We start from the raw sequence: 53,697 nt of genomic DNA, 5'->3' as shown, positions 1-53,697 counted from the left end.
CTAATGAGGTCGGCACTAATGAGGTCGGCACCACTGAGGTTGGCATCTCTGAGGTCGGCACGACTGAGGTCGGCATCTCTGAGGTCGGCACGACTGAGGTCGGCACTAATGAGGTCGGCACTAATGAGGTCGGCACCACTGAGGTTGGCATCTCTGAGGTTGGCATCTCTGAGGTTGGCAGCTCTGAGGTCGGCACCACTGAGATTCGCATATCTGAGGTCGGCACCACTGAGGTCGGCATATCTGAGAAACTTACCTACTATTTCTACAAAAGCATCAACCTCAAGACATTGACTATAACCAATAATCTTCAATAGTTTTGTTTTATCAAAATCTTCACTGCCCGGTTCACCACAAGGATAAAAATCCAACTGCTCCCGCAACCTATCCTGAGACTGCCCATAACGATGCAACTCAAACAACAAAATCATCACATTCAACCCCGTATAAATATCTACCCGACGTTGCCCCGACTCAATACCCCACTGCTGCAACTGCCTCGCCTTTTTCTGAGGTAAAGTTTCCTCCGTTGCCTCAATAAACTTCCCATCACACCAGTCTAGATAAAACCCATGCAACCGCTCAAACAAGACCAGCAACTCAACCTGACTTTTCACCAACAACGCCATCAAATATTCCACAACTTCTGCCGTCAAACTCCCATAACCAAACAGATCGTAAACCTGCCATTCCAACTCCTCATCAGACACCACATAAGTCTTACGTCGCTTCCCAGTTTTCTCCGTCAAATCTTCCAGACTTTCTGCCATCCTTTTTGCACAGAGAAACTCACCAAAACTCTTATGAAAAAACTCCACCGAATTTTCTGCTGCTGCTGCCGACTTCAAATAAAAAGCAGCCAAAGCATTTTTCAACCCATCTTCTCGTTTATCTTGCCTAGCTTTTTCAATTAACGCCTGCAACTCCTTATATCCCTGTTTCACCAGTCGGTCTTCAATCATTTTTATTGCAGCATATTCGCCACCAGACTGTACTACACACAACCCCGCTTCTGCCAACAAAATTTCTAAATCTTCTGGCTCCAACTTCGTAATTTCAGGATTAAGATTTTTACCCTCTTCTACTCGCTGTTTCTCCAGCACCCACTTTAACGCCTGCTCATAAATCAAAACTTTTGTACCACCAACATCAGCAGTAGCAAACATCTCTCCCTGTAACTGCTCATCCCGGTGCATTGCAGCTAGCAAATACAATAAAAGTGGTTCCCGCGCCAACTCCTGAACCTGCTCCGGACATTGTGCGCTGTGCAAAAATTCCCGAAATTTTGCTGTTTCCTCTTCCCCGACTACCATCTGCCACTTTTGAAACCACTGTTGCTGAATATTGTCAGCCATCGGCAAAATACTCACCCGCTCCAAATTAGGAGGCATCAATCTTTCAATGCCATAAAGCGCCAAAGGTCTACCCGTAATCAAAACCCGATGACCGCGCTCCTTATTTTCTGCTGCTCGTTTCTGAAACTGTCCCACCTGATCTAAAAGTTCCTTCAATTCATTACTTTTCCCTCGCTCCAACAACAACTCATCAAACCCATCGAGCAAAAACAGAAATTGAGTATTGCGGTCTGTCAACCAACCGTTATCACTTTTGACAAAATCCCAACCTACGGCATTAGTTAGAGTCTGATCAATATTTGCAGCAAAATTTCTGACATCCCGCAACCGAATCAAAATAGGTGTATAAATAGGATGTAATTCCTGGCGCACCCAGTCAGCAAACATTCGGCAAAATACACTTTTTCCTCTTCCCGGCCCCGCTTGAATAAATAACACCTGTTTATCTTTATTTTCATCCAACAAAATTGTTTTTGCCCACTCCTCAATATTCTGAGATTCAGCATCTTTATCGACCTCCCCATCGGAGTTAACAGATTTAACTTCTAGTGGTACATAAATATCCTGAAAAGAGAAATTTTCATCAAATACTTTTTCCTGTGGTTTAGTAGCGATGTTGTCTTCTAAATACTTATCAATACTGCCATAAACTGCCAAATCTTGCTGCCAACCATCCCCATAAATTCCGGCTAATTTTTTAGCATCATCTTTCACTCCTGACACCGCTTGTTTCATATAACGGTGGGTACTACGAGAAATTCTTTCAGTGACAATTTTGGCAGTATTTTCATCCAAACCAGATTCTTGGAAACGTTCAACCAAAATCTCATCAAATTTTTCTCTCAACTGTGAATCATAAAAACAAATCAAAGTATCCTTAGCATTTCGGTCATTAAAATCAATATCTTCATCCAACTTATTAATCTGTTTTTGTACAGCTTCTGATGCCTCAGTTTCTGTCAGCCTCTCCGATATTTCTGGATGTTCTATAAAAAATTGTCTAAAACTTTCTAAATAAGCTACCTGAGCCACCAATTGCACTTCATCTTCTAAGGTTGGTTCCTGCCGAGTTTTTTCAACAATAAAAGAAATAATTCCAGTTGCAATAGGCAAAAAAGGTAAACTCTCCTTCACAACTTTTCCCAGGGGAGAATTTAACACATCCAAAACAGAATCAATATTTTCAATAAAAGGTTTTAATTCCTTAGCATCCTTATTTTCTTGTATTGCTTTTGCTATTTCAAAAACCGCCTTAGCCGACTCAACCCCACCTTTAACAGTTTCCGATAAATTTAACTCTATTTCTGTGTTGAGAACTCGCCAAATATTCCGCCAAAGTTTACCTGCCATAGTTACTCTAAGATATTAATATTAATTAGACTAATTATAACATTCTCAAATTTATATCATGTCCAGTTGGCAACGGAAGTGTTATAAGAAACCGGGTTTGTCGGAGGTCGATGTTAGTATCGTAGGGCATTTGATACAAACCCGGTTTCTATGCTTTTTTATACCGATACTACCGGATTTGATATTATATCATGTCTGGATAATTAGCGATAAAAAAAGTTTTTGTTTGTAGTTGGGCTTCAGCTCGAACTGTAGATAGGGCTTCAGCCCAACTACAAGCTTTAATTATAACTATTCAACCGGACATGATATTACAGCATTTTTCAGATAGATGAACTGCATTATCACAATTAAAACCTTGTAGGGACGTTGCATGCAACGTCCCTACAAAAAACAGGCTAACTTAATATATAGCACTACGCAAATCAGAAATTACTTTTAACTTTTGACTTACGCATAGCCCTATGTGGGTAGGCAAAAATTACATCATTCCCATGCCAGGCATACCCATGCCACCCATGCCACCCATGCCGCCCATGCCGCCCATGCCGCCCATGCCGCCATCCATATCAGGGCCAGCAGCTTTCTTCTCAGGTTTCTCGACAACAACAGCTTCAGTAGTTAATACCATACCAGCAATGGAACCTGCATTTTGCAACGCAGAACGTACCACCATCGCCGGATCGAGAATACCAGCAGCAATCATATCTTCGTATTCGCCAGTTAAAGCATTGTAACCAACACTAAAATCAGTGGAACGTACTTTCTCTACAACTACAGAACCCTCAGCACCAGAATTATCAGCAATTTGACGCAAAGGTGCTTCTAAAGCACGCTTCACAATATCAGCACCAATTTGCTCTTCATCTGTTAAGCTACCTTTTAGCTCATCAACCTTAGTAGATAAGTGAATTAAAGTAGTACCACCACCAGGCACAATGCCTTCTTCTACAGCAGCTTTTGTCGCATTCAACGCATCTTCAATGCGTAACTTCCGATCTTTGAGTTCGGTTTCTGTCGCAGCACCAACTTTAATTACTGCTACTCCACCAGCTAATTTAGCGATGCGCTCTTGTAATTTCTCTTTGTCATAATCAGAGTCGCTCTCTTCAAGCTGTTTGCGAATTTGACCGATTCGCTTTTTCACTTCTTCTGCTGTTTCTCCACCAGCAACAATAGTTGTATTGTCTTTGTTAATAGTAATTTTACGGCCAACACCCATCATATCTAAGTCTGCCATCTCTAGACTCAGACCAACTTCTTCGGAGATGAGTTGACCACCTGTGAGAATAGCAATATCTTGAAGCATTGCTTTACGGCGATCGCCAAAACCAGGAGCTTTCACAGCAGCAACATTCAGTACACCCCGTGCTTTATTCACCACTAAAGTAGCTAAAGCTTCCCCTTCAATATCCTCAGCAATAATTAATAAAGATTGACCAGCACGAGCAACTTTTTCCAGTACCGCTACTAAATCCTGAATAGAAGAGATTTTCTTATCAGTGATTAAGATGCGAGCATTTTCAAAATCTACTACCAACCGTTCTTGATCGGTGACAAAATAAGGGGAAAGATAACCACGGTCAATTTGCATCCCTTCCACAACTTCCAAGTCTGTAGAGAGAGACTTAGATTCTTCAACGGTAATTACCCCATCCTTGGTAACTTTCTCCATTGCCTCAGAAATCATTTTTCCTACTTCTGCATCACCACCTGCAGAAACTGTGGCAACCTGAGCGATCGCTTCTCCTTCTACTGGTTTAGCGACTGTTTCTATTTCTTTAACTAGCTGATTAATAGTTTTCTCAATTCCCTTACGCACTGCTACTGGGTTTGCGCCAGCAGCTACGTTTTTAAGACCTTCCTTAATCATAGATTGAGCTAAAACTGTAGCGGTAGTTGTGCCATCTCCAGCAATATCTTTAGTTTTAGATGCCACTTCTTGAATTAATCTAGCTCCAGTATTTTCTAGAGGATCTTCTAATTCAATATCCTTCGCTACGGTAATCCCATCATTAACAATCTGGGGAGCACCAAATTTTTTCTCTAATAATACATTTCTACCCTTTGGCCCCATAGTGATTCTTACCGCGTCAGCTAGACTGTTGATTCCTCGCTCTAGAGCGCGTCTGGATTTATCATCAAATTCTACAATTTTGGCCATATAATTTCTCCTATTGCTTCCAAATAAAAATTTAGCACTCTACAGTATCGAGTGCTAGTTCGTGGAAACCGTACATTGAATAATTGATAATGGATAATTGATAATGAAAACTATAGTAATCAGGAATTTAGATGTGAGAACTCCTGCATGAACATTGAATAATGGATAATGAACCTATCCCACTAATAATATTTTTGCTGAAAAGCCCAAATATTGTTAAAGATAAAAACAAAAAATCTAGCTTTTAAGGAATATTTTACTTAAGTAAATAAGCATTTTTAGAATAGTGGGATAGGTTGATCGATAATTGATAATGAAAACGATAGGAATCACGAATTAGATGTGATAACTTCTGCATGAACAAAGTTTAATATAATAGACATCTGGTGATAATTAAAAATAAAATCAATCCCATACATTGAATAATAGATAATAGATAATTGATAATTTATCATGAAAACTATAGCAATCATGAATTATATTTGAGAACTCCTGCATGAACATTAGACCTCTCCAAAAATAAAAAATCAAATCAATTATTGAGCAAAAACCGTCAATTATTTCCCCCTATTCCCTACTCCCTACTCCTTCTTTTCCAGAGAGATATAATGAATAATTGATAATAAAAACTATCTCTAACGCCATGTGCAACTTTTCTAAACTTACCGAATTTAAGTAGTTATGAAAATAACCTTTTCCCTCTTATGGCAATAAGCCGTTGTATTTTAGTAGAAAGTTGCACACCGTCTATCTATAATGATCAATTATCCATTATAAAACATAGCCATTAGATATCTGGTGAAAATAAAAAATTAAATCAATTATTATCCATAAATCATCAATTATTTCTCCCTGTTTCCTGTTCCCTATTTTCTGGAGATGTCTATTTCTAGCAGGTACTGATAACTTAATTTTTAACTTGTCTTTTGCTTGGCTCCAAACATTCTTTCAAAACTCATTGCAGCAACACCAATAATTACCAATATCATGCCAAAAACCTCTTTTACTCCTAATACTTCTCCAATAGTAAAAAGAGCAAGTAAAGCAGTTAAAGCAGGACCAAAAGTACCAACAATAGATGCTCTTGCTGCTCCAGCAAATCTAATAGCAAAATTATTTAATACATAGCTAGCAATTGCTAAAATTCCTAGAATAATACCACCAACAATTAAACCAGACCACACAGTAGGATCAATATTCGCTGACCATTCTGCAGGTTTAGGCATCATTAAACCTAAAGCAGAAAATACAAAAATCCCTGCAAAATTAACTAAACTAAAGGGAATAGGGTGAAGCTTTCCTGCTGACATTTGTGTTAGTAAAACATATCCAGAAAAAGTAATACCAGCACCTACTCCAGCCAAGATTCCTGGTTGATAATTACCAGCTCCACTAGGAATAACTAAAATTGCTCCCAAACCAATAATAACCATCGCACAAATTCTGACAAGAGAAGGGCGATCGCCAAATAATCCCCAAGATAATAAAACAGTAATAATTGGATAAATAAAGAAAATTGTAATGGCAATACCAGTAGGTATATTACCAATAGAAATATAGATTAATACCTGAGATAAAAACAAAAAGAAAGCACTACCAATAACTTTCCACCATAAAGAAAAATCTTTGGATTTGATGAAATGCTCAATATCACTCCAAACAGCAGGATAAAGAAATGTTGCGACTATAGGCATCAATAACATTACTACTATGAGTCGTAGTAATAAAATTAATAAAGAATTACCAATATTGGGGTTAATTAATCCTGGCATTGAAAATAAACCACTAAAAATTTGATGTGGTTGTGGTGGTGTATTGAAGATTATCTTGACACAAACATTAAATAAAGATAATACTGCTGCTGAAAGTAGAGCCAAAATTAAACCCATCTGAACTTGAGAAGCAGACTTTTGGGGTTTAGGAGTAGATTCAGGTTTAGGTACGGACTGTTTTTCTGGCGACTCAACAGGAGTTGATGTTTGTGAAGAATTAGTATTGACTGAGTTCCTAGCTCCAGACTGAGAATTTTGATAAGTTTCAGATGAAACGACATTATTGTTTTCCAGTTGTGCCTGAAGACGACTCACCAAAGTTTCTAGAATGACCTCACACTGCTGTTCCATACCACGCATATTATTTAGTTGTATAGAAAGGTCACTTTCGTAACTGTCCAACTCCTGTTTTAGGGTATCGAATGTTCTGCTCAAAGTAGCAGACAAGGAATATCCCAACTCATTAGCAGACTCATAATAGCTATCTGGAGGATTATTCATTGATAATTCTCCACCTGGAAAACCACCTGGTTGTAATCCTGATAATTCTCCACCTGGAAAACTACCTGGTTGTAATCCTGGATCAACATTTTCCCTTAATTCTCTAATTTTATGGCCTAACTGTTGTTGCAAATTATTGGCCAGAACTTGAGCGAGTTGTTTAAGCCATAATTGTTGCTGGGCTATTTGTCGCTGAGACAGAGATTCTAGTTGTTGAGATTGCAACTGTTCATATTGTTTCCGTAATCTATTTACATCCTCATTAAGCTCTTCTTTCTCTACTCTTAGTCTGTTTATATCTTGGCCTAACTGATTTGTTAAATTTTGACGAACATTGTCCAAGTCTTGAATCACTAACTTCAGGACTTCTTCTGCTGATTGAGGGGTTTCGGCTCCCTGATTTGAAGGTTGAGTATTCATCTTAATTTTTCGGTAAGTGTGAAACCAGCCTGTTTTAATGACTGGAGGAAAACGACGGGCGCGGGTAAGAAAGCGCAATTGCCTTGACGTCTATGAAGGTTTTCGCTATAATAGTTATTATACGGCGAAAACAAAATTATGTATTTAACCCAAAAAAACAAAATTAGAAACTTGTCTAGCCAAGAATTTAAAGCCTTAAGGCAATTGTGCAGATTGTCAAAAAATATGTACAATGTAGGGCTTTATTCTGTGCGACAATTCTATTTTGCTGAGGGTGGATATTTAAGGTACGAGTCAAATTACCATTACTGCAAAGATAATGAAAATTATCGGCTACTTCAAACTGATATTGCACAACAAACTTTAAAAGTTGTAGATAGGTCTTTTAAGTCGTTTTTTAACTTAATCCAAAAAACTCAAGAAGGACTATATAGGTTTGAGCAAATACAATTACCTAGATATCTAAATAAGGAAGGTTATTTCCCTCTAATAATACCTCGAATTAAGGTAAAAGATGGATATTTCAATATCCCAATGTCTAGGAAATTTAAAGCTGAATATGGTGCAGTAAAAATCCCTTTTCCTCAAAGATTAGCTGATAAGAATCTCAAGGAAGTTAGGATAATTCCTAGATTTAATGCCTGGTTTTTTGAAGTAGAATTTATTACAGAAGAGGAACCACGGCCAGTAGTAAAATCTAATAATGCACTAGCAATAGACCTGGGTTTAGACAATTTAGCAACTTGTGTATCAAATACTGGGTCATCGTTTATTTTGGACGGTAGAAAACTTAAATCAATTAACCAGTGGTACAACAAAGAAAATGCTAGATTACAATCTGTAAAGGATAAGCAAAGTATTAAAAAATCAACCAAAAAGCAAGTTAGCATTACAGTAAATCGAAACAATAAAGTTAGAGATTACTTAAATAAAGCTGCTAGATATTTAATCAACTGGTGCATAGATAACAGTATATCCAATATTGTTGTAGGTGTTAATCCGGGCATGAAAAAAAATATCAACTTAGGTAAAAAAACTAACCATAAATTTGTACAAATACCACACAATGTCTTTAAGTTCAAACTAAAAGCTATGTGTGATAGATACGGACTAACTTACACTGAACTTGAGGAATCTTATACGTCTAAAGCGAGTTTTCTAGACAAGGATGAGATGCCTGTTTACAATGCTGATAATCCAACAGAATATAGTTTTAGTGGCAAACGAATTAAACGTGGCTTGTACAAAACTAAGCAAGGAAAATTGATAAATGCTGATGCTAACGGTGCGGCAAATATTGGAGTCAAAAGTAACCTGAATGGGTTTATTCCGGACAGACTAGAGGCATCTTTGGCTATGCCATTAAGGGTAAAATTTGACGTGAGGAAAGTCCGTTAAATTTATTCCTCTTAAGAATCCACGTGACTTTAGTCTGTGGAGTGTCAATTTCCGTTCCATATTTGCTAATCTGAAGCTCACAATAGTTTATTGCTTCATCCTATAAGTCTCCGCACTCCTCTGTCTACAATATATTAATAGATTCATTTTAGTTATCAGTTATTAGACAAGGTGGACAAAAGTTAAATAATTAATAATTACCTCTTCTGGAATAGAAGGATTGGCTCAAAGGAATTTTTTTCTTCTCTTCGTTGAGTGGACAAGAAAGCAAAGGATAATAGAGTAAGACTTGGTAGACTTGAGGAAAAGTAGACAAGGAAGTGCAAATTAGGGTCAGACAAGGTGGTTTGGTGGGGGGTATAGTAAAGATTTAATACCTCTGATTAAGTACCTGGACAGAATTAATTGTGCATTTTTGATTTCTCTTTCACAGAGCAATCGAAGGATTAACAAAAAATATTATATATAAATAACTTTGTCCACCTACTTATACTTTTTTCCCTATTCCCTATTCCCTATTCCCTATTCCCTGATATATAATAATAGATTGTGAGTTTTAATAAGTATGATGAAAGCCCAAGAAATAATTTCCTCGATTGAAGCTGAAGAAATACAAAAGTTCCAGCAAGACTCTAAAAAGAAAATTCCCCAACTTTATGTAGGTGACACTGTAAAAATCGGAGTCAAAATTATAGAAGGAGGAAAAGAACGAGTCCAACCATACGAAGGTACGATTATTTCCATGCGGAATGGAGGGATAAACAAAACTATTACAGTTCGTCGTGTTTTTCAAGGTGTAGGGGTAGAAAGGGTATTTTTACTGCATTCTCCTAGGATTGCTAGTATTAAATTGATCCGTCGGGGTAAAGTGCGTAGAGCCAAACTTTACTACTTGAGAGATCGTGTTGGTAAGGCCACTCGTGTGAAGCAAAGATTTGATCGTCCTTTATAGTTTCAAAAAGAATCTCAAAAATTCTCTGCTACTTGATAAAAAGTTATGTTATACTAAGCAGAGTCGTTGAGGTAGATTAGATTTAATCTAACACCTCTACTATGCGCTCTTAGTTCAGTTGGTAGAACGCAGGTCTCCAAAACCTGATGTCGGGGGTTCGAGTCCTCCAGGGCGCGCTGAATCAGTCAGTTAAAATTACTTTTTCCTTTTCTAAGATGTCCAGGTAAGGGCAAGTAAACCGATATTCTTCTGAGGAAGTCTATATTTCAGGTCAGCTTCCCTGCTCCAAAGATTTATTAAGACATTGGCAGAAGAATAAGGCTCTCCTGGCAATGGATAGTTAGGATTGATAGCCAATCAATCTTGCATTTCTCCTAGAAATTTGCTAGTATGCCTAAGGTTGTTGGGCTGACAATTACCAAAAAATTGGGTTCAAATCCTCGCCTATAAGCCGCTGACTTTCCATGTTATAGTGAGATTGGTTTCAAAACCAGCCTTGTATCATAAATACTGTAGAAAAGAATTTTATGTTAAAACTCCTTCAGTTGAAAATATAACAAGGGAAGTTTTTAGGTCAATGAGTATTTCACACCTTGAAGGCATAAATAAACACCCACGAAAATTCTGGATAAGTCGCGGCGGGGCATTCCGAGACTATAAACGTATTTGGAGGCAAGCGTAAGACTACCCTCAAGGCAGCAGCAGCCAATGAAGCGTCAACTCGTCGAGGATATACGGCTCAGTACTAATCCACCAGCCTTTAGGTCGGGGAGGATGTCAAATTCTTTGAAGTAAGCATAAGAAAGGAAAGAGGTTCGGCCTTCGATCCTGGTGCTATATCAAGTAGAATGATATCTTTAAATTTTGTAGCAATAAACTTAGTTGCTGGGAGGCACTCAGAAACTTTAAAATTGACGGGTTGGAAAATGTGAGACTAGCACATTAGTGCTTCAGTATCTAATAAAACATTAACCCGCCGAAAAGAGCTTCTGTGGGTCTTATTGTTGCTTCCTGTAGAGCCTTGGTCACTAGATGGCTTTTGAAGCACCACATCCATAACCATGAGGTTGAGAGAGCTACCGTTATTATATAAGCATTAGCGGTAGAAAAATATCACAAACTTAGGGGAGAGATCAATTATTGTGGCCAAAAAAGAGGATACAAGATTACAAGAAAATAAGGAAAGTTTTAGTCCTGTAACTTTTTTCCAAGAAACAAAAGAAGAACTAGATAAAGTAGTATGGCCAAGCAGAGAGCAACTTATAAGTGAGTCTGTTGCTGTACTATTGATGGTTATTCTCTCAGCAACAATCATTTACCTAGTAGATGAGTTCTTTAGTTGGGCAGCAGGGGTGGTGTTTGGATGAATTTATATTCAGAAGAAACACAAGAGACAAAACAATCAGACCAAGGAGGAGAAGAAACTACAGAGTTTGTTAGAGGACAGCTACGGTGGTATGCAGTACAAGTCGCCTCTGGCTGTGAAAAACGGGTTAAAGCTAATTTATCTCAGCGCATTCAAACTCTTGATGTTACAGATAAAATATTAAAAATAGAGATTCCTCATACACCTGCAATTAAGCTTCGTAAAGATGGTAGTCGCCAACATAGTGAAGAAAAAGTTTTTCCTGGCTATGTATTAGTACAAATGAAGCTAAATTGGAATGAGGAACAAAAAGAATGGAGAATTGATGACGAAGCATGGCAGGTTGTCAAAAGTACTCCAAATGTGATTAACTTTGTAGGGGCTGAACAAAAGCGTCGCTACGGAAGGGGTCGCGGTCATGTTAAACCATTACCTCTAAGTCCTTCAGAGGTAGAGAGGATATTTAGGCGAGCTCAAGAGCAAGAGCCAGTGCTAAAAGTAACAGTGGCAGAAGGAGACCACATTACAGTTCTTTCAGGGCCTTTTAAAGACTTTGAAGGTGATGTGATAGAAGTAAGTCCAGAAAGAAGTAAATTGAAGGCGCTATTATCCATTTTTGGACGTGATACGCCTGTAGAATTAGAGTTTAATCAGGTAGAAAAACATAACTAATGGCAAAAAAAGTCGTGGCGCTGATTAAGTTGGCTATTACGGCAGGAAAGGCTAACCCTTCTCCTCCTATTGGTCCAGCTTTAGGTCAGCATGGTGTGAATATTATGGCGTTTTGTAAGGAGTATAACGCCAAAACTGCAGACCAAGCAGGTACAGTAGTACCAGTAGAAATCTCAGTTTATGAAGACCGTAGTTTTACCTTTGTTCTGAAGACTCCGCCTGCAGCAGTATTAATCAAAAAAGCAGCAGGGGTAGAACGTGGTTCAAGTGAGCCACAGAAGACAAAGGTAGGCTCTATTACCCAAGCTCAACTCCAAGAAATTGCCCAGACAAAAATGCCAGACCTCAATGCTAATGACATTGAAGCTGCAATGAAAATTGTGGCAGGTACAGCAAGAAATATGGGTATTACGATCGCTGATTGATTCTATATGATCAATTCCTAGCTCAGTATCTCGATTCTAAAGTAAACATAAAAGTAAATTGATATAGGGGGAGAAGCAGAGCTTCGTTAAGTACCCCAGGAGGATTAAATGCCAAAAAAAGTATCTCGTAGATTACAAGAACTGAGAAAAAAAGTAGAAGAGCGAGCTTATGAACCAGAAGAGGCGCTTCAACTTTTAAAAGAAACAGCTACAGCAAAATTTCCAGAAGCAGCAGAAGCTCATATTCGTTTAGGGATCGATCCTAAATATACAGATCAACAACTACGAACTACAGTAGCCTTACCCAAGGGAACAGGTCAAACAATTAGAATTGCCGTCATTGCCAAAGGTGAGAAAGTTAACGAAGCTCTAGCAGCAGGAGCAGACTTAGCAGGTTCAGAAGAGCTAATTGAACAAATTAGTAAAGGTATGATGGAATTTGACAGATTAATCGCTACACCTGATGTGATGCCTCAAGTAGCAAAACTAGGTCGTTTACTCGGACCGAGAGGTTTAATGCCATCTCCCAAAGGCGGTACTGTAACTTTTGACTTGGCACAGGCAATTGACGAATTTAAAGCAGGTAAGTTAGAATTTAGGGCAGACCGAACTGGTATTGTTCATGTTATGTTTGGTAAAGCTTCTTTTTCCGCAGAAGATTTACTGATAAACTTAAAAGCTCTACAAGAGTGTATTGACCGCAACCGTCCTTCTGGTGCCAAAGGTCGCTACTGGCGTAGTGTATTTATATCATCAACAATGGGGCCTTCAATAGAAATTGAAGTTAATAGTTTGCGGGATCTAAAATTAACGGAAGCAGCTTAATTTAAATTTACTTAGATTTTTCAAGCTAAAAAATCAAAATTAAAGAGCTGAAGACAGCAGGTGCTAATAGCTTAATTTCCTGCCGAGGTTCAAGAGTTAATTATTCAAAGATAACAATAAAGGGTTTTGTCAAAGACCCTAATTTAATTGCTTGATTTGAATTTTATAATTCTTAGCCCTGGCAGATACCAAAATCTGCCGGGGCTTTTGATTTGTCAAGGAGCTTGAATCTAATAAATGCGGTGGGCTTGACCGTCAATGCCTGTGGATGAGCAACCGCCGACGGCCTCAGTGGAAGCAGGAAGTAAACATCAATTTGTCACATTATGTGACACTTTGTATCAGTTTTATAAAGCAGGTGATAAATATGGGCAAAACTAAAGAACAAAAACAGGAAATGTTGGCTGATATCAAGCAAAACTTGAGTGAAAGTCAGCTAACCCTGGTGATTGATTATCAAGGGCTATCTGTTGCTGAGATTACAGATCTGCGTCGGCGACTAATACCCACAGGTAGTTCTTGTTCAGTTGCTAAAAATACTTTGATGGGAATTGCCGTTAAAGAAGATAGTAACTGGCAACCTATGGAACAGTTACTGGCGGGTTCTAATGCTTTCCTATTCCTAAAGGATGATATTGGTGGTGCTATCAAGGCATACCAAGACTTCCAAAAAGCCACCAAGAAAACAGAATTTAAGGGTGGCGTCATGGAAGGGCGAGTGCTGACTCAAGATCAAGTCAAAGCGATCGCCGATCTACCTTCTAAGGAAGAGTTAATTGCTCAGATTGCTGGTTCTATTAATAGTATTGCTAGTAAGTTGGCTGGTACATTGAATGCTGTACCTACTCAACTTGCTACTGGTATTAATGAGGTTCCAGCTACTGTAAGTAGGGTTCTGAAAGCAGTTTCCGAAAAGGAACAACAAGGGGAATAGGAGATCAGAGGAGTAGGGGAGATGAGGTATATTGCTATATTTTTCAACCTTTTTTTCGTAAGGATGCACTCCTGCTAAAAAATTGAATCTTGGTAGAGAGCCAAAATGAGTTTTATAGGAAATTTAAGCTTTCTTTTTTCCTGCTTCCTTCTTCAAAGTGATTTTTTTGACTGATATTTTATCAATTTTATGACTAAAGTTCAGATAATAAATAGTCAAAATAATCGTCAACAAATAATTGTAAATTAACAACAAATAGGAGATTAATAATGTCTGCAAAAACTGACGAAATTCTAGAACAACTTAAGTCACTTTCTCTGCTAGAAGCATCTGAATTAGTGAAACAAATTGAAGATGCTTTTGGAGTTACTGCAGCTTCAGGTGGTGGTGGTATGATGATGCCTATGGCTATGCCAGGAGCGCCTGGTGCCGCAGCAGCAGCGGAACCAGAGGAAGAGCAAACTGAATTTGATGCAATTCTTGAAGAGTTTCCAGCAGATAAGAAAATTGCTATTCTGAAAGTGGTTCGTGGCATCACAGGTCTAGGTCTGAAAGAAGCAAAAGAGTTGGTAGAGTCTGTACCTAAGCCACTGAAAGAAGGAATTGCTAAAGAAGCTGCTGAAGATATTAAGAAGCAATTAGAGGAAGCTGGAGCTAAGGTGAAAATTCAGTAGTTATCTTTGGGAAAATATTAGTGAATAATATTCACTATTAAATTAGATAATATTTCTAGACTTTTTTGGAAGAGCTTGTATCAAAGATACAGGCTCTTTTCTATAGCATTTATACTAAGCGTGATAATAGTATTGTTTGGTTTAGGTTGAGAATTAATTCAACTGTTGCGCAACAGTTTTTATATTTTAGATAAAGTAGGGAGGGTAGCATCGTCGGCATTGTATTGAAGCCCTAAGTGTATCTTGGCAAAGTTGCGAGTTTTTGGCTCAGGAGTCAGGAGTCAACCCACCCCTAACCCAACCCACCCACGCCCCTCTCAGGAGGGGAGCCAGGAGAGGAAGTCAGGAGATTAAGAAATCAAATAGGGAAAAAAGGTAGAATCTAGGCCGCCATCTCCCCACACTCCCCACCCCCATCATGTATAAAAAAATAGATCCACTTAGGGCTTCTATAGGGTGCAGATTGGAATTGAGGAAGGAAAAAATGGGATTTACCTTTTCTGCAAAGATTAATCCCTTAGTTCAGCAATGTCGCATCCTCTAATACCAATTACCAAAAGTAATGCTATACTTGTGTAACACTTCAGTTATTAAGTAATTAGCACAAGCAAAATAATTTTTCCCGTAATTATTAGCCAGTTAATGTTAATTATTATTATGTTTACTTCTCCCTACACCTGTCACACTTCCCACACTTCCCCACCCAATTAAATATAGCAAGATTTTTGAGAAATGGTATAAGTTGTCCTGGTTGAGAATTAATTAAACTATTGCGTTATAGTTTTTAGATTTTAGATAAAGTAGGGAGAGGGGCAATAGTGCTACGCATCGCTACGCGCTCGCCCTATTACAGATTGAGAATTACAGCAGTTTCAGAGTTGGTGAGGTACATAGTTTTATCACTTTAGTAAATAGGGAATAAATATTAGTATTTAACTGTACCTCACCATCCTAAAAAGTGCTGTAATTAAACTATTACGTTACAGTTTTTAGATTTTAGATAAAGTCTGTAGGGTGGCGATCGCCTGACTGAATTTAGGTTGAGAATTAATTAAACTATTGCGCAACAGTTTTTAGATTTTAGATAAAGTTTCTAGGGTGGCGATAGTGTGTAGCACTACTACGTGATCGCCTAATACCATTTATTTTTGAACTGAAGTCTGTGATGTTAGAGAGTTTTCTGAATAGAATTGACTCGCCCAATTTCGAGACTGACGCACCGGACCATCATCTTGATATAAGGGTGGATTATGAATATCTTTTTTATTCTCTAAAATACTAACATCTTGTTCAAAAGTTTCTAAAACATCCTGTTTTAACATCTTATTTAAAATCAAGCTTAAAGGAAAAGGTAGAACTTTTTTCACACTATAAAATATGGCAATATCAAGATATTCATTGTCTATTGGTGTGCCTGTAAAAATAGTTAATAAACCTAGCTTTAATTTTCCTTCCGTCCAGTAAAAACTCACATCATAAGCAGGTCCGTAATAAATAGTAGTAACTGAACCATCTTCTAATACTAATTTTCCTGCTGCTAAAGAAGATAAATTATATTTCTGAGACATTCTATGAGTTAAAATCGGTCCGTCAATTTCTACTCCATGACTATGAGCGCTTTTAAAAGTACGGCTGTGCAAATTATATAAGTGAGAGACATCTACACTGTTATCCATATAATCTTGAAGGGTGGTACGCACTTTCCACTGACGGACTAAACGTAGGGGTGTCCATTCTCTAGAAATTAGTTCTGGTATTTGAGGTATTTCCCAGTCTGGTAATTTTCCTTGATGATGGTAATACATCATTATTAGACCATTCAACTCAAGTACAGGCCAGCTCTGTATTTTTGCTTTAGGTTTTGCTTTATCAGGATAAGGAATAGCAGAACATTGTCCATTTGTATCCCAGAGCCAACCGTGGTAAGGACATCTCAGAGTTTGGCCTTCTATTCTACCTCCATAAGCCAGATGAGCGCCTAAGTGGGGACAGTGGGCCTCAAAAATATGAGGTTTGCCATCTTCTGTACGAAATAGTACAAAATCTTTTCCGAAGTAATGAAGTGGTATAACTCCTTTGGCAGATAAATCTTCACTTCTGGCAACACGAAACCAGCTATTAGGGAGGTTTGAATACATAATTATTTTTTCTTGAATATAGACAAAAATCAGCTATTAGTGTATTAGGATAGCAATCGCTTGCCAAGGCTAAAGATTAAAAAATATAAAATTTTCTTGACAACAGAGAAATTAAACTATCTAGTAGAGGCTTTCTTGTCAGATAGAGATAAAATAATTGTGCCCTGATACATCTGTGTCAAAATTCCGATGAGAAAACCACAATCTTTGATATTTTGTCTATGCAAACTACAAAAGTAGAAAGAGTCAGAGGAGTTAACGACATCCTCCCAAGTAACTACCAGATCGATCAACAAATCAAAAGTACACTGAGTAGCAATTTTGAATCTTATGGTTATCGACCCATAGATGTGCCACTCATAGAATATACCGAACTATATCTAAAAAAATCTGGTGAGGACATTATTTCTCGTCTCTACGACTTCGTTTACCGTAACCGTCGCCTTTGTCTAAGACCAGAATTTACTGCTTCAGTTGTTCGCGCCTATTTGGACAATCTCCAAGAACTGCCTCTGCCAATGCGACTTTATTATACTGGGCCAGTATTTCGTTATGAACAGCCTCAGAAAGAAAGATATCGGCAATTTACCCAAATGGGAATAGAATTAATTGGGGCCACAGGAACGATCGCTGATGCAGAAGTTATTTCTATGGCCTGTCAAGGTTTAGATCGTCTAGGTTTAACTGAATATCAAACATTTATCGGCCACGTTGGAATTCTCAATAATTTTCTTGACCATCTTCAGCTAGATAGTCGCCTTCGTAGTTTTCTACTTACTCAGATGGAAACTTTAAGAACAGAGGGAAAAGGGGTTGTAGAAAATCGACTTTCTGAAATTTATCCTGCTTTTAAGAAAGATATTGCACAAGAACTAGATACAAATACAACAACAACTAAAATTAAAGATATTCTCCAAAGTTTAGAAGAAAGTGAGGCTCGAACAGCAATTTTTGAGTTTCTGGAAAGCATGAATATTGGGCTCACAAGCACTCGCCCACCAGAAGAAATAGTTGACCGTTTGTTAGTGAAGATTAAACATAAAGACCAAACTCAACAATTAAATCAAGCACTAGAGTTTATGACTGAATTGAGTCAATTAAAAGGAGAGCCAGTTGCCATATTCAAAGAAACAGAAAAACTGCTTTCAGCTTATAGTATTGATGGTTATGGATTGGCACAATTACAAGATATTTTGAAAAGTTTAGAAGCTTTTAATATCGACAAAAATCGTATTAGTCTTGACCTGGGAATTAGTCGAGGTCTTCAATATTATACAGGTATGGTTTTTGAGATTTATGACAGTAAGTTAGGACTAGAAAGAAAATTATGTGGTGGAGGTCGGTATGATGATTTGGTTGTCAGTTTAGGAGGTAAAAAAGATACTCCAGCGACTGGTTTTTCTTATGTGATGGAAGAACTTAGAAAAGAATTAGCAGAAAAAGCTCATTTGAGTTTAAATAATTATCAATTTGTGGAAATTTTGATAGTTGCAATTAGTTCAGAATATTATGGTTATTCTGTAGAAGTAGCTGAAAAATTAAGACAGCTAGGTTTGCGAGTAGAAACTGATGTGATAGGAAGAGATGTTGAGAGTAATATCGAGTATGCGAATCAGCAGAATATTCCATTTGTAATTATTATCAACTCTGCCGAAAAACAAGGAAATAAAGTGCTTTTGCAAAATCTAGATTCAGGGGAACAAAAAAATTTAGAATTGCATGAAGTGCTAAATCAAGTTAGAAATATTGAATAAGCATTCAGCCGTCAACGGTCAGCTATCCTCCTACAGAAGAACTACGTTAACAGCTTTATTACCTTTAAAGGGCAAATTAGTATTGAGATATTTCAAAGAATTAAAAGTATGGGTAAAACTACTGAAGTTCTCAAAAAAATGTATTATTGAAAAATACATTTTTTCTCTAGCAAAAGCTTCTCAAAAGACTGATATATAACTTGTCTGTTTTTTCAAGTTTTTTGTTAAGTAAAGATGTTTATAAAGCATGCCACCTTAAGAGGATGAAAAAAATCAACTTTACCTAATTTAACTAGAGAAACTGATAAATGATAACTGATAACTGAATTTGAAGCCTCCTAATTTAGCAGAATATACTGATAACTGATAACTGATAAATTAAATGACAAAAGATAATATTTTAAGAATAGCCTTACCAAGTAAAGGTGCTTTAGCAAACGGAACAATGAACTTATTGTCAGCTTGTGGTTTAGGTGTATCTAGACCTAATGAAAGACAATATTTTGGTTCAATTCCTGCTTTGCCACAAGTGAAAATTTTATTTCAAAGAGCAGCAGATATTTTTACAAAGGTAGAAGAAGGAAGTGTTGATTTAGGAATTACAGGTTATGATGTGGTTTCTGAAGAAAGTCAATCCCATGATGATGTAATAGTCATTTGGGATAAATTAGGCTATGGTAAATGTAAATTAGTTTTAGCTGTTCCTGAAAGTTGGGTAGATGTTTCTTCTATAGAAGATTTAGCAGAGTTAACTCTCTTATTTAGAGATAAAGGAAAAAATTTGAGAATTGCTACTAAATATCATCATCTAACCCAAAAATGGCTCTACGAAAAATTAATTGTACATTTTTCTTTAGTAGCAGTTCAAGGTGCAATGGAAGCGGCACCAAGTATGGGATATGCTGATATGATTGCTGATATAACTAGCACTGGTACAACTCTTAGAGAAAATCGTTTAAAGCAAATTGAAGGAGGTATACTTCTAGACTCCCAAGCTTGTTTAATTGGTAATAAAAGGTTATTACAAGAAAGCGAAATTAAGTTGGAAACAACTAAAGTATTTTTAGAGTTGATGGAAGCACAGATGGAGTCGAAAAAATATGTTTCAATCACGGCAAATGTGGATGGAAAATCAGCAGATGAAATAGGTGATCGCCTCATGTATAAAAGTGAATTAACTGGTATTTCTGGTCTGCAAGGACCGACTATTGCTAAGGTATATTCTGGAGAAAAAAATGACTGGTATGCTGTCACAATTGTGGTAAAACAAAATATGTTATTGCCAGCAATTAACCATCTGAGAAAAGTAGGTGGTACAGATATGACAGTTTCTACTCCTAATTATGTTTTTGCTTCTAAGTCTCAAATTTATGAGGAATTTTTGTCAAAGCTAAATTGAAGGAAGAAGAAGGAAAAAGTTGTTCAGGGTACTTTCCCTAATTTACTCCATAATTGAGTTAATAACTCATAGCTGATAGCTGTTTCGCTTCGCGACATGTTTCGGCTGTCGCCGACATGAATGCGGAGCATTCCCTATACGAAAAAACGAAGCTCCTCCCCACGAGGCAAGAGGCTAGCTGACCGCTGTTTACGCAGCATTCCGCAGGAAATGCTTACTTTTTAACTAAACTAAAAAACGAAAATGCCACATACAATTGTTACTAATATTTGCGAAGGTGTTGCTGACTGTGTTAATGCTTGTCCAGTTGCTTGTATTCATCCAGGGCCTGGTAAAAATACAAAGGGAACTGATTGGTATTGGATTGATTTTGATACCTGTATTGACTGCGGAATTTGTCTGGAAGTTTGTCCTGTAGAAAAGGCAATAGTTGCTGAGGAAAGACCTGAATTACAGAAGACTCCAGAATAGTTTTTCTGAGGAAGAATTTAACTCAAATAGGACTTATATAAAATCCGGTTCAATACTTGTTATTAAGTTAAATATGAAAAAAAAATTTTCAATTTTAAATTGCATTGGCGTTGGCGAATCAAGCTATGAAACCTAAATTTTGCCAAATATAAAATGCTTTTTAGTTAATCGCTAGGCCATCACCATTAAAACATAATCATAGCCGAAATCACCAACGCCTGAATAATGAATAATTAACAATTACTCATTATTCATTAATTGAGAAAATATCGATATTCTCCTGTGGAATACAACCATTAAACCATTAAACCTCCTATTCCTCAGAACAAACTAGGGAAATAGGAGGCAATCTTTATCATTTGTCGGTCATCATTGAGAACAATTACTTATTTTAAGACAAGCAGGGCGTTGGAAGTGTAAGCTATAATTCGACCTACTGATAACTCATAACTGTTTAAACAGATAACCCTAACTCTTGCACCGCTCTACCCAACATTGACTGACCACGTTTCATCTCTGCACGTTCAGTTTCTATTGCCAATACACGAGATTTCTCAGACATAGAAACATTATCAGTATTGGGTTGATTGTTATATTTCACGCCACGATAGGTCAAATTATAATGGGGTTGCATCACGGGTGCTTTCTTAGTATTCCGAAATCGAATATCTACCCCACGATACTTTCCTACTGCTACACCAGGGACTGTTTCTACAGCAGGGGGATTATATTGATAGCTAACGCCACGATATGTAAGTTTCATCGGTACTGCCTCCTATACTTGCAGAGAAATTGAGGCGCGTTCCTTCAGGATGTGTCCTTACTTCCGTCTTCTGATGAGAAGATGAACGATTAACTTTTTTTCTACGTTTCTATTCTGGCTGAAAATTTCTGAAACTGCCAGGGGTGAAAATACCGAACTTTTCTACTTTACATGAACTTAATAAAAACTTGCCAAATTACTTAAATGAAGTCCCTAAAAATTTACCCTGTTAATTATGTATCGATATAAAGATTAAAAGTTCTTTCCAGGAAAATTTATCTCAGAGCTTGTTTATTGATTGGGTCTTGCTATGGCTGAGTATAACCACTCAGTTCCTTGTGAATTGGCCAACTGTCCTGATACTTTCTTGTAGTGCTGTGAGAAATTGGACATAATCAGGATAGACAACTCTATGCTACTTGCACCTTTCCTTTCACAACAGAACGTAACAATCTATCAATGCTACAACGCTCCTCTTCAGTCAGAGAATTGTCCAATACCGCTGCCATAAGGCCATAACGGTCAGATTGAGTTAGAGGACATTTGTCAGCAACAGAGGCCATAATTTCGTTAATTGCACCAGGGAGTAATGTAACTTGAGGCATGAGACTTACCTTAAACTCTACACTTTAATCATCTCTGTTTTTTTTGGTTATGGTAGTGACTTGAAGTTGGAGTAGAGAGTGATTTTTCAGTATTGTGAAGAGTGAGTTATCACCTATTACAAAGTGAAGTAGATAAATAACTTTCGTGACTAATATCACTATTAATATCATGTCCGCTGGTATCAGAGCGTGTAAACCAAAGGGTGAATATCTACAGGAAATTTAAGTTTTTTCGGGGTTAATACCCTTCAATAAAGCCTGACAAAGCAAATTTATAAATTCTCAATTCTCAATTCTCAATTCTTACCCTTTTACAATACCGATGTTACCGGACATAATATAATTAGAGTTTGCTGATTAAATATCAAAGCACTATTGAATCAAGGTTTTAGGGTTTTTAAGTGGTGAAAAAGTACCAGATTTTAGCCTGATCAGGCTAAAAAAGTGAGTATCTTGGGTTTGGTAGGGGCACCCAAGTTAAGAGATAATTTTTCCTTTGTAAGTCTTCTACAACTCCTGATTCCTCTTGAGTTTTCACTACTCCCTACTCTCTACTCCCTACTCCCTGCCTTTGACTTCAATATTTTCTCATTTTGTGAATAGGAAGTAGCGTTGAGATACACCCTAAACAAAAGTTATGTTACGATACTTAATTTTACTTACTTACATTTTAATATCTTCAGAATCTGTAAGAGCAGAGTCTGGGCAAAATCATCGCAAATTATTTCAATTTATAGAAACAAAATCCACAAATAATCAATCTTTTACTCCTCAAGAACAGCTTTTTTCCCAAGTAAAAAAACTGAGGGAGAAACAAACAATTAATTCTCAGTTACAAGCTATTAAAAATTTAGAACAAAGATTATTAACATTTCAATCTTCAGGAGATAAATCTCAAGCAGCATTAATATTACTGAAGTTAGGATCAATTTATAAAAAACTAGGCGCAAAAACTCTCGCATTAGAAAGTTACAAAGAGGCTTTATCTCTATATCAAGAAATAGGAAATCCGATTCAGGAAGCATTTACTTTGGGTGAAATTGGAGATGTTTATTTAGCCGAGTTAGAACAACTCAAAGAAGAACAGCAATTGGCATTAACGAATAATTTATCCATCAATTCTAGTTGGAAAAAATTATTCTTGGATAAACAACGTAACAATGGCAAAAAAGCCAGTGATTTTTATCAACAATCTCTGGGAATTTACCAGGAAATTAATAATTCTGCTAATCCTAATATTGATAAATTTGCTGCACGGCAAGGAGAAGCAAATATTTTTAATAAAATTGCTCAAAGTTACAGGGATGAATACGAAAAAGAGAAATTACTCAAACAGTCTTTAGCAATTTATCAAGAAATAGGAGATAAAAAAGGAGAGGCTCTAATTTTAGGTGAACTGAGTGAGTTGAATCTCATTGAGTATAGGAATGACCAAGCTGGTTGGGATTTATTTAATCAAGCTATAGCAATTTATCAGGAAATTTATGAATCTTCGGATGATGATAATTTTGCGGCACGTCAAGCTGAAGCAAAACTATTAAGTATTGCAGTTAGATATTGGTGGTCTGACAATCAAGAAAAAGCCTTGAAATTTCATAATCAGTCTTTGAAAATTTACCAAGAAATTGAGGATTTTCAGGGAGAAGCACTGACTTTTATTAATATGGCTTATTATTATTTTATGTCAGATAATGGGCCAAAAGAATTAGAGTTTTATAATCAAGCACTAAAGATTTATCAGGAAATCGGAGATGGTATTGGAGAGGCTAAAGTTCTCGAACGCTTAGGTAGAATTTACTATTTTTCAGGAGAGTTAGAAACAGCATTAGAATTATATGAGCAACAATTAGAAAAAATTCAGGAAGTTAGTCAATTTTATTCTGAATTAGGAGACTCAGAAACAGCATTAACATTTGATTATCGTCAGTCTGTTATTTTGTTTCAGATGGGAATAATTTACTCTCAATTATCAGAAGATAAAAAAGAAGTAGAAGTTTATAAACAAGCTAGAAAAGTTTATCAAAAATGGGAAGATATTGAAGGAGAAACAAGTTTTTTGATTAAAGTTGCTGAACGCTACGGAGAACAAGAAAACTCCGAAAGAATGCTAGAATTTTTAAATTCTGCTGTTAAAGTTTATCAGGAAAAGGGAAATCTTCTGGAAGAAGCAAATCTCTGCCGCAAGATTGCAAATATCTATTTTTTTAGTTTGAACGATTATGAAAAAGGATTTGATAGTCTTAATCAAGCACTAAAAACTTACCGAAAAATTGGGAATCTTGCCGAAGTTGCACGAACTCTTGACAGAATTGGATCTCGCTATCTCTATACTGCTGAAAATACATCAGAAAACCAATTAGAAAATCAAGAAAAAGCAGTAGAATCATATACTCAAGCTGTTGGTTTTTATCGGGAAATTCAGGATTTTAGTTCAGAAAGGTTTACTCTCACAAAGATTGGTAAAATCTACTACGAATTAGGTAATAAAGAGAAAGCTTTAGAAGCATTTAATCGTGCCGGAAAAGTTCATCAAGAAAGTGGTGAATATAAAAAAGCAATCAATACTTTGATTGACATTAGTCTAACCTACAAAAAGTGGGGAGAAAAAGAAATAGCTTTGAAGTTTTATCTACAAGCAATCCCTGTTTCTCAAAAATTAGGGAATTACAAAAAAGAAGCATTAATTTTGAGAAAGATTGGTCAGCTTTATTATGAATTAGAAAATTTTGATCAGGCAGTAGAAACCTTTAATCAAGCGCGAAAAGTTTATCAAAATAATCAAGACCGTTCTGGTGAAGCTTGGACAATTTATAAAACTGGAGAAAGTTATACGACATTAGGAGATTTAAAAAGAGCTTTGGATTCTTATCAGCAAGCTTTACCAATTTACGAGGAAGAAGTTGATGCTCCCTGGCGAGAAGCACGAACCCTAGATATGTTGATTAGAATGAGTCGAATTTATGCCTATTTGGGAGACTCAGAAAATTCTTTTGACTACTGCAATAAATCCCTGATTTATGCTCAAAAAATGCTCCGAGAAAAAACCATGAAAAACTCAGAAAGGTTTAGGGAAATTGGTAGGTTATGCTATCAAATTGGCCAAACAAAAACTGCTTTAGAATCTTTCAATCAATATTGGAAATTTTATCAAAAACTTGGAGTAGATAGAGAAGAGTTTGGTCTGATGCGTGTTGGTCAAGATTATACAGAATTAGGAGATGCAAAACAGGCATTAGAATTTTTTAATCGAGCCAGGAAACTTTACAAAGAAAGTCGTTTTTCTGAAGGAGAAATAGACAATATTACCTGGACTGCCAGAGTTTATTCCCGTGCCGGAAATTATCAACAAGCCTTAGATTTTTTCCATCAAGGATTGAGAATTGCCCAGAAAATTAATAATCGCAGTAAAGAAGCTTTAATGCTGACTGAAATAGGCGATCGCTACTCAGAATTAGAAGATGAAAAAGCATTAGAATTCTACAACCAAGCTTTGAAAATTTATCAAAAACTGGAAAATCATGGAAAACAAACGAATATCCTGAAGAAAATTGCTGAACTTTACCAACAATTGGGAAACTTAGAAAAAGCCTTGAATTTTTACCAACAAGTTCTAACAACTTCCCAAAGTAATTACTCTTTTAACCTCCGATTCATCTATCATAATATTGGTAAAATCTACTTTGAACTTGGAGATTTAGAAAAAGCCTTGGAATTTTTCCAGCAAGCTCTAAATTATGGTGTAAAAGCCTGGGTTTATAAAGATATAGGTAAAGTTTACTCAGATTTAGGAGAACTAGAAAAAGCTTTGGAGTTCTTTAAAAAATCCCTAGATTTGCTAGAAATTCACTATACTGAAGCCAGAGCAGAAAATCTGTTTGGTATTGCCGTAGTCGAACGAAAAAAAGGTAATCTCGACAGTGCCTTAACTAATATTAAAACAGCAATTTATTTAATTGAAGAAACACGAACGAAGAAAGATTCTTCACAAGAACGTCAAACATTTTTTGCCTCTAAACAAGACTATTATGAATTTTATATCGACTTATTAATGGAACTCCATCAACAAGATCCTTCAAAAGGATACGATGGTCAAGCACTTAATATTAGTGAACGTTCTAAAGCTAGAAGTCTCCTCGAACTTCTCGCCGAAGCTAACACCGATATTCGCAAAGGAGTTGACCCAGAATTAGTGATTCAAGAGCAAAGTTTACAACAACAATTAGATGGAATTGAACGACGAAGGGTAGAACTTTTAAACAAAGAAGATTACAGTTTAGAAGCAAAAACAGCCATAGAACAAGAGCAACAATTTCTGCTCCGTAAATATGAAGCAGTTCAAACAAAAATTCGAGAAAAAAGTCCTAGTTATGCTGCTTTGACTCAACCTCAACCCCTAACTTTAGAACAAATTCAACAACAAATTCTGGATGATGATACCCTGCTTTTACAATATTATCTGGGGGAAAAAGGCAGTTTTCTGTGGGCAGTTACTAAAGACAATATCTCTAGTTATCAACTACCTCCAAAAGCATCAATTGAAAAAGCAGTTAGAGAATTTCGTCGCACTGTTACCGATAGACGTGCAGACTCTACTTCCTTAGTCGAAACCTCTAAATCTCTTTATCAGATGATTTTAGCTCCTGTTGCTTCTCAATTGAGAAATCAACGCTTGGCAATTGTCAGCGATGGCATTCTACATTACATTCCCTTTGCTGCAATTTCCCTACCAACCACTTCATCAGAAGCAGAATATTTACCTTTGATAGCCAAACACGAAATTGTTAATCTTCCTTCTGCATCAACATTAAGTATTCTGCGCCGAGATACCGAACAACGAAAACCTGCACCAAAAACTATTGCCATCGTTGCCGATCCTGTTTTTAGTTCTGATGATACCCGATTGGAAACTACCATCTCAACCCATAACGAAAATTGGGAACAATATAACCTTAGTCGTTCAGCTCGACAATTGGATGTAGGAATTTGGGATAGACTCCCAGGTACTCGAACAGAAGCAGAAGCAATTCTTGCTCTTTTGCCGAAATCTGAAAGTCAAAAGTATTTTGATTTTACTGCTAATCGTACTACTGCCACTAATCCCGAATTGAGTCAATACAAAATTATCCACTTTGCCACCCACGGATTACTAAATAGTATTAACCCTGAACTTTCTGGCATTGTTTTGTCGATGCTAGACAAACAGGGAAACTCCCTAAATGGATTTTTACGTCTCCATGATATTTTTAACCTTGATTTTTCTGCTGACTTGGTGGTGTTGAGTGCTTGTCAAACTGGATTAGGTAAACACATACGAGGTGAAGGGTTAGTAGGATTAACTAGAGGATTTATGTATGCAGGTACACCGCGAGTACTTGTCAGTTTGTGGAATGTAGATGATGCTGGTACTGCTGAATTGATGAGTAAATTCTATGAGTTGATGTTGAAAGAGAAATTATCTGCAACTGAAGCATTAAGAAGGGCACAGTTAGAGATGGTTGCTGATACTAACTGGAAATCTCCTTATTATTGGTCTGCTTTTACTTTGCAGGGTGAATGGCGTTGATATTATGTTCAGATTTTTCCTGCCATCCATCAGGAATATTTGGTTTTAAAGACAATCTACTTTCGTATCTTGTTTAAACCAGATTTTGTGAATTCAGCAGTACAACTATTATGCTTTTTCAAGCATCCACTGTTTATTTATTTAACATTTACATCTTAACAGATTATGTGTGAAACTGCAAGATTGATTAGCATTCATCCTGACACCAAGCTACGCTATGGGGAAGGTTTATCTGATTTCAGTCACCAGTAGTAGTGGATTGTTTCACCTAAAATAGTGCAAAGCGCTTTTCTCATAATCACTCCATCACCCCATCCCCCCATACCCTCATTTTCTAATGCAACATTTAAGATGAAACAGTCCAGTAGTGGCGCGTCAAGCTTAAAATAGTGGAATAGATTTTTGACTCTTTACTGTGAAAAATCAGCATCCTACCATTTTTCTAAAGTAATATTTAAGGCTTGAAACGGCACTACAAGAGTGGCGATCGCTCTTTAGGGTAATTTGTTCAAGTTATCTTTACGCGACTCCTTAGTTCAATTCATCTTTAATATTTACCAACGCTTGGGATTATTATGTTCTTTCCTCAACTCTAGGTGTATCCTGGTTCATAATAGGGGAGCATCATCCTTGATAACAATTGTTACAACCTTCCGTAGGACTTCATTACCAGTGAAAGACGACTTCTCCAACTTAATATTGCCTGTTGTAGTCACGTTTAACTCCACTTGACCCGCCCCCCAAGGGATGTCCCAGTTGAAGGTAATTGTGGTTCCAGAATTCTCTTTTGCCGTATATGTGAGGCTACCTTCCGTGCCAGATGCTACATCACGATTACCACGTGCATAGAATACATCGGTAGTTGTCGTCCGAGCCTTAATATTTTTCTTATCGTAGACGTCACCCCACTTCATATTTTGATTTCCAGGTTCAAAATTGAACTGGGTGTGATTCTTTGCAGCTACGTGGAAATTCTGAGCTTCAGCCATTAGACTTCTCCTTTTCTAAAGTTAATCTTAATTAAATCTAAATCGAGTATTTAGATGATGTCATTATATGCATTTCCAAAGTCGGATTCCCAGTTGCGATAGAGCTCTGTTGATTTTGAATGCCCCTCATACAAGATAGTCCCTGATTCTTTTGACCAACCGATCGCGGTAAGCAAATTTTCGCTTGGCTGATGAAGTTCGGATAGTGAGAGGCTCCGGAAGTCATCCATCTCTTCTTGAAGCAAATGACGGTATTTGTCGCTGATCTTTTGCAAGGCAGGAACACCTTCTGCTATATAATTAAGCAAGGAAATCATTGAGAGAGCACGCATTGCAGAGCGTGTCTCCTGACAAATTGCATTGATAAGGGAATACTCTACCTCTGGAATCAATTGACCTGGGTTGCCATGCTTCTGCATAATATCTTGCACATCTTCTAGCATGGAATAAGGATAGCATATCGCCGTAATGCGTGTGGGAGTCTTCATTGCATTCTTGGAAAATTCTGCGAATTCCCTAGCCACCTCATCAACGTCAGAAACATTCGCGTTAACGGTAATGCCGGTTGCAAAAAGTCTTCCTTGAACTTTCGATATCATCTTCGTGGTTGTCTCATCCAGCCCATACTTGCCAGTTCCGCCTTGACCCTCAATCTTTCGTAGGTAACTAGCATTGAGATTGGTAGCCACCGCCCTTTGGTCTGTTATGCTCTTTGTTTCAAATTTCAGAACCGAGTAGAAATTGGCACCAACCTTGTACCCACCAATGAAATGTGTACCGAACCTTTTGTTAAAATCCTCTGGATTGGTCTCTAGCGTATTCCTCGCCACCTTGCTCAGGGAAACTGTACTTCGATCATAAGAGTCCTTTCCGGCTACTATTGACGCAATGCTGGTGGCTATGACACTCTTGCTGGTAAGGCAATTTTGAATAAGTGTGTCAAGACCCCACCCAATTTTCATAGAGTCCTTGGAGCCTTCGGCTTCAAGATTCATTTCCTGTGTCTTTGTGAAGTCGGTCTGGGACTTATTGATTTCGTGAGACGCTTGGAGATTTGCTGGGGATCGCTCCTCCTCGACAATCTTGAAATTAGGTGCGAGAGCAATTTCGCTTGTCCTTAAACCTGTAAGCAAATGAACACCCACACCATCTTTGTCAGTTATTTCATAAGGGATCTCAAAATTTGCAATATAGTTCATACATACTCTCATCTTAACTAAATTCTCTGGTTAGGCATCATGTAAAAATTAAGTTGTACAAATTTTATCTGAAATAGATTGTGAAATCTAGCTTCCATCAAAAAAACTGTTCAGGTTATTCTTACACGACTCCTTATTCTTGGATAATTCATCTAACTAGAATGTAGAGATTTTCTACAATCAATGTTAAATCGGTTTGTAGTTAATTCCAGGATCGTTCCTAAATTGACCTGAATTCCGGTGGTATCGATATTGTTGATTTGGACATTAGCAAACATTCCTTGACCTGAACTATGTAGTTCATTGACGGCGGCAGTCTTTGCATCTAGTACGAACTGTTTTTGTGCATCATGATCGTGAGCAACCCTGTGGCTTCTTTTATAATCACGTTGCCAATCGTTATATGAACATCTAACCGTGTACCAAACCATCGTTAAATCCTTTTGGGTATTTTGTATTATCTACTTATGACTCAATAATGCAAAATTTATACCGTAAACGCAACCAAAGTTTGCAACTTTAAGAAAAAAGTTAAGGATTTAGCACCAGCAATTTCCCAAAGCTACTCCCCATATTAGTTTCAGATATCGAAAACTTAAGAATCTCGCTACCATTTAGGAAAAAATTGCTTAACTTTGGAAAAACTTAAAAGCTAAAAGTTAAGGATTGTACTTCTGGTCTCCGATGGGCAATAATCATAAAACATTCAAATAATCCACAAAAATGTCTAAAGTGCCTCAAAAGCTAAGTTTTAAAACACTAACACTAACTAACATTGTCTTTGGTTTCAAGTTCTGGTGAATTTTTCCCATCTACTTTTTCATTCTCTTTGTTTTTACTATTTCTGGAATTGGAGTTCTCTTCTGTTTTACCAATGAACTTATCTCCTGTTTGATTAAAAATATCTTCGGCTAATCGCTCACTAAATCCAAATACAAAAGCCACTGAAAATAAACTCATAAAATGCCGATCTTGTGGCTTTTCATCTCTCAAATATCCAAAAGAAACTGGAATAATACCTCCTTCTATAGCAGTAAACATTACAATGCCACAGGCTCCTCCGATAATTGGTTTACATAAACCAATAAAAATGGGTATCAGGGCATCTTCATATGTTTCTCCTTGGTGGTCATTCAATCGCAATAAAATGCTGATGATGCTGCCTGTAGCCCCAGCAATAAAACATAACTTTGCAAAAAATAGCATTTCCTTCTGGTTCAATGTCAGTTGACTCTGCCCCTGATCCGAATTAGTCGTTTGATTCTGACTCTGCTTCAAACCATTTGAAAGTGAATTTATAGCTGGATCCATGACTAATGGAATTCCTATATAAAGCGGTAGGGCTAACATTAGTCCTAGCAAAAGTTTAATGGGGATGCTAGATTCATAGAGAAAAGCTTTGTAGGTATTAATTAGGAAAGCCGATACAGGATTCTCTAGTCTTCTGACATTAAATTCAGCATCCCTCCGCAGTCGTTTCACCATTGTATTTTTTTCTTTGGTTTGAAGAGATTGAATAGCTACATCAAGGTTAAGCAGCATAGCTTCAATCTCTGTATGCTTCTTTTGTCTCACAAAATTACCAGAACAACATATTTTTTTAATTCTTTCCAGAATAATTAAAATTTTCGCTGTTTCCTTTTGAAACGCCTCATCCAATTGATTTTTCTGGTCACTAATTAGATTGGTTATTTTTTGGTAGGAATGATCAATCAAGGAATTTATTTGATTGAGGCTTGAAGTGATATTTTCCTGGCTTGAGGGAATATTTTCCTGACTTAAAGTTTGACTAGGACTATCTTTGGGAGAATCTGACTTAGAGTTCTGTGGGTTATTTGGCATTGCTAATTACTCCTTAATAGTGATATTGGCTAGCATTAGTGAAAATTTAGCCTATAAGACAAATACAAAATTTCCATGGATTTTAAAACAAACAACTATCTTGCCATTTTTATTGATATGGGAAAGTAGTTCAATAATTAATTGAAGAAGGAGTTTTCGTTTATGTTTACCAATAGAATAAACGGAGTTAATGTTATAATTAAATAATGCAAAATTTCCACAGTAAACACCACCAAAGTTTGCAATTTTAGGAAAAAAATTAAGAATTTTACACCATCAATTCCCTAAAGCCACTCCCTATTTTGGTTTCAAAGAATCGAAAACTTAAGAACTTCGCCACTACTGAGGAGAAAATTGCTTAACTTTGGAAAAACTTAAAACTTAAGGATTGTACTTCTGGTATCCGATGGGCAATAATCATCAAACATTCAAATAATCCACAAAAATGTTTATTATCAAATTTCTGCCGTAAACGCCACTAAAGTTAACAATTTTAAGAAAAACTTTAGGATTTTAGTACCAACAAATCCTAAAGATTAGTTATCGTATTGGTTTCAGATATCAAAAACTTAATAACCTCATCACTGTTGCACAGGAAGTTACTTAACTTTTGAAAACCCCGAAACTTAAAAACTTTACTTCAGGTTCCACACCCTTAAAATATTTACACATTAACAGGAAGCCAAATTATCGGAAAAATATACAATTTATTGGAGAAATATACAAGAATTTATCGGAGAAATATACAAGAATTTATAGATGATCTCTATTTATGAAGATAGGCACCAGGGACATCTTTACTTATACAGATAAGGTCAAAAATTTGTTATAAGAATAATGAATAAGTATGTACGCAGACGTGGTGTAACTCTCACCAGTCAAGGTTCAAGGAAACTTAGTGAAGCCAAATCCAAGGCAGAAATCGAGCAAAATCAGCGATACACCCTTGAATCTCTTAGTGAAAAAACAGGTTTAACTCCCAATACCCTTAGCAAAATATTTACCTGTTCGTCAGGAGTTGACAAACGCACCTTGAAGTGCTGCTTCCATGCTTTTAATCTGACTTTGTTAGCGGATGATTATCTCTACTTCAAGTCCAATGAAGATAATCTAGTCGAGATTAACCTAATGCCACCAGCCGAAACCTGCTCTCTCCTAGAACCAGAGTACAATTATCCTGTTGATATACTTGGCGAGCGTAACAATTCCCCCCAAATAAAAAAAATGGTTCAACCACAAGACGATATCCAACCTCGTCCCCCAAACACACCAGGAGGACAGATGCCCCTAGATTCTATCTTTTACATTGACCGTCCCATCATGGAATCCCTCTGTTACCAAGGTATCCAGGAACCAGGTACACTGTTGAACATCTGTGCCCCGAAGCAAATGGGCAAAACCTCCCTAATTAGTCGCATCATTGCTTATGCTAAATCCCTGGGGTATAAAACCGTTTCTCTGAACTTGCAACTCGCTGATGCTGATATTTTACAGAACTTAGAACACTTCCTACAATGGTTCTGTAGCAGACTCAGAAATGAGTTAGAATTGCTCCATGGGCACTCCTCTACAGTGATTGTCCATGAGCAGATAGCCGACTTTTGGGATAATTCCTTGGGCAGCAAATCAATCGCTAGTGACTACTTCAATGATATTATCTTAGCCAACCTAGATCGACCTCTGGTAATAGCTATTGATGAACTGAATCAGCTTTTTGCCTACCCAGATATTGCTTGTGAATTTCTCCAACTTCTACGAACTTGGTCTGAGCAAGCTAAAGCAGGGGTAGCAGAAAGTAATGCTTGGCAAAAGCTGCGACTGGTGACAGTTCATTCTACAGAAATTATGATGCCTCCGTCGATCGATCCTTCTCTGTTGAATACTGGGTTAGTCATCAATTTACCTGAGTTTACTCTAGCTCAAGTGCAGGATCTAGCACGGCGCTACGAACAAGAGATAACCGAACAACAAATCCAGCAGCTAATTAACCTTCTAGGCGCACATCCCTATCGTTTGCAGTTAGCATTTTATTACCTACAGCAACAGACTATAACTCTGGAAGAACTTTTAGAAAATTCTGGTAGTGCAACTGCTCTTTATGCAGAACATCTACAACAACAATGGTGGAACCTGCAACGCTATGATGAATTATTGCCGATTTTTACTGAAATTGTGAACAACCCCAAACCCATAGAAATAAAATTATCTCTTGGTTATCAGTTGCAAAAGATGGGTTTGGTTCATTTGGAAGGCGATCTGGCAAGTCTGTGTTGTGAGTTATTTCGTCCGTTTTTTATAGGAGTTTTGAATTAATTGTTATTTGGACTGCGGTGGGTTACATTTCATTTTCATGTCGCGTAGCGTTTCATGTCGGCTCTTAGCCGAAAGGGCACCCTACTGTTGAGGTGGTATTGTATTGTTGTTATTTTAGTTTTGGAACATGGCAGTGGGAGCATCTTGCTCCCTTGCAGTAAAATCAGTTTATTATTGTAGTGAACTGTCTCATCTAAAATGATGCAACAGAAAATTTGCGCTAAGATTGCTATCCTCACGGACTGCTCCGCAAACACTATCGTTTGCTATTGCAAAGCTGCGCTTTATCCTGACGGACTGCTCCGCAAACATGTCGGCGACAGCCGAAACGCAATGACAATTCTAACGCACTATTTTAGCTGTGTTAGTCCACTACTGTTTTGTTTTAGTTTGGTGATAATATGCAATATATTAACTACTGTATATAACATCCAACTATGCAAACTACTGACTTTTAATAGTAGTTATTATCCAAGACTGGTCTTCAACTGTTTTTTTGAAGACTCTTACTGTTTTAGTAAAAATTTTTTTGGGGTAACGCCCATCGCCTTTTTGAAGTGACGAATCAAATGACTTTGATCTACAAATCCAACGCTATAGGCAATTTCTGCTAGTGTTAATTTACCTGTGAGTAATAATTGTTTGGCTTTAGCAACACGTTGTCCAATTACATATTGATGGGGTGTGATACCGATAGATTTTTTAAACTGAGTAGCGAAGTAGTTAGGGCTAACTTTGGCGATCGCTGCTAATTCAGTCAAAGTCAAATCTTGGTGTAAATTAGCTTGAATGTAGTCTATAACTTGATTTAATATGGTTTTGGAGAGACTGCCTGGTGAAATTTGGATAGGTTTTTGAACGCAGTAATTTCGTAGTAGATGAATATAGAAGGTTTGTAATAAGGAATCAATATATAATTGACCGCACAAACCAGGGTTGAATAATTCTTGTTGTAAAGACTGAAAAATACTAGATATTAGGGGGTCGGAAAAGGAAAAATGTGGCAATAACTCGACAGTATCACCTTTAACTATGTCATTTAATTTCTGTTTGAGAACGATAGGATCTAAATCTAATGATAAATAAGAAACGGTTTGATTCCAGTTCAAATAATGTTCTATTTCAGCAGGCATAACAATTATGCTTAGTTGTTTAATTTGTCGTTTCTGAATTTTTCCTGTTAGATTTTCTTCAAAATCATTATATGGAGAGACATGAGTAAATATATTAACACTATGTATCCGAAAAGTATTGTGCAATATTTCCCATGGTAAGTGGCGATAATGCCGTAGATATATTCCTTCTGATAAATTGCGAGCCTGTAAAACTTTTATACCAAAGATACCCATTTCTTCTTGACTGCTGAAGTCAACATCGTATGGTATTTTTTGAGGAATAGTCATAAATAATTAACAATTAACAATTAAGTACCCATAGGTAATTATATTACCATCTTTCTATTATGCCATTTTGAAAAAAGAATATTACGAATAATAAGAGGGATAAAAAGACTTTATAGGAGATGTTATTTTGACTAAAAATATAATTTATGAACTAAGAAATGGTATCTAAACTATTCATTGTATAGCAATCTGATCTGAATTGTGAGATATTGTAAACTTTTAGGCAACAGGCAACAGGCAACAAGCAACAAGCAACAAGCAACAAGCAACAAGCAACAAGCAACAGGCAACAGGTAACAAGCAACAGGTAACAGAGAACAAGGAAAAAACTATATCTTATGAAGATCATAACCACCATATTTTAGACTTTTAGGGAGCAGTAAAATTCTCACATCTGATTCCTGATTGCTATACCTATATATTGAGGAGCCGTGTGAGTTGGAAACTCTCAAGCACGGTTTTGAAGCAAAGGTGAGGGATAACGATATCCCCATCGACTGTAACAACTGGGGATTAGCGATTTGCATCTGTGAATATGAATCAAACAAAAAACGTCCTAGTGCTATCACTTTGCATAAACGTTTGATAGCTGAAGTTAAAAGTCAAAATCCCTGGTATTATGAGGTATCAAAATGCGCTCCTCAGCAAGCATTAAGAGATTTAGAGAGAGCATTTTAAAACTTTTTGACTATTCCTAAACGTCGATTTCCTAAGTTAATGTAGCTTTCAATACAAGCAGATTCGATATCACTCATAGATTACTTCTGGCTTCTGAAATCTGACATCTGACTTACGCATAGGGCTATAATGGATGACTTTTACAACTCTGTTGCTATCCTATCCAATGGTTAAATAAAAAGCTTGTTTATTTTACTGGAGATATCTAATGATCCAAACTTGATATAATAGGTTGTATTGTTGAAATTTCAATTATATCAAGTATCAAGATTATGATCGATCTAAATCTTCAAGCTCAACTTCAAAAAAGAAAAAATCCATTTGGAAGTAGTCGAGTTGATCATCCTTTTCAGGCACATAACGATGCAGATAATGTTTTTAGTAAAGAATTTCATAGGATACAATCTACTCTAAAAGATATTAAGCAAGATATAAATCATCAAAGTAAAGGGGTTGTAGTTATAGGGGAACCTGGGTTTGGCAAAACTCACCTAATGATGCGACTAGCAAATAGTAGATTAAAAACTAACCGACTATTATTTATTCGTCAACCTAATAATCCTGATGCTGTTATATATCATATTTATAGTCGGATACTTGAATCTTTGATTAGGAGTATACCAAAAATTAATTATACTCAACTAGAATATTTAATTGCTAATAGTTGTGCTAAGATTTTTCAAGAAATTATTCTGGAAAACCCTCATCTATATTTGAAAAAATTTAGCAAAAAAGACAGAGATATATTAGCAGAAGTCGAACATGGAAACTACCTGAAATTACTAACCTGTTTATCATCAGATACTAAAGCTAGAAGAGAGCTTTGGGAACATATAGAAAATCGAGTTTATCTATGGTGGGTGACAAATTATTCAAGCGCAGGATATGGACCAGAAATATTAAAAGGAATTATCAAGTTTTGTGGATATAGAGCTATAGATTATCGTTCCATCATTAGAGAGTGGTTGGCAATGAATGAAGTACCTCAAAAATACTTAGATAAGGTCAGGATAGCATCCTGGAATCAAAGTATAAATAGAGAAGAAGTATCTCTAGAAGCATTAAAAATATTTGGTTATTTATCCCTTTTAGACGAACCTTTAATTATTGTATTCGATCAGTTAGAAGGTTTAGGTAGGGAATATAATCAAAATCTTTTGCATAGTTTTGGAGAAGCTATCAAGGAAATTTTCACCCATGTTCCGAATAGTTTAATTATTTTAAATTTATTTCCCGATCGTTGGGAACAGTTGCAACAAGAGTTTGATGATTCTATTATAGATAGAATTGCTCAATGTCAAGTGTTGTTACAAAAGCCATCTGAACAACAACTAAAAGCGATTCTCAATGAAAAATCAAAGTCTATTAATATTCCGATAGAGCAAATTTTTACTCCACAAGAAATTGAGACTATCTTAAATAGAAATTCTGTGCGTGGAATTATTAATTCTGCGGCTGATTTCTATAATTATAAAATTCATAATATTCCCCTGCCTGAGTATCTTAACGTCGAGACAAGGGACACAATAAAATTACAGGATAGTTCCAATTTACAAAGTTTAGCCTCAGACATTAAACAAATTAAAGAACTTGTTCTAAAGATAGCTGGAAAACTGGATATTGAATCTAATATAGAAACAAATTTAGAAGCAAAAGTCGATCAAAATGGTAAAACGTCTGTTGCTCAAACGACTCAAACTAATGCCGATAAAATTATCACAGATTACCTCAACCAGCAATATCATGAACTAGAAGAAAATTATAGTGAGTCTCAAATTATTACCAGTAGTGATGACCGAGGAAAATTGGAGAAAATTTTTGAATCCTTTAAAATAATTAAACCAGATATCAAGTTAGATTTTCTCGCCTTAGATAGACCTAAAAAAATCCCAGATCATTTGGTTATCCAGACAGCAACTCTAGGTTATGCTATAAGTTTTTTATATGATGGAGGAAACGCATTTTTTTCTCGGATGACTAACTGGAATGAATTAGTGGTAAAAAATTCTCATCTCAACTTTTATCTATATCGAGATGCCAGAGGTTATCAAGTTAGTGGTGAAAGAAGTCTAGCAGAATTAGATAAATTTAAAAATTTGGATAATGCCGAATATATTGTTTTTACAAAAGATGAACGAATTATTTTTGAACTGGCTTATCAAATCGTTGTGGATATTCAAAACCAAGATTTAGAAGTGAGCTTGGATAAAGCTTTATCAGTTATTTTAAAAAGATATTCACATCATTCATTATTAAAAATAGCCCAAAAAGTCATAGGAAATATTGCAATTTAGTCCCATAATACCATTTATCAAAAACTTCTCTACATTTTATTGAGTAGGGGAGTAGGGGAAATTTTATTAATTATCAATTAATAATTAAATAATTGTGATTTAAAGTCTCCCCTTTTAAGGGGAAAAAAAGTGCTAGGATATTTCCCAATTTTCAATCAAGAACGGTTTTAACCAGAGGTAATTATCAATTATCAATTATCCATTATCCATTAATGAACTCTCCTACCTAAATAACGGCAGACTATTCCAAGGATTAAAAGGAATCAACTTCTGGGATAAAAAATGAGGGCGACAGAAAAATTTCCCCTGTTGATTAAGCATAGAAGCAGCAAAGGAGAAAGTGCTATTCGAGATGGCTACGGCATCAGCACGACTCAAAACATAAAAATCCCGATAAAACTCTGCCTGTGGCAACTCAACTCCCAAATCTTTTGCTGTTATTGGTTGATATTTGGCAAAACATCCCAACACCATCTCTACATCATCACTAGCAACATAAAGTATCGGCTCTTCCAAAGTATCCCAGAAACCACGCAACCACTCTTCATACCATTCCCAAGGAGCTATCCAATGAGGGGAGAGATAAAAATAATCCCCCAGTCGCAAATGTATCGCCACTACAGTCTTACCTTTGGCGCTCAAACCTTGCCAAGCAGTTTCCATTTTGGCTGCAATTTCTCCCACAGGCTGAAATAGCGATCGCCAATACTCCCGATATTTAGCATAATAAGCAGTATGATATTGGAAATATCCCCAAAAATCGACGTTGCTTAAAACCTCTGGGGAGTTGACAATCTCAGAACTTGACATATTGCTTTCTATATTTTCGGCAACCGTAGGAAGCGATCGCCTAATTGACGGATCGTCTAATTGAAAAATCTCTTTTCCGATCCATTCTGGGGTTTCCACTCGTAAATTATGTTCCTTGCCATAAGTTTTCAAGAAACCGTACTGGAAAAGCTGATTAGCAAACCCACCATTTTTGCCCAGAGTTGACATAGTAATTGTAGGTTGCCGCACATAAAAAGCATCACCCCAAGAATGGTAATAGGGAGTTGTAGTTGCCACCCGATGAAAACCAACTTTATTTAGAAATTCGTCAATATCATCAATTAAAGCGCAACCTTGATAAATTTCCTCATAATTAACTTCAATATTAATTCCCTCTACAAATTGCAAAACCTGACTCGCACCCTGTAATGCCAATAACTCTGCCCCTTGAATATCAATATTGAGCAAATTAAAATCCTCTGGTGATAGTTCCAATTCTGCCAGTAAATTATCCAAAGTTTTAGCCTCAACAGCTATGCTAGATATTTCTCTGGTAAAAATACTTTGGTCGCTATCCTGTGTTGCGGGTAAAATCGAACTACTTTGCTCATTAGTAGCAATATGCAAATCTACTATACCATCCAGATCGCAAATAGCATAATTAGCAACTCGTACTTCTGACATTCCTGCCATCTTTTTTTGAAGGCGAGCAAATACTTGGGGGTTAGCTTCCACAAACAATATCTTTTCCATTCCAATCTCTCGATAGGTTTGAATTTCCTCCCCTTCATAAGCACCAATATGAATGACGCCCCTGGGTTGAATGGAATTTTGCTGGCAAAGTTTTGCCAAATCAAACATCTGAGGAAACTCGCCCAAGACTCCAGATACAAACCGCTCGTTAACTGCTAAATAATTACACCATTGCCAGTCTTCATATTCAGGCAAAAATTCTGGTTTGTAATCTAATCCATCGGGCAAAATCTTAAATAGAGAATAGCGAAATTGTTTCAGGAAGTCAAAAACACCCTGTAAAGAAATTCCCGCATCCTGAACAGTTTGCCCATATTCAAATTGGAGATAATCTATTTTGCCAGACTGCAACATTTTTGTTGCTCCTTTTAAGACATCTAACTCACTCCCTTCAACATCAATTTTGAGGAAATTAATCCGTTTAATTTGCCACCGTTGACAATAAGCATCAAGAGTAGTAAGCAAAATCGGAAACTGCTGGGGTATTCCCAACTGATATAACTTTTCATTCTCAGAACTCCGACGATATATAGTATTCAGAAAAGGAGTATTCTGATAATCGTAAAGAGTTTTAATTTCTTCAGAGTTAGACAGAGCGAAATTATTAGGAAAAACTCGTCCAATAGTAATAGCTTGAGCAAGATTACCAACTAATTTTTGATAAGTCTGGGGATGAGGTTCAAAACTATGTATTTGGAGGCGATCGCCTTGGCATTGTTGGAAAACTTCATCAGTCCACTCACCGACATAAGCACCAACATCAAAAACTATATCTCCAGAACGAATAAATCTATTAATAACATTTAGTTCTCCAAGGTCAAGGGTAACTTTCATTATATTATAGTGCTTTTTACTGGTGTACTTAAAAAAATTAAAAAGCAGCCAATGCTGCTCAAGTTGTTTGTAGTAGGGCTAAAGTCCTACTACAAGCTTTAATTAATTTCACAAAAAAACGATCCTTTAACCAAGAAAGATAGATGACTAAATTATTGTAGTTCTTGAATTATCTTCAATTAAATCACAAATATAGGCAAAACCTGTTTTAGAAGTCAATAGATCGCCGTTACCGCTAATAATTGCCCGACTGCCATCGAATGAAGTACCATATCCCCATCGGCCATCTTTTGGCAAGTCCGAGGGTTGCAACTTCTGTTTTTGCTCCCATTTGCCATTTTCCAACTGAAATACATAGACAGCACCATAATCCCATTTACCTTTAATACTAGCCTGAGATGCCCCCACAACTGCTACATTGCCCTTGATAGCTACGGAACTACCAAAAGAATCATATTGATTTATGTCAGTAGCTTGAATCTTCTGACATAAATACCATGTACCGTTGTGTAATTCGTAAATATAGGCTGCACCTGTATCTACTTTTCTTGATACATCAGCAAGATGTGCCCCCACAATTGCCCTATTACCACTAACAGCTAAGGACCAGCCAAAATTATCGCCATCTCCTAAGTCTGGAGGTTGAAGTTGCTGCTGCTGCCACTTACCATTTTCTAAGTGAAAAATGTAAGCTGCACCACAATTTTGTTTGCCTGGGGCATCCGCTAAATATGCTCCCACTATTGCTACATTACCCTCAATAGCGACTGAGTGACCAAACCAATTGCCAGCACCAAGGTCGTCCGGTTGCAATCTTTTGCCTTTTTGTACCCAGTTACCGCCTTCTAATTGGAAAATATAAGCTGCACCACAATAGTTTTTACCGGGAGCATCAGACATACAAGCTCCGACAATCGCCATTTTTCCATCAATTGCTACCGATATGCTAAAATGGTCGTTTGCTTTTAAGTCAGATGGTTGTAGTATTTGTTTGTGCTGCCACTTACCGTTTTGTAATTCATAAATGTAAGCAGCACCCGCATTATTTTGACCCAAGCCAGTAGCAGAATATTGGCCGACTATTGCAAAATTGCCACTGATATCCAAGGAGTGCCCATAACCAGCAAATCTCTGACCTTGAGGTTTGAGCTGCTGTTGTAACTTCCACTTACCATTTTGCCAATGGTAGATATGAGCAATACCTTTACCATCATCTCCAACCAAAGCATAGTTATTATCAATGCCTACAGCTTGCTTACAAGCGAAATATTGACTAGCACGATTTTGTGAAAGTTTCTGTTTTGGCTGTAACTTTTTATTCAAAAAAGGAGTTGTTTGCTGCGCCCAATATTTGATATTGACTCCCTCAGCTCCATACTGGGGGCAGTAAAGACTACAGTTATCTAGGTTTTCTACTGCTTGATCTGGTTTAGCTCCTTGATGACCGATGATCGCCCAACTACCTCCATATTGTAAATTACCTACCATTGTCGAACCAATAGAGGAGCAAGCTTTTTGAATTTTCTCTTCTACTTGCGTACCTGCATAATCTTTCGTAGCTATAGCAACTATTTCTCCTGCTTGCAAGTCTGCGATGGTTCCAACGAATTTATCTATTTCCTCTGGTATGCTGGGATTAAAACTACCAGAGCTTTTTACTTGTCCGTTTTTGCCTTCCAATACTATCAGATTCCAGCCAGACTTATATCCTCCTTCTATAGGGATAATCTTTCCATTGAGGTGAATTTGCGCTTCTCCTCCCTGGGGGATATAGTATGGTGCTGCTGTCAATGTTGATGGTTTAGAGATGGCTTCTACTGTAAAAGTTCCTAAATCTTTGACTAATTCTACTTCTTGGGTGTAGCTACTGCTGGTTTCTAACCAAAACATAGACTCGTGGGCAGTACCTGGAGTATTACCCTTGATACCAATGAGGGTGTAAGATAGGCCAGTTTTCAGGTTGTCTATTTCAGCACTGCCTATGGTTTTAAAGGCAGCTTTGGCTTTATCTGTTAGGGAATGGGAGACAGCATCGCCTTTGATGGCTAGAGCAACTATTCTTCCTTCTGGTAGGTTATTGATGAAATCAGCAAATATGTCACTATTGCCGATAGGAGTATCAAAACTGTTACAAAATAGTGGTTTACCTGTGGTTTCGTCGAACACGGCCACGTTTATGCCCCGACTGTAGTTGCCAAAGTCGATTTCTTGGCCATTAATAGAGATTTGGGCTTTGGCATCTCCTCCTCCAAAATATTTAGCTGTATAGCCATTGGATGTGGCAGCGATCGTTATTTTTTTGATTGTCATGTTAATTTTATATGTGTTTTATATAAGGTTTATATCATATTTGGTTAAATAATTATAAATTACAGTGCTTTTGAGGATGGTCAGGTAAAATTTAAAATTAATTCCTATTTCCTATTCCATGTGTTATAACTGTAGCAATATTTTATGAAATTGGTATAAGTGAGCTTTTGGGTAGAGCGATCGCCCCCAAGAACTTAAAACCTAAACAGAAATTTGCACGACTGATACCCACCCTGCTACAATATCAAAAAAACACCCTCAGTATTCCCTGATGCCAGCTAGAGACGCTTATCATACCAATTTAATTAAGGCTCTGGTCAAAGATAACTGGAGCATAACCGACGACCCTTACGTTATCAAGTGGGGGTCCAGGGATATGTTCGTTGATTTGGGTGCTTCTTTACTTCTGGCAGCAGAAAAAGAAGAGGTAAAAATAGCAGTAGAACTTAAAAGTTTTGCAGGTCTTTCCCCAATGAACGACCTTGAAAATGCTGTTGGCCAATACATCGTTTACCATGACGTACTCGAAAAAACTAACCCAGAAAGAACTCTCTACTTAGCAGTAGATGTAAAACCTTATAATGGCATATTCAGTGAACCCATCGGCCAACTAATGTTAGAAAACCAACGCTTAAATTTAGTAGTTTTCAACAAATCAGAGGAGGTAATTATTGAATGGATACCATCAGTAAATATCAACAAATAATTGAGAAAATAATCGGCGACTATGGTCAATTGTGCTATTCCGATAGCGAAGTAGAAAGAAAAACGGTTTTTGACCGAGAACAGAACCATTATTTATTAATGATTCTGGGAGTAGAAGGTCATAAAATGGTTCATGGTTGCATACTTCATCTAGAAATCAAAGGCGATAAAATTTGGATTCATCGCGACGGAACCGAAGATGGTATAGCAAGAGAATTGTTGGCAGCAGGGGTTCCCCAAGACAAAATTGTTTTAGGATTTTATCACCCAGAAACACGAGAATTAACTGATTTTGCAGTTTGTTAATGTGAATGCCACTATTGCCACCGATATGCCCAAGCGATCGCTAGCACCCAGGTCTAAAGGTTGCAGTTTAGCTTTTTGCACCCACTTCCCATTTTCTAGGTGGAAAATATAGGCTGCACCACAATTTTCTTTGCCCGGCGCATCGGCAGACCAAACTCCCACGATCGCCTTTTTGCTATCAATTGCCACTGAAGAGCCGAAATAGTCCTGCGTTTTTAAGTCTGAGGGTTGTAGAATTTGTTGGTGCTGCCACTGACCGCCTTTGAATTCATAGATATCGGCTGCACCACACTTTGTTTTGTCTGAGACAGTAGCACCAGATCGACCCACAATTGCCAAGTTACCACTGATATCTGTAGAGATACCAAAGTTACCTCCTTGCCGACTTTTAGGTAGGATCTCCTGTTGTAGCTGCCACTGACTGTCGTGCCAGCGGTACACAGAGACATTGTTTTTACCATAATCCCCGACGAGAGCATAGTCACCATCAATACCTACACCCCCCTTGTCGCTGAAATAAAAGCTGGCATCACTCCGCCATAGTTTTTGCCCCACCTTTAAGTCTTTCTTCAAAGGCTCCGTGGGCAACTCCCAATATTTCACTGCTACTCCCGTCGGTGCATCCGCAGGCTGAATATAGGCACTGAAGTTTTCTACTGCTCTACCTGGTTTGGCTCCTTTATATCCAACTATTACCCAATTACCTCCATATGTCATTTTTTCTGCCATTGTTGCACCTTTTGTCGCCACCATATTGACCACCGGATGTGGCGGTGATTGTTATTTCTTTAGTTGTCATTTTGCTTTCCTTATTAGTTTGTGTAGTAGCTTTCGGATAGCGAAACTGTTAACATTTTGATCTGCAGTCTTATAATCCTACCAACTAACGTAGTCAGGAAAACGAAAATTTTTGTTAAGTAATACTCAATCGGGTTTAAATAGGCAGATTTACGGCGAAGGTAAGGTAGGAGGCAGAAGGGTTAGAAGGATTTGGACAAACTAGCTTTTTATAACCGGATTTGGTATAATACTAGAGGCTTTAAACCTTAAATTTTCAATTATTAGTTCTTATATAGATATCTAGACAACATACTCGGCATAAATCAAACCCTGACCGTGAAATATCTCCCCATCTAGCAAAAGCTTCACCTCCACATTACCACTCACCTCTTCAATAAAACTCTGTTGACGCGCTGTGTTGTCCGGCACCACCAATTCCATCGCACTATCAAAATTCACCTCTAACCACAAACTATCCCGTTCGTCTACTGCTTCTACCCGCAAGCTCTCGGGCATAGGCACACTACGATGGGCAAACACGCTGGCCATAACTCCCGGCAACCGCATCGGTAATACCCCTGTCGCTGACCATTCCCAGTCGATTGCCAAAGTCGGTCCTAAAAAAATCTTCCGCAACCGCTCCCCCAAATAAACGAATATATAAGATAACCCCCACTCAGAATGGTCTCTATTAGTACGTCGGTCTAAAACCAGAGTCAAAGTTCTACCATCGGCACAAACTGCAAAAGCAACAAACCACTCCCAACCAATATCTTCCCCCCAGCGAAACCTACCAAAATTCCGGTCATGGTAGCAAAACCAATCTCGATGGATGGGAAATTTTACTTCCCCAACAGACAACTCTCCTGCCACTCGCAAACCAGGTACCAAACCCCAACCAATAAAACCGCTACCGAAAGGAGAATCTTCTGTTACCAAAAGTGGAGTTGCTTCTGCCTGAGCCGTAAAAGCGATCGCCAACCCAGATCCATCATTTTGTACCTCTACCCGTGACTGTCTGCCGTCTATTTCCAAAGAAACATTCCGACCTTGCAAGCGAAAAGGTTCGCGACTCACCATCCCCGTCTCCCATATCTGGGGGTAAGCAATACCGAATGTTGCCAAAGTATTTTCTGGAGGCAGTTCGACTGTCAGAAGTTCCCTCGGTACAGTAACAATAAAACTCAATTGCAATTCGCCGCCATTAAGTCTACCACTGAGAGTCAAATTCACCAAAACTCGCAACCCACTATTAGGTTCCATTAAAATAAAATGATACCAATCTTTCCAGTCTAAAGGTGCTGACTGATCGGTAGTAGGAATGCGTAACTGTTCTACACTAGCTAATGTTCGTTCATCCATAGTCAGAAAATGTTATTGTTATCATTGGGAAGCAGGTTTGCAGTTAAGCCTCTGGGAAATAAGAGATGGCCACGGGGGGCGTAATGCTTCAATCAATAACTTAACTATTATCCGCCCCCTCGCCATGACAACAAAAGACTACTGTCATTGCGAGGCGGTATATATATGCACTTAAGCCTCTGGAAAAAACGTTAACTTAGCCGAAGCAATCTCTGGCTTTATCCTTAAATATGGCCACGGGGGCGTAACGTTTTAACCAATAATTTAACTATTACCCGCCCCCTCGCCATGACAACATTACTGTCATTGCGAGGCGGTGATACACGCAGTTAAGTTTTTGGTAAAACCTCAATCTAGCCGAAGCAATCTCATTAAATTGAGAGATGGCCACGGGGGGCGTAATGCTTCAACCAATAACTCAACTATTATCCGTCCCCCTCGCCATGACAATAGAAATTTTTCTCACAACAAAATTCATAGCCCAATAGATTTAGATTCTCCTACTATGTCTTCAACAGAAGCTTGAGGACGGGAGGGGCGACTTATAAGTTCTGGAGCTAAAGTAGCGATCGCTTCTAACACCGCCTCTATTCTGGGAGAAATAACTGCCAACCCCAAAATAATCGCCTCAAACCAGCGATCGCCATTCATTCCGAATTCCGCACTCAAAGCTTCTCTGGCAGAATTATTAGGAACCGATATTTGAATATTGGCGTTATCTGGCAGCAAACTCCACAACCACCATTCCCAAAAAATCAACATTCCCCCCATTCCTGTTGCAGCACCGATGGAATTAGCAAAAGCAGTAGCAGAGGACTGACTTATCTGCAACCACCGCAAGACCTGAGCTGATGCTAAAGCCACTACACCATTTTTAAAGAACCGAGTCCGACTCAAGCGATAGCTCAACTGCTTTCCCGTTTCACTGCCTGCATACTCCTTTCCTGTTTCGGCAATAACTACCAATAATTCGACTACCAACCACCGCACTGGTAGAAAATTTAATCCAGGTAGTGCCGTTGCCAAAGTATAACCTGCGCCACCTGCCTTAGCATCAGCAACAGGTGTAGGAGTCGCTAATTCCGCAATTGCCACCAAAGTCTTACCAATACGAGGGAACAAGACTGACAACCCCAACAGAAGACTACCAAACCAGTGATCAGCATCCATCCCCAGTTTCCCAACAAATACTTCTGCCAAAAATGGTGGCACAAAAATTTGTTTGCCTACCTCCTCTGCTTCCACATCAATTCCCACCAAACTCAATAACCATCGTTCCCAAATATAAAGCAGTCGATGAGTTCCCGGTGTCTGACTGCTTCCTCCCAAGATAGTATTAGCGATCATTAAACTTTCCGATATCCAACCAGGGAGTTGAGCAGAGGTTAGAGCAACTGTTCCATTTTTATAAAAAACAGTCTGTTTAAGTTGTTCCAGCAACCTACTACCCTCTAAAGTTTGAGCATATTCCTCCCCTTTTTGGGCAATAACTATTAAAAGTTCTGCCACCAACCAGCGAGTCGGAATTTTATCCAAGTCGATAACTCCTGAGATTAAGCCAAAAATACCCGCCGTAGTTGCATCAAAAGTATGGGAAAAACCAGAATTAGCTTCTCCAGAAACAGGAAAATTAATGGCAAGGGAAAATTCTACAACTTGAGGTAGGGGTTGCGCGACGGGAATAATTTCAATATCAATAGGAATAGCCTCTTCTTGGATACCAGGAAATCGTAACCAAGTTTTTAACCTTTGCCCAGGCAACACATCCCCAGGAATGGAAATTGTTATCGTCTCACTGCCATCACTGCCCGAGAATAAATAAATATAAGGCGGTTCTAGTCTTTGGGATGCCGTAATAATTACATTGGCATTATCTACTACCCAATCATCTAAAGTAGGACGTAATAGTATAGCCTCCTGCATCCAGTTTTGAAAAGACATTTGCAGCACCAGAGTCGAACTAGGTTGCAGTTGAAATTTAAGTTGCGGAAGTTGCAATGAGTTCATATTTGCCTAAATGTTGTATTTTGGGTGGTAGTGTACAAGTAGTGATATTCCCAGGGATCTTATATCATGTGCAGTTGAATAGTTATAATTAAAGGTCGTAGTTGGGCTTTAGCCCCATCTCTGCTTAGGGCTAAAGCCCAACTACAAACCAAACGTTTTTTATCACTGATTATCCAGACATGATATTAGAGTATTCTTTTGAAACATAATAGGATCTAGGCACTTTTCTTTTCCCTGTTCCCTACCAATTTTATAAATTTCGATAAATCACATAATTAATCAATTGTTTGAGAAAGCGACGATCTTGCAAAGACGAACCCCAATTTTCTCCTGGTTGCAAAGGAGATTCTGGCTTGAGAAAATCCATAGACTCAAAGATATTGTCAGCTTGGTTAGCAAGAGTTCGAGCTAAATACCAACCATGTTCAATACTACCGCAACGTTTCATTTCTTCTAGAATAAAACCAATTTGTTCTGGTGTTTTCTGTTCCCGTGGCAGTGCCAAAATTTCTAAAATCCGATCCGCAGCATTACTATTAGCAATAACATGATTCAACATAATTGTGCGCTTACCTTCATAGATATCTCCCCCTATTTCTTTACCGTATGTTTTCAGGTCTCCTAATATATTAAGCAAATCGTCTTGAATCTGAAAAGCAATCCCCAGAATCATCCCAAACCTAGTTATATCCGCCAGAGGTTGAACCAACTCACTCAGATTCGCTGTTGGGTGTCCAATAATTAAACCGATCCGCAAGGGAGTCATAAACGTGTACCAACAAGTTTTTTTGACACACATAATAAAATAATCTTGGTCTGTTAGATGACCCGTATTATTAGCCACCCAATCCAACTCCATCGCTTGCCCTTCCACAGATTGTTGTGCCATAAATTCTATTTCATGCAAGACACTGAGGGTTTTTTGTATGCCGATCGCTGATAGGTTTTCCAACAGTAACCCCACTGCTAAAACATTAGTAGCATCGCCAACATTAATTGCCCGAGCTATTCCAATGGCATGATGCAAAGTTTCTTTACCCCGCCGAGACTCAGAACCATCTTCTATATCATCATGTATTAAAAAAGCATTATGATATAGCTCCAGAGCTGCCGCTGTCGTCAATGCTCTATCTCCCATTCCTCCAATTGCCCTTGCTGCACTAATACACATTGTAGGCCGCAACATCTTCCCCTTACGAAATGGATAATCTTTCAGCATTTCGTATAACTGAGCATACCCTCCAGAAATATCTCGCTTAAAATCAATAAACTTCATAATTCTGTCAGTAATTGCTTTTCGAGATAGTTGCAATGTCTCATTAATAATAGTCTTATCAAACTGAGGTTTCTCTGCATCTGGAGGAGTTGCAATACTCTCTGCTTCATCTGGTAGTTGTATATTACCTCCGTTGGGCAATGGTATAGTATTTGCTGTACCTTCAGATCCACCATTGCTATTATCTTGGTTTTCCTTTTTAGAGGGTTGAACTTGAGGTGGCTCGACTTTGACTTCTGGAGCAGTGTTCACCATTGCCAAATTACCATTACTGCTACTACCTTGATTTCCATTGTTACCATTATCGTGACCATTAAAGTTAGATTGATGCCCATTAGCTACTAGAGCAGTTGCTTGATTGCTTTGAAGATCGTGTTTTTTGAGTTCCTGTTCGTTTGGCATTTCTATGGAAATTTTCACCAAGACTGAATCAGTCTTACTATTATCATTAGACTGGCTTTTATTTGCTAATAGAACAGTTCGTCCGTTTCCTTGGAACTCTATTTTTTCAGGTTCCTGTCCTTTTGGCACTTCTATGGAAACTGTCAACAAGACTGAATCAGACTTGCCATTGGAGGAGTGGCTATCGCTTTTAGCTTGGTTGGAGAATAGCTGCTGGCCAGAGTGGATATCTGGTTTACCGTTGGAGGAAATGGCCATTTCTGGATTGGGAGAAAGCTTGCAGTTTTGAGTCTCAGGTTGGTATGCTAACCAGTTAAAAAAAGTGAAGATTATACAAAATAAAAATATGGCAAACATAAATTTTTCTATAGCTCAATTCTCTTGAACAGAGATATCTTATCACTGATGTGGAAAGGCAAATTGTATAGATAGTGATATAGCAGTTCTCATACTGGTGAGGTATAAAGTTCTAGGTTTGAGATCAAGTCTATTTACAGCGCAATTCATTTCACTAAGCCACAAAACTCTTTTGGAGTAGGGTAGGGGAGCCGTCAGATTAGCGACGTATGGGAATAGGAAGATGCTTTGGGTTCGCGTACCCTGGAATAGTCACCATGACTCTAATATCAACGCAAGTATAAACATTTTTGCTAATGGGGCTATTAAACTTAGGACTACCTGAGAGAACAGGGTTATCGTCGGTAGCAATAAATGTATCTGGTACTGTTTGCCATTAGCATACCTGCTTTTCCAATCAATTAACAGTTAAATTATAGAAGTTTTCATTAATATAGAGTACAGAGATTTGGGTTGAAAGGAAGAAGGAAGAAATTGTGTAGTCTACGTTTGTGAAAACCGCGATAAAAGTATGGGTAAGTGTATTACCATTACCATCGTCAACTGCAAAAGGAGTTTGAACAAGACTCACCCCGATATAAGTATAGAAATATTACAATTTACATTCTGTCGTGCGGAATCTGAGTTATAAATAACGACGGAGGTAGGAGAAGCATCGGATTGAATAGGTACAGGAGGTAAAGAGAAGGGAGTTTTAAGGTATAAGGAGGAGAAAGTTTTTTTGTCTCTTATTCAGACATTCTATAAAAGTTACTCCTAAAATATTTAGGACTTACGCATTACAACGTATTTTCGTCATTGCGACCGATAGGGAAGCAATCTAAAACCCTAGTTTTTCGTACCTAATGCGTAAATCCTGATATTTTTTCTACCTTTTTTTCAAAATCTCTTCTCAGATGAGCTATTACCTGTTCCCTGTTGCCTACTCTTGCAAAAAGTCTATATGTCTATATCTTTTTCACGCCTATGTTTAATGAGTTTGAGCTATTTGTCAACCCATAAGCAAAAATTCCGTATAATTATGACAAATACTACCACAGAACGTCAAGAAAAATTAGCGACATGGTTACATCGCTTAATAGAAACTCTTCGCCTTCAGGGTGGAGAGACATGGAAAACATTAGTGCAGATCGTGTCTAGAAAAACTGTGACGATCGCTATTGATGATACTATATTACAAGTAAGTTCTCAAGGAGGCGATCGCCTTCAACTTAACTTTGGGTATTTAGGAACGCCAGACTCAATAGATTTCTGTAGCGATGCTCATACCTTCAGAGATATTGTAGCAGGTAAATTAACTGTGGATGGAGCGCTAGTAAATGGCAAAATTTATGCCCGTAACAATATGGATGAGTTATTAGGTATGTATGAAGTAGTAACGCGAATTTTAGCCGATGGTGCTACTAATCATCAATTGCAGGAACTGTGGATGGAGTTTGACCAATCCTGGTCTGCGTCTCCTACTGGCAAGCTGCCATCGCCCCTGGAAACACAGAAACCTACTTACAATTATTTAATCAATAATGTACCAGAAGATGTATTAGAGATTGAGGTGAAACCATATCTGGTAGATGAGTAATATCAAATCTGGTTAAATACTTATTAGAGTTGTTGGGGCTGGGAGATGGGGAGATGGCGAAATTGAACATTGAAGTAATTATAGAATTATAAACATATATTAGGCGTTGCATAAATGCGGGATGATTTTAATACTTTTGTAGAATGGGCATCTTGCCCGTTTCTGATATTGGGCGGGCAGGAACAGGCAAAATGCCTGTCCCACTTATATTCATCGCGCCCCTCAGCAATGCCATATATTATATAACCGCATTCTATATAATGATAAAATTTTAGATATTACGAAAAATATAAGGTCTAATATTAAGTCCGCTTAAACAATTGTCATTGTGACCAAAGGGAAGCAATCTTTAAAATCCTGAGATTGCTTCCTTCTACTCTGTTCCAGTTGCAATGACTTTACAATAACTAATTATCCGGACTTGATATAAAGCCTCCCTTTTTAAGGGATAAAAAAGAAAATACTGATAATTATTGACTAAAATGACTTACAACACACAACTCAATTCCCAAGAAAAACTCACTTTAACACAGCCCAAAACAACCCACAGTAAGCGCATTGTGCTGACTACTTTTGGTTCCTTGGGTGACTTATATCCTTATCTAGCGATCGCTCAAGGTTTAAAAAGTCGAGGTCACCACCCCTTGATCGCCACTAGCGAGAGATATCGTCAACAAGTAGAAGCTCAAGGCATTGAATTTTATCCAGTCAGACCTGATAGTTTACCCGACTTTGCAGGAGATTGGGAATTTCTGAGTATGATGATGTTCCAAAAGCGAGCGATCGAGTACGTCGTTTGTTATATGTTAATGCCTCATTTACGCGCTAGTTACGCTGATCTAATGACAGCAAGCTCTGGAGCTGATTTGCTGATTACTCATCCCCTCACTTTTGCAGGTTCTCTGGTCGCAGAAAAAATTGGTATCCCTTGGGTTTCTTGTATTCTTTCGCCCTACTCTTTCTTATCTGCTTACGATCTTCAGAGTCATCTTTGGAGTGGAAATATCCCCCTCTCCTCTTACGAAAAAACACAGATAACAGGAATGCAAGATAGTATAGCACGACATTTTCAGTGGCAAGCACGTTTTTGGGTAGCCCCTTGGCGACAACTCCGGGAGGAAATTGGTTTAGCACCTGGTTGTAATCCTTTATTAGCAGGTCTACACTCCCCCTATTTAGTTTTGGCACTGTTTTCTGAAGTATTGGCAGCACCACAACCGGACTGGCCGTCGCCAACTATGGTTACAGGTTTTCCTTTTTACCGTCCTCAAAATTCAGAGGGTTTATCTGTAGAATTGATGCAATTTTTAGATAGTGGGGAGCCTCCTATTGCTTTTACTTTAGGTTCATCGGCGGTTATAGCTCCGGGTAATTTTTACATTGAGGCTGCTACTGCCTTAAGAGAGTTGGGCTATAGAGCTGTTTTGTTGATGGGAAAGGAAGCGCAGCAGGTATCATCAGAGTTACTACCAGAGGGGACTATTGCAGTGGAGTACGCGCCCCACTCGGAACTTTTTCCTCGGTCAATGGCGATAGTGCATCATGGTGGAGTGGGTACTACTGGGGAGGCAATGTTGTCAGGTCGCCCAATGTTGGTAGTACCTGATGATTTTGACCGTCCCGATAATGCAGCGCGGGTGGTGCGCTTAGGTGTAGCTCGGCAAGTCAGTCGCGATCGCTATTCGGCTACAGTATTAGCTGCGGAGTTAAAGCAATTGTTACTCGATCCAGTTTATGAGGAGCGGGCAGCTAGTGTTGGTAGGTTGCTGAGAGCAGAAGATGGAGTTGGGAGAGCTGTGGAAGCAATCGACAATTTGTTAGTCTAGTTTATGTAACATTAATTCGCTCAATATTTATGCTCTTCATTCCCTGTCACTATAGTTTGAAAAAATCCGGAGTTTTACTCTGAAGTTAAGAAGGTTTATGATAGGGAATAACAAATTACAGTGCTTTTCAGTTGAGTAGACCACAAAACTGTTGTAGGAGTAAGGAGTAAGGAGTAATGAGTAAGGAGTAATGAGTAAGGAGTAATGAGT

Annotated in this window: 36 protein-coding genes, 1 tRNA gene, 1 pseudogene, 1 riboswitch and 1 other annotated feature; of the genes and pseudogenes, 21 read left to right on the top strand and 17 right to left on the bottom strand. The window is 37.7% G+C overall.

Annotated features, from left to right (window positions below; all coding sequences use genetic code 11):
* Positions 1–125: pentapeptide repeat-containing protein (locus ACP6PL_RS15350; RefSeq protein WP_426546147.1), on the bottom strand; the 125-nt coding region annotated here is incomplete at its 3' end.
* On the opposite strand from ACP6PL_RS15350, the gene ACP6PL_RS15345 reads away from it, so the two are divergent.
* On the top strand, positions 79–294 hold the full coding sequence (locus tag ACP6PL_RS15345; RefSeq protein WP_426546146.1) for a hypothetical protein: 216 nt from the start codon (positions 79–81) through the stop codon (positions 292–294). The genes ACP6PL_RS15350 and ACP6PL_RS15345 overlap by 47 nt on opposite strands.
* Here the strand turns inward: ACP6PL_RS15345 and ACP6PL_RS15340 are convergent.
* The 3 genes and pseudogenes from ACP6PL_RS15340 to ACP6PL_RS15330 form a co-directional block, all read right to left on the bottom strand.
* Positions 204–2,705: pseudogene (locus tag ACP6PL_RS15340) on the bottom strand (NACHT domain-containing protein); the annotation flags it as partial. The gene ACP6PL_RS15345 and the pseudogene ACP6PL_RS15340 sit on opposite strands and share 91 nt — an antisense overlap.
* A gap of 481 nt (positions 2,706–3,186) precedes the next feature.
* Entirely contained in the window at positions 3,187–4,869 is a 1,683-nt protein-coding gene (gene groL / locus ACP6PL_RS15335) for a chaperonin GroEL (protein ID WP_426546132.1), read from the bottom strand.
* Positions 4,870–5,783: 914 nt separating this feature from the next.
* Entirely contained in the window at positions 5,784–7,562 is a 1,779-nt protein-coding gene (locus ACP6PL_RS15330; protein WP_426546131.1) for an EamA family transporter, read from the bottom strand.
* A gap of 138 nt (positions 7,563–7,700) precedes the next feature.
* Between ACP6PL_RS15330 and ACP6PL_RS15325 the strand changes: the two genes are divergently transcribed.
* The 9 genes from ACP6PL_RS15325 (at position 7,701) to rplL (ending at position 14,808) form a co-directional block, all read left to right on the top strand.
* On the top strand, positions 7,701–8,960 hold the full coding sequence (locus tag ACP6PL_RS15325; protein ID WP_426546130.1) for an RNA-guided endonuclease InsQ/TnpB family protein: 1,260 nt from the start codon (positions 7,701–7,703) through the stop codon (positions 8,958–8,960).
* Positions 8,961–9,528: 568 nt separating this feature from the next.
* Positions 9,529–9,912 (top strand): 50S ribosomal protein L19, encoded by a 384-nt coding sequence (gene rplS, locus ACP6PL_RS15320; protein WP_426546145.1) that lies wholly within the window; start codon positions 9,529–9,531, stop codon positions 9,910–9,912.
* 103 nt (positions 9,913–10,015) lie between these two features.
* Positions 10,016–10,088: transfer RNA gene (locus ACP6PL_RS15315), tRNA-Trp, on the top strand.
* Positions 10,089–11,054: 966 nt separating this feature from the next.
* The gene (gene secE, locus ACP6PL_RS15310) at positions 11,055–11,279 is read left to right on the top strand and encodes a preprotein translocase subunit SecE (RefSeq protein ID WP_426546129.1); all 225 of its coding nucleotides are present in this window, start codon (positions 11,055–11,057) and stop codon (positions 11,277–11,279) included.
* Positions 11,276–11,950, top strand: a complete 675-nt coding sequence (gene nusG / locus ACP6PL_RS15305; protein WP_426546128.1) for a transcription termination/antitermination protein NusG — start codon at positions 11,276–11,278, stop codon at positions 11,948–11,950. The genes secE and nusG overlap by 4 nt, the downstream gene beginning before the upstream one ends.
* Positions 11,950–12,375: a 50S ribosomal protein L11 gene (gene rplK / locus ACP6PL_RS15300; RefSeq protein ID WP_426546127.1), complete on the top strand. Its 426-nt coding sequence runs from the start codon at positions 11,950–11,952 to the stop codon at positions 12,373–12,375. The genes nusG and rplK overlap by 1 nt, the downstream gene beginning before the upstream one ends.
* A 108-nt stretch (positions 12,376–12,483) precedes the next feature.
* Positions 12,484–13,200 carry a 50S ribosomal protein L1 gene (rplA, locus tag ACP6PL_RS15295; RefSeq protein ID WP_426546126.1) on the top strand — a complete coding sequence of 239 codons (717 nt, stop codon included), beginning with the start codon at positions 12,484–12,486 and terminating at the stop codon, positions 13,198–13,200.
* Between the two features lie 29 nt (positions 13,201–13,229).
* Positions 13,230–13,418, top strand: a sequence feature (ribosomal protein L10 leader region).
* A gap of 149 nt (positions 13,419–13,567) precedes the next feature.
* Positions 13,568–14,134: a 50S ribosomal protein L10 gene (gene rplJ, locus ACP6PL_RS15290; RefSeq protein WP_426546125.1), complete on the top strand. Its 567-nt coding sequence runs from the start codon at positions 13,568–13,570 to the stop codon at positions 14,132–14,134.
* 269 nt (positions 14,135–14,403) lie between these two features.
* Positions 14,404–14,808: a 50S ribosomal protein L7/L12 gene (rplL, locus tag ACP6PL_RS15285; RefSeq protein WP_426546124.1), complete on the top strand. Its 405-nt coding sequence runs from the start codon at positions 14,404–14,406 to the stop codon at positions 14,806–14,808.
* A 1,142-nt stretch (positions 14,809–15,950) separates the two neighbouring features.
* Here rplL and ACP6PL_RS15280 read toward each other — a convergent pair.
* Positions 15,951–16,946 carry an aromatic ring-hydroxylating dioxygenase subunit alpha gene (locus tag ACP6PL_RS15280; RefSeq protein WP_426546123.1) on the bottom strand — a complete coding sequence of 332 codons (996 nt, stop codon included), beginning with the start codon at positions 16,944–16,946 and terminating at the stop codon, positions 15,951–15,953.
* 221 nt (positions 16,947–17,167) lie between these two features.
* Between ACP6PL_RS15280 and hisZ the strand changes: the two genes are divergently transcribed.
* The 3 genes from hisZ (at position 17,168) to ACP6PL_RS15265 (ending at position 20,570) form a co-directional block, all read left to right on the top strand.
* Positions 17,168–18,700, top strand: a complete 1,533-nt coding sequence (gene hisZ / locus ACP6PL_RS15275; protein ID WP_426546122.1) for an ATP phosphoribosyltransferase regulatory subunit — start codon at positions 17,168–17,170, stop codon at positions 18,698–18,700.
* A 382-nt stretch (positions 18,701–19,082) separates the two neighbouring features.
* Positions 19,083–20,099: an ATP phosphoribosyltransferase gene (gene hisG / locus ACP6PL_RS15270; RefSeq protein ID WP_426546121.1), complete on the top strand. Its 1,017-nt coding sequence runs from the start codon at positions 19,083–19,085 to the stop codon at positions 20,097–20,099.
* A gap of 243 nt (positions 20,100–20,342) precedes the next feature.
* Positions 20,343–20,570 (top strand): indolepyruvate ferredoxin oxidoreductase subunit alpha, encoded by a 228-nt coding sequence (locus ACP6PL_RS15265; protein ID WP_426546120.1) that lies wholly within the window; start codon positions 20,343–20,345, stop codon positions 20,568–20,570.
* Positions 20,571–21,024: 454 nt separating this feature from the next.
* Here the strand turns inward: ACP6PL_RS15265 and ACP6PL_RS15260 are convergent, their stop codons facing one another.
* Positions 21,025–21,333 (bottom strand): DUF4278 domain-containing protein, encoded by a 309-nt coding sequence (locus ACP6PL_RS15260; protein WP_426546119.1) that lies wholly within the window; start codon positions 21,331–21,333, stop codon positions 21,025–21,027.
* A 33-nt stretch (positions 21,334–21,366) separates the two neighbouring features.
* A riboswitch (Glutamine riboswitch) is annotated at positions 21,367–21,423 on the bottom strand.
* A gap of 320 nt (positions 21,424–21,743) precedes the next feature.
* Positions 21,744–21,938 carry a hypothetical protein gene (locus tag ACP6PL_RS15255; RefSeq protein WP_426546118.1) on the bottom strand — a complete coding sequence of 65 codons (195 nt, stop codon included), beginning with the start codon at positions 21,936–21,938 and terminating at the stop codon, positions 21,744–21,746.
* A gap of 637 nt (positions 21,939–22,575) precedes the next feature.
* Between ACP6PL_RS15255 and ACP6PL_RS15250 the strand changes: the two genes are divergently transcribed.
* Entirely contained in the window at positions 22,576–27,501 is a 4,926-nt protein-coding gene (locus ACP6PL_RS15250; RefSeq protein WP_426546117.1) for a DUF2225 domain-containing protein, read from the top strand.
* Between the two features lie 608 nt (positions 27,502–28,109).
* On the opposite strand, the gene ACP6PL_RS15245 is transcribed toward ACP6PL_RS15250, so the two are convergent.
* The 3 genes from ACP6PL_RS15245 to ACP6PL_RS15235 all read right to left on the bottom strand — a co-directional run bounded on the left by ACP6PL_RS15245 (position 28,110) and on the right by ACP6PL_RS15235 (position 31,531).
* On the bottom strand, positions 28,110–28,490 hold the full coding sequence (locus ACP6PL_RS15245) for an aegerolysin family protein (protein WP_426546116.1): 381 nt from the start codon (positions 28,488–28,490) through the stop codon (positions 28,110–28,112).
* Between the two features lie 50 nt (positions 28,491–28,540).
* Positions 28,541–29,689, bottom strand: a complete 1,149-nt coding sequence (locus ACP6PL_RS15240) for a hypothetical protein (protein ID WP_426546115.1) — start codon at positions 29,687–29,689, stop codon at positions 28,541–28,543.
* A gap of 765 nt (positions 29,690–30,454) precedes the next feature.
* Positions 30,455–31,531: a hypothetical protein gene (locus ACP6PL_RS15235; protein ID WP_426546114.1), complete on the bottom strand. Its 1,077-nt coding sequence runs from the start codon at positions 31,529–31,531 to the stop codon at positions 30,455–30,457.
* A gap of 837 nt (positions 31,532–32,368) precedes the next feature.
* Here ACP6PL_RS15235 and ACP6PL_RS15230 point away from each other — a divergent pair.
* The gene (locus ACP6PL_RS15230) at positions 32,369–33,844 is read left to right on the top strand and encodes an AAA-like domain-containing protein (protein WP_426546113.1); all 1,476 of its coding nucleotides are present in this window, start codon (positions 32,369–32,371) and stop codon (positions 33,842–33,844) included.
* A 506-nt stretch (positions 33,845–34,350) separates the two neighbouring features.
* Here ACP6PL_RS15230 and ACP6PL_RS15225 read toward each other — a convergent pair.
* On the bottom strand, positions 34,351–35,247 hold the full coding sequence (locus tag ACP6PL_RS15225) for an AraC family transcriptional regulator (protein WP_426546112.1): 897 nt from the start codon (positions 35,245–35,247) through the stop codon (positions 34,351–34,353).
* A gap of 438 nt (positions 35,248–35,685) precedes the next feature.
* On the opposite strand from ACP6PL_RS15225, the gene ACP6PL_RS15220 reads away from it, so the two are divergent.
* Both ACP6PL_RS15220 and ACP6PL_RS15215 read left to right on the top strand, forming a co-directional pair.
* Positions 35,686–35,925, top strand: a complete 240-nt coding sequence (locus ACP6PL_RS15220; protein WP_426546111.1) for a hypothetical protein — start codon at positions 35,686–35,688, stop codon at positions 35,923–35,925.
* Positions 35,926–36,197: 272 nt separating this feature from the next.
* Positions 36,198–38,219, top strand: a complete 2,022-nt coding sequence (locus ACP6PL_RS15215; RefSeq protein ID WP_426546110.1) for a P-loop NTPase family protein — start codon at positions 36,198–36,200, stop codon at positions 38,217–38,219.
* A 222-nt stretch (positions 38,220–38,441) separates the two neighbouring features.
* On the opposite strand, the gene ACP6PL_RS15210 is transcribed toward ACP6PL_RS15215, so the two are convergent.
* Both ACP6PL_RS15210 and ACP6PL_RS15205 read right to left on the bottom strand, forming a co-directional pair.
* Complete coding sequence (locus tag ACP6PL_RS15210) at positions 38,442–40,577, bottom strand: FkbM family methyltransferase (RefSeq protein WP_426546109.1); 2,136 nt, start codon at positions 40,575–40,577, stop codon at positions 38,442–38,444.
* 147 nt (positions 40,578–40,724) lie between these two features.
* The gene (locus ACP6PL_RS15205; protein ID WP_426546108.1) at positions 40,725–42,887 is read right to left on the bottom strand and encodes an interleukin-like EMT inducer domain-containing protein; all 2,163 of its coding nucleotides are present in this window, start codon (positions 42,885–42,887) and stop codon (positions 40,725–40,727) included.
* A gap of 271 nt (positions 42,888–43,158) precedes the next feature.
* Here ACP6PL_RS15205 and ACP6PL_RS15200 point away from each other — a divergent pair, with 271 nt between their 5' ends.
* Positions 43,159–43,593: an element excision factor XisH family protein gene (locus ACP6PL_RS15200; protein ID WP_426546107.1), complete on the top strand. Its 435-nt coding sequence runs from the start codon at positions 43,159–43,161 to the stop codon at positions 43,591–43,593.
* The gene (locus ACP6PL_RS15195; protein ID WP_426546106.1) at positions 43,563–43,898 is read left to right on the top strand and encodes a XisI protein; all 336 of its coding nucleotides are present in this window, start codon (positions 43,563–43,565) and stop codon (positions 43,896–43,898) included. Before ACP6PL_RS15200 ends, ACP6PL_RS15195 begins: the two co-directional genes overlap by 31 nt.
* On the opposite strand, the gene ACP6PL_RS15190 is transcribed toward ACP6PL_RS15195, so the two are convergent.
* The 4 genes from ACP6PL_RS15190 to ACP6PL_RS15175 all read right to left on the bottom strand — a co-directional run bounded on the left by ACP6PL_RS15190 (position 43,875) and on the right by ACP6PL_RS15175 (position 49,983).
* Positions 43,875–44,651: an FG-GAP repeat protein gene (locus tag ACP6PL_RS15190; protein ID WP_426546105.1), complete on the bottom strand. Its 777-nt coding sequence runs from the start codon at positions 44,649–44,651 to the stop codon at positions 43,875–43,877. The genes ACP6PL_RS15195 and ACP6PL_RS15190 overlap by 24 nt on opposite strands.
* A 327-nt stretch (positions 44,652–44,978) precedes the next feature.
* Positions 44,979–46,040, bottom strand: a complete 1,062-nt coding sequence (locus ACP6PL_RS15185) for a hypothetical protein (RefSeq protein ID WP_426546104.1) — start codon at positions 46,038–46,040, stop codon at positions 44,979–44,981.
* Positions 46,041–46,514: 474 nt separating this feature from the next.
* On the bottom strand, positions 46,515–48,047 hold the full coding sequence (locus ACP6PL_RS15180) for a hypothetical protein (protein ID WP_426546103.1): 1,533 nt from the start codon (positions 48,045–48,047) through the stop codon (positions 46,515–46,517).
* 250 nt (positions 48,048–48,297) lie between these two features.
* A complete protein-coding gene (locus tag ACP6PL_RS15175) occupies positions 48,298–49,983 on the bottom strand; it encodes a polyprenyl synthetase family protein (RefSeq protein ID WP_426546102.1) in 1,686 nt (561 codons plus the stop codon).
* A gap of 1,120 nt (positions 49,984–51,103) precedes the next feature.
* Here ACP6PL_RS15175 and ACP6PL_RS15170 point away from each other — a divergent pair.
* A complete protein-coding gene (locus ACP6PL_RS15170) occupies positions 51,104–51,661 on the top strand; it encodes a hypothetical protein (RefSeq protein WP_426546101.1) in 558 nt (185 codons plus the stop codon).
* 482 nt (positions 51,662–52,143) lie between these two features.
* The gene (locus ACP6PL_RS15165) at positions 52,144–53,487 is read left to right on the top strand and encodes a glycosyltransferase (protein ID WP_426546100.1); all 1,344 of its coding nucleotides are present in this window, start codon (positions 52,144–52,146) and stop codon (positions 53,485–53,487) included.
* Positions 53,488–53,697: the final 210 nt, after the last annotated feature.

The organism is Dapis purpurea BLCC-M126, assembly GCF_050015975.1.
Taxonomy (GTDB): Bacteria; Cyanobacteriota; Cyanobacteriia; order Cyanobacteriales; family Microcoleaceae; genus Trichodesmium.
This window is presented reverse-complemented; position numbering and strand designations above follow the sequence as displayed.

Coding starts and splice junctions, on each gene's coding strand:
- rplK (WP_426546127.1), top strand. CDS start 11,950: ATGGCAAAAAAAGTCGTGGCGCTGATTAAGTTGGCTATTACGGCAGGA.
- hisZ (WP_426546122.1), top strand. CDS start 17,168: ATGCAAACTACAAAAGTAGAAAGAGTCAGAGGAGTTAACGACATCCTC.
- ACP6PL_RS15170 (WP_426546101.1), top strand. CDS start 51,104: ATGACAAATACTACCACAGAACGTCAAGAAAAATTAGCGACATGGTTA.
- ACP6PL_RS15185 (WP_426546104.1), bottom strand. CDS start 46,040: ATGGATGAACGAACATTAGCTAGTGTAGAACAGTTACGCATTCCTACT.
- groL (WP_426546132.1), bottom strand. CDS start 4,869: ATGGCCAAAATTGTAGAATTTGATGATAAATCCAGACGCGCTCTAGAG.
- ACP6PL_RS15165 (WP_426546100.1), top strand. CDS start 52,144: ATGACTTACAACACACAACTCAATTCCCAAGAAAAACTCACTTTAACA.
- ACP6PL_RS15235 (WP_426546114.1), bottom strand. CDS start 31,531: ATGCCAAATAACCCACAGAACTCTAAGTCAGATTCTCCCAAAGATAGT.
- ACP6PL_RS15195 (WP_426546106.1), top strand. CDS start 43,563: ATGGATACCATCAGTAAATATCAACAAATAATTGAGAAAATAATCGGC.
- ACP6PL_RS15215 (WP_426546110.1), top strand. CDS start 36,198: ATGATCGATCTAAATCTTCAAGCTCAACTTCAAAAAAGAAAAAATCCA.
- rplJ (WP_426546125.1), top strand. CDS start 13,568: ATGGGCAAAACTAAAGAACAAAAACAGGAAATGTTGGCTGATATCAAG.
- ACP6PL_RS15210 (WP_426546109.1), bottom strand. CDS start 40,577: ATGAAAGTTACCCTTGACCTTGGAGAACTAAATGTTATTAATAGATTT.
- ACP6PL_RS15230 (WP_426546113.1), top strand. CDS start 32,369: ATGAATAAGTATGTACGCAGACGTGGTGTAACTCTCACCAGTCAAGGT.
- rplL (WP_426546124.1), top strand. CDS start 14,404: ATGTCTGCAAAAACTGACGAAATTCTAGAACAACTTAAGTCACTTTCT.
- ACP6PL_RS15200 (WP_426546107.1), top strand. CDS start 43,159: ATGCCAGCTAGAGACGCTTATCATACCAATTTAATTAAGGCTCTGGTC.
- ACP6PL_RS15250 (WP_426546117.1), top strand. CDS start 22,576: ATGTTACGATACTTAATTTTACTTACTTACATTTTAATATCTTCAGAA.
- hisG (WP_426546121.1), top strand. CDS start 19,083: ATGACAAAAGATAATATTTTAAGAATAGCCTTACCAAGTAAAGGTGCT.
- ACP6PL_RS15225 (WP_426546112.1), bottom strand. CDS start 35,247: ATGACTATTCCTCAAAAAATACCATACGATGTTGACTTCAGCAGTCAA.
- ACP6PL_RS15330 (WP_426546131.1), bottom strand. CDS start 7,562: ATGAATACTCAACCTTCAAATCAGGGAGCCGAAACCCCTCAATCAGCA.
- ACP6PL_RS15280 (WP_426546123.1), bottom strand. CDS start 16,946: ATGTATTCAAACCTCCCTAATAGCTGGTTTCGTGTTGCCAGAAGTGAA.
- ACP6PL_RS15245 (WP_426546116.1), bottom strand. CDS start 28,490: ATGGCTGAAGCTCAGAATTTCCACGTAGCTGCAAAGAATCACACCCAG.
- ACP6PL_RS15325 (WP_426546130.1), top strand. CDS start 7,701: ATGTATTTAACCCAAAAAAACAAAATTAGAAACTTGTCTAGCCAAGAA.
- ACP6PL_RS15205 (WP_426546108.1), bottom strand. CDS start 42,887: ATGACAATCAAAAAAATAACGATCGCTGCCACATCCAATGGCTATACA.
- rplS (WP_426546145.1), top strand. CDS start 9,529: ATGAAAGCCCAAGAAATAATTTCCTCGATTGAAGCTGAAGAAATACAA.
- ACP6PL_RS15240 (WP_426546115.1), bottom strand. CDS start 29,689: ATGAACTATATTGCAAATTTTGAGATCCCTTATGAAATAACTGACAAA.
- ACP6PL_RS15190 (WP_426546105.1), bottom strand. CDS start 44,651: ATGGTGGCGACAAAAGGTGCAACAATGGCAGAAAAAATGACATATGGA.
- rplA (WP_426546126.1), top strand. CDS start 12,484: ATGCCAAAAAAAGTATCTCGTAGATTACAAGAACTGAGAAAAAAAGTA.
- ACP6PL_RS15175 (WP_426546102.1), bottom strand. CDS start 49,983: ATGGCCATTTCCTCCAACGGTAAACCAGATATCCACTCTGGCCAGCAG.
- nusG (WP_426546128.1), top strand. CDS start 11,276: ATGAATTTATATTCAGAAGAAACACAAGAGACAAAACAATCAGACCAA.
- ACP6PL_RS15255 (WP_426546118.1), bottom strand. CDS start 21,938: ATGCCTCAAGTTACATTACTCCCTGGTGCAATTAACGAAATTATGGCC.
- ACP6PL_RS15265 (WP_426546120.1), top strand. CDS start 20,343: ATGCCACATACAATTGTTACTAATATTTGCGAAGGTGTTGCTGACTGT.
- ACP6PL_RS15260 (WP_426546119.1), bottom strand. CDS start 21,333: ATGAAACTTACATATCGTGGCGTTAGCTATCAATATAATCCCCCTGCT.
- ACP6PL_RS15180 (WP_426546103.1), bottom strand. CDS start 48,047: ATGAACTCATTGCAACTTCCGCAACTTAAATTTCAACTGCAACCTAGT.